This is a genomic window from Cryobacterium sp. MP_3.1, from assembly GCF_035984795.1.
Lineage (GTDB): Bacteria > Actinomycetota > Actinomycetes > Actinomycetales > Microbacteriaceae > Cryobacterium > Cryobacterium zongtaii.
Window position 1 is genome coordinate 1 of sequence record NZ_JAXCHV010000001.1, and the last position, 57330, is coordinate 57330.

Consider the following 57330-nt stretch of genomic DNA (forward strand, 5'->3'; position numbering starts at 1 on the left):
GGCATGCCCGAAGTCAAAGCCCCGCACTGGATCGACCCCACCGGCACCTGGCGAAAACCACCCCAACACCGCGCCCACGACCCCAAAACCCGACGGCCACTCCACACCGAATGACTGGGGGCACCCGGGCGGTGAGGACTACTCTGTCGCCGACCCTGACGCTGACGCTGCCGCGACTTTGCCAGAATGGTGTCGGGCACGGTCCATCTGGGTGCTGGAGCCTGGATCGAGGGAGTCAACATGTCGCAGGTAACAATGTCTGAGCCGGTCATTGCCGTTGTCGGCGCCGGGGCCGTGGGCGGCCTGCTCGCCGCGCTGCTGGACCGCGCCGGCGTCGAGGTCGTGGCCGTCGCCAGGCCGGAGACCGCTCGAGCGATCGCGGCGGAGGGACTCACCATCCACAGCCCGCACTTCGGCGACGGAGTCTCGAGGATCACCGCGGTCACCGAGATACCCGACGGGGCCAACGTCATCCTCGCCACCAAGGCTTTCGCTCTCCCCGCCGTGACCGGCTCGCTGGCTCAGGCGCGTCCCGCTGAGGTGGTCTCCTTGCTCAACGGCATCGAACACCTGGCGATCCTCCGCGATCACGCACCGGGAGCCCTCGTCGCCGGAGCCTCGGTGGCGGTCGAATCGACGAGGCTCAGCCCCACCGTGATCGAGCATCGCAGCCCGTTCCTTCGGCTCACCGTTCCGGCCAGCGCCGCCGACTCCGGCATCACCGCGGCGTGGCGGAAGGCCGGACTCGACGTCACGGTGGCCGGCACCGACCAAGAGGTGCTCTGGGCCAAATTTCGCTTTCTGGCCCCGATGGCCTTGCTCACCTCGTACTGGCGGTTGCCCATCGGCGCCGCTCTCGAACGCGACGCCGCACTCACGACCGCGGTGCTGACCGACGTGGCCCGGGTCGCCAGCCTGGACGGCGTGCCCACGGACGCCGGGCAGCTGGCCACGGCCCTCACCGCGCTGCCGGCGACTATGCGCTCATCGCTGCAGAACGACCTGGAGGCGGGGCAGCGGAGCGAGCTGGATGCCATCGGGGGAGCCCTCGCCCGCCGCGGCCGCAGTCTCGGTGCGGCCACCGCCGCCGTGGATGGACTGTTGGCGGACCTCACTGCGAGATGACGTTCGGAACGGCTACATCGCTGGGATGACCTCCCGGGGACGCCGGGATGATCTGGTGCGCGGAACCCGGACGCCGCGCTGGGGGAGCCCTACGCTGTAACCATGACGGTTCCAGGGTTTCTCACGCGTGCCGCCCCGCACCGCTGGGCACTTGAACCCGCGCTCGGTCTGGCTGTGGCCCTGGTGTGGGGGATCCCTGCCCTGTGGGAGGGCCAATCGGCAGCACTGCTGGCGGTCTGGATGTTCGCGATCGCGGTGGGCCTGTCCCGCTTCGTCCCTCTGCTGGGACTGACCATCGGCGCTGTCGCGACACTGGCCGTGGTCACCGCCGGAACCGGCTACCTGGCCGGGCCGGGCGCCGTACCGCTGCTGCTCACCTCCGGCTGCCTGGCGGTCTGGGGCGCCGGACTCCACGGGCGGCGCTGGGTCAGGTTCGTCGGCCTTGCCGCGGCGCTCCTCCTCGGCATGCTCGTCACAGTCTTCCTCGTGCTGCCTCTGTCGATGCAGGGGGCGCAGGACCTGGATGGGACGCTCCGGTTCTTCGGCGACCTCGGATTTCGGCTCACCGGCGGCTTCCTGGCCGCCCTCGCGCTCGTAGGCGGCTGGGCGCTGGCGCTGGTCGTTCGGAGCCGGGCCGATCGCCGCAGCGCCGCAGGGCCCGTCGAGGCAGACGCCCTCACGCTGGAGACCTGGCTGATGCTGCCGCAGGGCGCACCGACGGGCACGGTGACGATGGGCGTTCCGATCCGAGGTCCCCTCGGCGCTCTGCTCGGTGACCGCACCGGCGGCCGGCTCGTCTTCCGCCCGGTCTCACGGCGCACCGTCACCGTCGACGTCGGAATCGCGGTCACCTTCTCCCTTTTCTGCCTCATCATCGATGCCGGCAATGGCTTCGTGTCGTTCCTCGTACTGGTCGGCTTCACGGCAGCCCTGGCCGTGCGCCGGCTGTCACCGGGCCTGGCTCTGACGATCGCCTGGGTCAGCGCCCTCGCCCAGATGCTGGCCGGGCTGCCGGTGCTGACCGGCAACTTCGCGGTGTTGGCCGTTCTGTACGCCACGGCGGCCTACGGCGACAGGATGCTGCGCTGGGTCGGCCTGGTTTCCGTGGGGATCGGCGCCGTGCTCGCCGCCGGCTACATCGCGGTTATCCAACAGGGCGCGCTCTCCATCGGCGAGGCACTCGCGCAAGGCAACGCGGCCGGCCTGGTCTGGTCCTTCGTGGCCACCCTGATCGCGAGCGTCGCGGTGCTCGGTCTCTCCTGGACCCTCGGACTACTCATGCGAACCTGGCAGACCGCCAGGGCTGGCCGGCTCAGCCAGCATCGAGCGGTGGAGGAACAGCGCGTCGCGCAGCGCAGCGTGGTCGTCGAGCAGGAACGCAACCGCATCGCCCGCGACATGCACGACGTTGTCGCCCACTCCCTGGCCGTGGTCATCGCCCAGGCCGACGGGGCCCGGTACGCGCGCGCCGCGAACCCCGAGGCCGTCGACGAGGCGTTGACCACCATCTCGACCACGGCCAGGGACGCCCTGGGCGACGTGCGCATCCTGCTCACCCGCCTGCGCCAGGACGCGGCCGACGGACCGCAACCCGTGCTCGCCGACCTCGACCGCCTGGTGGCGCAGATGCAGAGCACCGGGCTCGACATCGAGTGGACCACCACGGGCACACCCACCACGCTCGGCTCCGGTGCCCAGCTGGCCGTCTACCGCATCGTGCAGGAGGCCCTCACCAACGCCCTCCGGCACGGTGACGCTGGTCGGCCGGTATATTTGAGCCTCGCCTGGACGGACGGATGGGTTGCGGTGACGATAGACAACGCGGTGCGACCGAGCCCGGCCGCCGACGCATCCGGTGTCCTCGGCCACGGACTACCCGGCATGCGCGAACGGGCGCTCCTCGCCGGCGGCTCGCTGACCGCGGAGCCCATCGGCGGCCGGTTCATCGTGGCCGCGCGCCTGCCGGCCATCACCACCAACGCCCTGGTACGCCCCACCGTGCTGACCCCGGCCCCACCCCGACCAACGGAGAACCCCCATGAGTGACGTCCACCCGGCGGATACTCCGCGCATCCGGGTCGCCCTCGTCGACGACCAGGCTCTCTTCAGGGCCGGGATCCGCATGCTGGTCTCCTCCCAGGACGATCTGGAGTTCGTCGGAGAGGCCGGCAACGGCGCCGCCGGCGTCACCATGGCCGCCGCTGCCTTCCCCGACGTGATCCTGATGGACATCCGCATGCCCGTGATGGACGGCATCGACGCCACGGCGGCCATCATCGCCGCCGCCACCCAGGCTGGAACGACCCCGCCGCGGATCATCGTGCTCACCACCTTCGAACTCGACGAGAGCGCCAGTCGGGCCATCCGCGGCGGGGCGAGCGGCTTCCTGCTCAAGGACGCCGATCCGGAGTTCCTGCTCGCCGCCATCCGCACCGTGCACGCCGGCAGCGCCGTCATCGCCGCGTCCGCCACCCGCGAGCTCTTTGCCCACTTCGACGCTCCTGCTCCGGAGCAGGAGGTGCCGGTGGCGTACACCACCCTGACCAGCCGGGAACGGGACATCTTCGCCCTCGCCGCCCTCGGCCTGAGCAACGCCGAGATCGCCGCGGGTGAGTTCCTGAGCGAGGCCACCGTCAAGACTCACATCAGCCGCATCCTGGCCAAGCTCTCGCTGCGCGACAGGGTGCAACTCGTGGTCTTCGCCTTTCAGCACCGCCTCACCCAGTAGCTCTGCTCCACCCGGTAACCGCCCAGCGGATGACCCGGCACCGCCGGCACTCATCCGTCCGGCCCCGCTGATTACACCCGGGGCCCGATGCGGCCGCTGGCACCGGATTCGTACCGTGGAAACATGGAAAATTCACCGTCAGAACTCGGCCTCGCGGCCAGAGTCACCTCCCTGCGCAAGACCTACGGCTCCGCCACCACGTCGGTGACGGCCCTCGACGACGTGTCCATCGGCATCCGTCGGGGCCAGTTCACCGCCATCATGGGCCCGAGCGGCTCGGGCAAGTCCACCCTGATGCACATCATGGCGGGGTTGGACACGGCGAGCGCCGGCCAGGCCTGGCTCGGTGACACCGAGATCAGCGCCCTGAATGACGCCGCACTGACGGTCCTCCGCCGGCGGCGGATCGGCTTCATCTTCCAGGCCTTCAACCTCGTACCCACGCTGGACGTGCGCGGCAACATCCTGCTGCCCTTCGCCCTGGACGGCCGGAAGCCGAGCACCACCGAGAACAACTGGATCGAGCAGCTCATCGACTCGCTCGGCCTGGCCGACAGGCTCACGCACCGGCCGCACGAGCTCTCCGGCGGACAGCAGCAGCGCGTCGCCATCGCCAGGGCCCTGGCCACCCGGCCTGAACTGGTGTTCGCCGACGAACCCACCGGCAACCTCGACTCCCGGAGCGGTCGGGAGGTGCTGGCCCTGCTCAAGGCGGCGAGCACCGGCTATGGCCAGAGCATCGCCATGGTCACCCACGACCCCATTGCGGCCAGCTTCGCCGACCGGATCCTCTTCCTCGCCGACGGCCGCCTGGTCGAAGACCGGGAACGGTCCTCGGCCGAAGGCATCTCCCGCATCATGCTCGGCATGGAGCAGCGCGCATGAGCGGCCGCGGTGCAAGCCTGCTCGTAGCCGGCCTCGCCTCGGCCTTCGGCGTCGTGCTGCTGCAGGTCACCAGCGTGCTCGCCACGGTGATCAGTGGTGACGACGTTTCCGACATCGGGGCGGTGCGCTCGGCCCTGTCAATCGTCGCGGTTCTCTTCATCACCATCGCGGTCTACGTCAGTTCGATCGTCACCACGAACACCGTCGCGACGATCATCGCCGGCCGCACCCGCACCATCGCCCTGATGCGCCTGATCGGCTCCAGCGCCCGTGATCAGCGCCGTGCGGTGGCCAAGGAAGGCCTTCTCGTCGGTGCCGTCGGCGCCGTCCTCGGCGCGGTCGTGGGAACGGTGCTTCTCAGCATCGGACTGTGGATAGCCGTGGCCGCCGGCACGCTGCCCGACCTGCGGTACAGCCTGATCGAACCGCTCCTGGCGCTTCCCGTCCTCGTTGTCGTGCTCTCCACCTGGTGCGCGGCCTGGGTGGGTTCGCGCCGGGTACTCTCGGTCAGTCCGATGCAGGCCGTCGGCGCCGCCCAGGAACGCTCGCTCGAGGAAACGGTCCGACGTCCGGCCCGCAACATCGTCGCCGTGCTGCTGATCGTGGCCGGGGTCTTGTTCCTCGCCGGCGGTGTCGTCGTGGGCCAGCTCAGTGAGTACGGTGTGCTGCTGGGACTGGTGGGAGGGCTGCTGTCCTTCAGCGGGCTCGTGCTGGGCTCGCACCTGATCATGCCGCCCGTCCTGGGCCTCGTGGGTCGCCTGCTGGGTTCGAACGCACCGTCCAGGCTCGCGGCCGCCAACGCGCAGCAGCATCCGGAGCGGAGCTCCAGGGCCACCATCGGCCTGGTCATCGGCGTGACGCTGATCACCATGTTCGCCGTCGCCGGGGCAACCTTCGAGAAGATGATGGGGCTGGCCATGGAGGACCCGTCGGTGCGCAGAGCGATCAGTGAGATGGTCGGCATCAGCCTGGCGGTGATCTCGGTGCTGGTGGGCTTCAGTGCCCTCATCGCGGCGGTGGGCATGGTGAACAACCTGGCCCTGAGCGTGCTCCAGCGGTCCAGGGAGATCGGGTTGCTGCGGGCGCTCGGCTTCACCGGCGGACAGGTGCGCAGGATGATCCTGGCCGAGAGCCTGCAGATGACCGTGGCTGCGGTCGCGCTCGGGCTGGCCCTCGGCGTCGTCTACGGCTGGGCTGCCGCGCAGTCGCTGTTCGGCACGGTGGCCAACATCGGGTTCGTCACACCGGCGGTGCCCTGGTTGCTCGTGGTGCTCAGCGTGACCGGGACCGCCGTCCTGGCCGTCGCTGCGACCATCGTGCCCGCCCGGCGCGCGGTGTCCGTCGCCCCGGTGACCGCCCTGGCCGCCGGCTGAGCGGATGCTGAGGAACTCTTCGGCAATCGGTGTTACCCTCTTTGTGTGCTGTTCGGTCTGCTCCTCCTTAGCTGCCGCGACGAGTCCTAATCTGAGGCCTCACTCGTCGCGGAGTTTGTCGTCGGCTGACCACCACTCGCGAGGAGAGATTAGACCATGAAGAACACTCAGGCCGCATCGACTATGCCGGTACACAAGTACCGCCCGTATCAGGACCAGTTCAGCGTCGACCTGCCGGACCGCACCTGGCCGGCCAACCGCATCACCGTCGCACCGCGCTGGTGCGCCGTCGACCTGCGAGACGGCAACCAGGCCCTCATCGACCCGATGAGCCCCGAACGCAAGCGCATCATGTTCGACCTGCTGGTGCGGATGGGCTACAAGGAGATCGAGGTCGGCTTCCCGTCGGCCAGCCAGACCGACTTCGACTTCGTCCGCAGTCTCATCGACGACGGCGCGATCCCCGACGACGTGACCATCCAGGTGCTCACCCAGGCTCGTGAGCACCTGATCCGTCGCACCTACGAGTCCATCGTCGGCGCCAAACAGGCCATCGTGCACCTGTACAACTCCACCAGTGTGCTGCAGCGCGATGTCGTGTTCCGGGAGGACAAGCAGGGCATCATCGACCTGGCCCTGTTCGGCGCCCGGACCTGCCGGGCCCTCGAGGCCACGGTTCCCGGCACCGCCGTGTACTACGAGTACTCGCCGGAGAGCTTCACAGGCACCGAGCTGGAGTTCGCCGTGGACATCTCCAACCAGGTGATCGAGATCTTCGAGCCCACCCCGGAGCGCAAGGTCATCATCAACCTGCCGGCCACCGTCGAGATGGCCACGCCCAACGTCTACGCCGACTCCATCGAGTGGATGAGCCGGCACCTGGCCCACCGCGAGAACGTCATCCTGTCGCTGCACCCGCACAACGACCGCGGCACCGCGATCGCGGCTGCGGAGCTGGGCTACCTGGCCGGCGCCGACCGTATCGAGGGCTGCCTGTTCGGCAACGGCGAACGCACCGGCAACGTCGACCTCGTCGCCCTGGGCATCAACCTGTTCACCCAGGGCATCGACCCGCAGATCGACTTCGGCAACATCGACGAGGTCAAGCGCACCGCGGAGTACTGCAACCAGCTGCCCGTTCCCGAACGCAGCCCCTGGGCGGGCGACCTGGTCTTCACCGCCTTCAGCGGCTCCCACCAAGACGCCATCAAGAAGGGCTTCGAGGCCATGGCCGCCGAAGCCGCCGAGACCGGGGCCAGCGTCGACGACCTGGTCTGGGCCGTACCGTACCTGCCGATCGACCCCAAGGACCTCGGCCGCAGCTACGAAGCGGTCATCAGGGTCAACTCGCAGTCCGGCAAGGGCGGCGTCGCCTACCTGCTCAAGACGGACCACCACCTGGACCTGCCGCGGAAGCTGCAGATCGAGTTTTCCGGCGTCGTGCAGGCCAAGACCGACACCGACGGCGGCGAGGTCACCAGTGATCAGATCTGGGACATCTTCAACGACGAGTACCTGCCCGCCAACCACACCAACCCGGATGCGAAGTGGGGCCGGTTCGAGTTGTTCTCCACCCGCACCTCCAGCGACCTGGCCGGCGCGGTAGACCTCACCGTCGACCTGCGCGATTCGGACGCCGTCGCCCCGGCCACGGCGACAGGTAACGGCCCGATCGCCGCGTTCCTGGGCATCATGGCGGACCGTGGCGTCACGATCACCCTGTACGACTACGTTGAGCACGCCATGGCCGCCGGCGGAGACGCCTCGGCCGCGGCGTACGTCGAGCTCGACGTGAACGGCAAGCGGTTCTGGGGCGTCGGCATCGACCCCGACATCTCGACGGCATCACTGAAGGCCGTCGTGTCGGCGGTTAACCGCGGCATCCGGGCCGAAGCGGGCGATCGGGAATTGGCGACCGTCTGACCTGCACGCGGATGGCCCCGGCTGCGACTCTCGTCGCGGCCGGGGCCATCCTGCGTATTGCGCCGTCCTGTGTACGGCTCAGACCCGCATGGCCCGTCGGGCCTGGCTGGGTGTGAGCGGCTGAGGAACCGGCACTGGTTCGCCGTCCGGCTTGCCCAGCACCGCCGTGCAGTCATCGATCGCCTGGGCCAACAGTGCGTAGAGACGCTCATCGGTGTCGGGAATGCACGCCTCGGCGATGCCCTGCACCGTGATGCGGATGATCGACTCCGCGGTGCGGTCGGTGAACCGGGTACGAGACCACGACCCGACCGAACCCATGAACTCGCGCGCCCAGCGTTCGGTTTGCGGCGCCTTGTCGAATGCCGCACGTACCTGCTCTGACACATCGATCGGGGTTCCCTCCGACGACCGCGCCAGGTGACGCTGACAGTTGAGGATGCCCACGGCCAGGGCCCGCTGGTGATCGGCGCTGACCACCGGCAGACCGGCCGTCGCGGCCCGCAGGGCCACGACAAGACGGACCCGCTGGTCGTCGCCGCGCAGTCCGATCACGGACGGGATCAGCATCATCAGGCGGGATCTGGCGTCATCGGAGGTGCAGTCGTTGACCATGCGTGCCAGCGAGGCCAAGACCGGATGTGTGCACGCTGGATGGTCGCTCCACGCCTCACCGGACAGGTGCGACGCGAATTCCATGAAGCACGCTCCGCTGCGTGGGGACTTGTGTTTGCCCCGGGAAAGGACAGGCAACAGCTCGGGCGCAGTGCCCTCGTATCGTTTCATGGAGTACCTCCCTGCGACGTGGTTGTGCCTCAATACTGACCCCAGATTGGGGGAAAGGCGAGGCCAAAACCGGTCCGGATGACAAATGCTCAGAAAACGCTCCGGAACGCGTCAGCGGTCAGCCGTGGCGGTGGGCTCGGGGTGCGCCTGGGTGCGGCGCCGTGGCCAGAACCGCAACGGCTGGATCGAACCCCGCCGGCGCCAGTGCGGCCAGCTGCCGATGGCCCGTTGCTGCGGCAGGGTCCAGCCGAATCGGGCTGCGAGGACCCGGATGACCGTGGTCGTGACCACGCAGATCAGTGCCGCCGCGGTGATCGGCACCTCGAGCACCACCAGAGTGACCAGGAGCCCGCAGCCCACCAGAGCGGCGACGGCGTACAGCGAGCCGACGTGCATCACGGCGATGGGCACGTTCAGCATCATGTCTCGCAGCACGGACCCGCCCACAGCGGAGACCACCCCGACGAACAGGGCGGGAATCTCCGGCAGGCCGGCGGCGAGTGCCTTGGTGGTGCCGATCACGCCGAACAGGCCGATGGTCACGGCGTCCAGGGTGATGATCAGCGGGCCGAGCCGGTTGAACAGGCTCTGCAACAGCATGCCCAGCAGCGCGAACACCGCCGCGACGGGCAGGTACCAGTTGCTCAGCAGCGCGGCCGGCACCCCGCCGAGCAGGATGTCGCGCAGCAGGCCGCCGCCCAGGCCCACCGTGATGCCGATGATCGAGATGCCCAGCAGATCCATCCGGCGGTCGGTGAACCGGCCCGCGAACATCGCCCCCTGGATCGCGCCGATGGCGACGGCGACGAGGTCGATCCAGAGCGGAATGGCGAAGAGGGGAGTGGGCACCGTCAATATCTACCACGGCCCGCATGACCTCCGGCGCGGGCGTCGGCATCCGTCCGCCGGAGTGGGAGAATTGACCGTGCCCGTTTACCGTGATGAAGCCGTCGTGCTGCGTACCCACAAGCTGGGCGAAGCCGACCGCATCATCACCCTGCTCACCCGCCAGCACGGCAAGGTGCGTGCTGTCGCCAAGGGCGTGCGCCGTACGGCGTCGAAATTCGGTGCCAGGCTCGAGCCGTTCATGGTCGTCGACGTGCAGCTCTATATCGGTCGCAGCCTCGACATTGTCAACCAGGCCGAATCGATCGGCTCGTATGGGGCCGTCATCACCGCCGATTACGGCAGCTACACCGCCGCGAGCGCCATGGTCGAAACCGCGGATAAGCTCACCGAATCCGAGGGGTCGCTGCAGCAATACCTGCTTCTGGTGGGGGCGCTGCGGTCTTTGTCCAGGCACGAGCACGGCTCCGGCGCCACCCTCAACTCCTACCTGCTCCGGTCACTGTCCATGGCCGGCTGGGCGCCCAGCTTCCACGACTGCGCCCGCTGCGGCGCGCCGGGCCCGCATTCGGCTTTCGTGGCGCAGGTCGGCGGCATCGTCTGCGACAACTGCGCCGCCCCGGGTTCGCCCCGCCTCGACCCCGACACCATCGCCCTGCTCAGCGCCCTGCTCACCGGAGACTGGGCCTTCACAGCCGATGCCTCTGACACCACCCACGCCCAGGCCACCGGGGTCGTCGCCGCATACACGCAGTGGCACCTCGGCCGCGGCCTCCGATCACTGGAGCACGTGCGCCCATGACGCCGAATCCCTTCCGTTCCTCCTCGAGCACCCCCTTCACCCACAAGGACGCGGTGCCGTTCAAGCCCGTCGACTGGACCGGGCTCTACCCGCCGGCGCTGCCCGCCAAGGCCGTGCCGGAACACGTGGCCGTGGTGATGGACGGCAACGGCCGCTGGGCCAACGCCAGGGGCCTGTCCAGGGTCGAGGGCCACAAGGCCGGTGAAGCATCACTGCTCGACGTGGTCGCCGGAGCCATCCAGATCGGCGTCAAGCACCTCAGCGTGTACGCGTTCTCCACCGAGAACTGGAAGCGCTCACCCGACGAGGTGCGCTTTCTGATGGGCTTCAACCGGGATGTCCTGCACCGCCGTCGCGACCAGCTCAACGACTGGGGCGTGCGGGTGCGCTGGGCCGGCCGGAAGCCCAAGCTGTGGGCCTCGGTGATCAACGAGCTGCAGTTCGCCGAGAAGCTCACCGCCGGCAACGACGTGTTGACCCTGACCATGTGCGTCAACTACGGCGGCCGCACCGAGATCGCGGATGCCGTGCGGGCCCTGGCCGAGGACGTCGCCGCGGGCCGGCTGAAGCCGTCCGGCATCACCGAGAAGTCCATCCAACGGCACCTGTACACCGCCGACCTGCCCGACGTCGACCTGTTCGTCCGCAGCTCCGGTGAGCAGCGCACCAGCAACTTCCTGCTCTGGCAGAGCGCATACGCCGAGATGGTGTTCCTGGACACCCTCTGGCCCGACTTCACCCGCGTCGACCTCTGGCACGCCATCGAGCTGTACGCCGCCCGCAACCGCCGCTACGGCGGCGCCGTGGACACGCCCACCGCCTGACCGTTCCGGGTACGCGGGAATAACTGGAGGGTCCGCTCGAGTTAGCCTCCACGTGAGCGAAACCATCAAAGTAGACATCTGGTCCGACGTGCAGTGCCCCTGGTGCTACATCGGCAAACGCAAGTTCGAGGCCGGCGTGGCCGCATTCGGCGACGACGTCGAGGTGGAGTACCACTCCTTCGAACTCGCCCCGGACACCCCCGTCGATTTCGCGGGCAGCCCGATCGATTACCTCAGCGAGCGCAAGGGCATCCCGGTGCCGCAGGTGCTCGAGATGCTGGAGCGGGTCACCGGCATCGCCGAGAGCGTCGGCCTGCACTACGACTACGACTCGGTGCACCAGACCAATACCATCAAGGCGCACGAGCTGCTGCACTACGCCAAGGCGCACGGTCTGCAGCTGGAGATGAAGGAGAGCCTGCTCAAGGCGTACTTCGTCGACGGCGGCCACGTCGGCCGCATCGAGGATCTCGCCGACCTCGCCGCCACGGTCGGCCTGGACCGCGCCGACGTGGTGCGCTCCCTCACCGAGAACGAGTACCTGGCCGCGGTCAAGGCCGATGTCGCCCAGGCCACCGAGTACGGCATCCAGGGGGTGCCCTTCTTCGTGATCGACGGCAAATACGGCATCTCCGGCGCACAGGACCCTGATACCTTTGCGCAAGCCCTCCGCCAGGTCCGCAGCGAGCGGACCGACACCGACACCCGCGCAACCGAGGAGACCCACGCATGAGCGAGACCACCACCGCGACCGACACGGCGACCACCCCGGTGCTGCGTCCGATCATCCAGCTGCTCGACCAGCCCGACGCCGGCGGATGCTGCGGCGGCGGGTCCTGCGGCATCTAGCCGTCCGACGTTTCAGCCCGGCCGGCCGACGGGTTTTCCACCGTCGGACGGCCGTGGCGTCCATGCCCGGCCAGGTCTGGGAGAATTGGATGAGATGAACACTCCCACTTCCACGATCAGCCCGGTGTCCCCGCTTCGAATCGGCGACATCGAACTCGATGTGCCCGTGGTGCTGGCACCCATGGCCGGCATCACCAACACGGCGTTCCGCCGGCTCTGCCGCGAATACGGCGCCGGACTCTACGTGAGCGAAATGATCACCTCCCGGGCGCTCGTCGAACGCACCCCGGAATCCATGCGGTTGATCACGCACCACGAGAGCGAGAAAACCCGCTCCATCCAGCTCTACGGTGTCGACCCGAAGACGGTCTCAGAGGCCGTCACCATGCTCGTCGCCGAGGACCGCGCCGACCACATCGACTTGAATTTCGGCTGCCCGGTGCCCAAGGTCACCCGCAAGGGCGGGGGAGCGGCGCTGCCCTGGAAGATCACCCTGTTCCGGGAGATCGTCGAGGCCGCCGTGACGGCCGCGGGGACGATCCCGCTGACCGTCAAGATGCGCAAGGGCATCGACTCCGACCACCTCACCTACCTCGAAGCCGGTCGCGTCGCCGAGGGCGCCGGCGTTGCCGCGATCGCGCTGCACGCCCGCACCGCCGCGGATTACTACTCCGGCCACGCCGACTGGGCCGCCATCAAGACCCTCAAGGACACCATCACCAGCGTGCCCGTTCTCGGCAACGGCGACATCTGGTCCGCCGCCGACGCTCTGCGCATGATCGAGGAGACCGGGTGCGACGGCGTCGTCGTCGGCCGTGGCTGCCTGGGACGTCCGTGGCTGTTCGGCGACCTCGCGGCGGCATTCCGCGGCGAAGTGCTCAAGGCCGAACCCTCCCTCGGCCAGGTCGCGGATGCGTTCCGCCGGCACGCCGAACTGCTCACCGAGTTCTTCGACAGCGAGGAACGGGCCTGCCGCGATGTGCGCAAGCACGTTGCTTGGTACTTCAAGGGCTACCCCGTCGGCGGGGACCTGCGAGCCAGCCTGGCCTCCGTTGTGTCGCTCGAGCAGCTGGATGAGCTCCTGGCGACCATGGACCCCGACCAGCCCTATCCCGGCATCGGGGCCGAGGGCCAGCGCGGCCGGGCCGGCAGCCCCAAGAAGACCTCCCTGCCCGAACGCTGGCTCGAGTCTCGCGACATCGTCGGCGCAGAGCGCAGCAATCTCACGGAGGGCGAGGGGGACACCAGCGGTGGTTAATCAGACCGGGTACAGCGTTCACGACGAGGCCAGGTTCCGACCTGAGGAGCACGATTCCAGCCGCAGCGACTTCGCCCGCGACAGAGCCAGGCTGCTGCATTCCAGCGCCCTGCGCCGCCTGGCCGCGAAGACCCAGGTGCTCAGCCCCGCCGCCGGTCTGGACTTCGCCCGCAACCGCCTCACCCACTCGCTCGAGGTCGCGCAGATCGGCCGGGAGCTCGCCCTGCGCCTGGCCCTGGACCCCGACATCGTCGATACGGCGTGTCTGGCGCACGACATCGGGCATCCGCCGTTCGGTCACAACGGGGAGAAGGCCCTCAACACCTGGGCCGCCGACATCGGCGGCTTCGAGGGCAACGCGCAAACCCTGCGTCTGCTCAGCCGGCTCGAACCCAAGGTTTTCGGGGACAACGGCGCGAGCTTCGGACTGAACCTCACCCGCGCCAGCCTCGACGCCAGTTGCAAGTACCCGTGGGCAGCCGACTCCTCGGTCGCCGATCCGAGCGGACGCGCCAAATTCGGTTTCTACGAGGACGACCGCGCGGCCTTCGAATGGCTGCGCGATGGCGCACCGGAACGCCAGCTCTGTGTCGAGGCGGAGGTCATGGACCTCTCCGACGACATTGCTTACTCGGTGCACGACTTCGAGGACGCCGTGGTCAGCGGCTACCTCGACGTGGAACTGCTCAGCAGCCGCAGCGATCACGCCGCCCTGGTCACCTCGATGTACGAGTGGACCGGCGGGCAGTTCAGCCACGACGAACTCATCGCCGCCTTCGACAGACTCGACGCCCTCGACGTGTGGCTGCACGGGTGGAACGCAGGCCGTCGGGACCAGGGCCGTCTGAAGAACCTGACCAGCCAGCTCATCGGCCGGTTCAGCGGCGCGGCCGTGTCGGCCACCAGAGCGGCCTACCCCGACCGACACCTCATCAGGTTTGCCGCCCACGTCGTGGTGCCGCGGGAGGTCCAGGCCGAGATCGGCGTGCTCAAGGGCATCGTCGCCGCATTCGTGATGTCCACCCACGTGCGCCAGCCGATCTACATCGAGCAACGCGAAACGCTCACCTACCTGGCGGACACGCTGTTGGCGACGGGTGACGAACACCTGGACCCCGGCTTCCGGGAGGACTGGGCGGCTGCCGCGGACGACGCGGCCCGCAAACGCGTGATAGTCGACCAGGTGGCCAGCCTGACCGATCAGAGCGCGATCGCCCTGCAGCGCCGGTTGCACCTGACCCGTGAACCCGCCGGGATCACGCTTCGGACCGGTGCCGCATGGCAGGACTGATCCGGCAGGGCGACGTCGAAGAGGTCAAGGCCCGCACCAACATCGCCGACATCATCAGCGACTATGTCAGCCTCAAATCTGCCGGGGTCGGATCGATGAAGGGCCTGTGCCCGTTCCACGACGAGCGCAGCCCCAGTTTTCACGTGCGTCCGCAGGTCGGTTTCTACCACTGCTTCGGCTGTGGCGAGAGTGGCGACGTCTACTCCTTCCTGCAGAAGATGGACCATGTCAGCTTCAGCGAGGCCGTGGAACGGTTGGCCGGCCGGGCCGGCATCGAACTGCACTACGAGGGTGGCGGCGCCGAGGCCCCTGACCACACCAACCGGGCGCGGCTGTACGCGGCCAACCAGGCCGCCGCCGAGTTCTTCATCGACAAGCTCAGCAGCCCGGGGGCGCAGGTGGGCCGCACCTTCCTCGGTGACCGTGGCTTTGATGCCCAGGCCGCCGAACGGTTCGGCGTCGGCTTCGCGCCGAAAAGTTGGGACGAGCTGACCAAACACCTGCGCGGCCGTGGTTTCAGCACCGAGGAACTCACCCTCTCCGGCCTGGTGTCAGCCGGGGACCGGGGGATCTACGACAGGTTCCGCGGTCGCCTGGTCTGGCCGATCCGTGACATCACCGGGCAGACCATCGGCTTCGGCGCCCGCAAGCTGCTCGAAGACGACAAGGGCCCCAAATACCTCAACACACCCGAAACCCCGATCTACCACAAGGCCCAGGTGCTGTACGGCCTGGACCTGGCCAAGCGTGACATCTCCCGCAACCACCAGGTGGTGGTCGTCGAGGGCTACACCGACGTCATGGCCTGCCACCTGGCCGGCGTGACCACGGCCGTTGCCACCTGCGGAACCTCCTTCGGGGTGGACCACATCAAGGTGCTGCGCCGGGTACTCGGCGACGACAGCGGTGTCGGGGAGGTCGTTTTCACGTTCGACCCCGACGCCGCGGGGCAGAAAGCCGCCGTGCGTGCCTTCGCCGAGGAACAACGGTTCAGCGCCCAGACCTTCGTGGCCGTCGCCCCGGAAGGGCTCGACCCGTGCGACCTGCGGCTGCACCGCGGAGACGACGCCGTGCGTCGACTGGTCGACTCCAAAAAGCCGATGTTCGAGTTCATGATCCGCCAGCTTCTGGCCCAGTACAACCTCGACACCGTCGAAGGCCGGGTCTCCGCCCTGCGCGCGGCCGCCCCGGTGGTCAGCGACATCCGGGACCCGTCACTGCGACCTGGCTACACCCACGAACTCTCCCGCATGCTGGGAATGGACCTCGGTGAGGTGTCCCGCGCCGTCAGCTCAGCCCAGGCGCGGTCCCGCACCGCGCCCCTCGACGCACCTCGTCGGGCGGGAGAACCGGCACCGGCCCCGCGCGAGCGGCTCTTCGCCCTCGCCGAGCTGCCCCAGGACCCGGTCACCCGGATCGAGCGGGACGCGCTGATGGCGATGCTGCAGCATCCGATTCTCGTCGGGCTCGATCTCGTGCAGCGGGCGGTTTCGACCGGCATGACCAACAGCACCCTCGCGGTCGTCCGAGACGCCGTGGCCGCCGCCCTGCCGCACGCCGCCGCTCCGGATTGGCTGGAACGGGTCGTCGCAGAGACCCCGGCTCCGCTGGCGAACCTGGTCACCGAACTGGCGATGGCCCCGCTGCCTGAGCGCACCGAGCGCGAGGTCACCCGCTATGTGCGAGACATCACCATCGTGCTGATCGAGAAGGACCTGCTGCGGCAGAAGGCCGAACTGCTCGGCCGCCTGCAACGGGCCGATGCGACCAACCGTGAGGTCTACGTCGCGATTCAGCGCGAGCTCGTGCGGGTCGAAGCCGAACGGCGCAACCTCCGGGTCGAGTAGCCGGCTTATATTGCGGGTCTATTAAGATGCATTGCAGAATGGCCGTCTGACGCGCAGAGTGTGCTAATTCTTGGTTTACAGCAACGCATATCTGCGTCTGAGCGCAGATATTCGGTTTCACCAAGACACCCACACCTTGAGGAAGAGGCATTCGACTATGGCTTTTGAACCCACCAGGCGCGGCCGCGCCGTCGGCGTCACCGCCGGTCTCGCCGCCGCAGCACTCGTGCTCGCCGGCTGTGCAGGCTCCACCGCTGAGGAGGCGGGCGCCGCTCCGCTGACCATCGGCACCACCGACAAGGTCACCACCCTTGACCCGGCCGGCTCGTACGACAACGGCTCGTTCGCCGTGCAGAACCAGGTCTTCCCGTTCCTCATGAACACGCCATACGGCAGCCCCGACGTCGAACCCGACATCGCGATCTCCGCCGAGTTCACCGCGCCGACGCAGTACACGGTCACCCTCAAGCCCGACCTGGTCTGGGCCAACGGCAACAAGTTGACCTCGTCTGACGTCAAGTTCACTTTCGACCGTCAGTTGGCGATCGCCGCCGACAACGGCCCCTCCTCGTTGCTGTACAACTTGGACAGCGTCGACACCCCGGACGACACCACCGTGGTGTTCAACCTGCTCGCCCCCGACGACCAGATCTTCCCGCAGATCCTGTCCAGCCCGGCCGGCCCGATCGTGGACGAAGAGTCGTTCTCGGCCACCGAGCTCACCAGCGACGACGACATCGTGAAGGCCAATGCGTTCGCCGGACAGTACGTCATCACCAGCTACGACTTCAACAACCTCATCGGCTACAAGGCCAACCCCGACTATGAGGGTCTCCTGGGTGCGGCGAAGACCGACGTCGTGAACGTCAAATACTTCGCCGACTCGTCCAACCTCAAGCTCGAGGTGCAGGAGGGCGGCATCGATGTGGCGTTCCGTAGCCTGTCCGCGACAGACATCGAAGACCTTCGCGGCAACGACAACGTCGAGGTGGTCGACGGACCCGGCGGCGAGATCCGCTACATCACCTTCAACTTCGACACCCAGCCGTTCGGTGCCACCACAGCCGACGCCGACGCGGCCAAGTCCCTCGCCGTTCGCCAGGCTGTTGCCGACCTCGTCGACCGTGAAGAGATCGCCGACCAGGTCTACAAGGGCACCTACACCCCGTTGTACTCCTACGTCCCGGCCGGCCTGACCGGTGCGACCGAGTCCCTCAAGGGCCTCTACGGCGACGGAAACGGCGCTCCGGATGCCGACAAGGCCAAGGCGACGCTCACGGCCGCCGGCATCACCGAGCCCGTCGAGCTCAACCTGCAGTACAGCAACGACCACTACGGCCCCTCGTCCGGCGACGAATACGCGCTGATCAAGGACCAGCTGGAGTCCAGCGGCCTGTTCACGGTGAACCTGCAGACCACCGAGTGGGTGCAGTACTCCAAGGACCGTTCCAGCGACGTGTACCCCGCGTACCAGCTCGGCTGGTTCCCGGACTACTCCGACGCTGACAACTACCTGACGCCGTTCTTCCTCACGGAGAACTTCCTGAAGAACCACTACGTCGACCAGGAGGTCAACGACCTGATCCTGCAGCAGGCCGTGACGGTCGACCCCGCCGCGCGCACCGCGCTCCTCGAACAGATCCAGGACAAGGTCGCGGCCCAGCTGTCGACCGTGCCGCTGCTCCAGGGTGCGCAGGTCGCCGTGACCGGGACGACGGTCACGGGAGCCAGCGACACGCTCGACGCGTCGTTCAAGTTCCGTTACGCAGCCCTGGCCAAGGGCTAGGCTCGCAGGTTTCACCTAGCTAGACGACGGGGGCGTTCAGGCGACTACGCGCCGAACGCCCCCGTCTTCCGTTTGCATAAGTGAGGTAGGAATGACGACTGTAGCGACAACGCCAGCGGCCCCGGCGGCCGGGCGACAGCCCACCACGACGGCACCGAAGAAAAAGGGTTCCGGCGGCGGAATCATCCGCTACATCGTGATCCGCTTCCTGCTGATCTTCCCGACCATCTTCATCCTGGTCTCCATGGTGTTCTGGCTGATGCGCACCACGGGCGACCCGATCACCGCGGCACTCGGTGGCCGGTTGAGCGCGGACCAGCTCGCCGAGCGGGTCGCCGCGGCCGGCTACGACAGGCCCATCCTGGTGCAGTACGTCGAGTATCTCGGCCAGATCTTCACGGGCAACTTCGGCACCACGATCAGCACCAACCGGCCGGTCTCGGAGGTGCTCCTCACCTACGGCGCCGCCACCGCCGAGCTGGCGTTCTACGCCCTGCTGGTGGCCTTCATCGTCGGGATCCCGCTGGGCATGGTCGCCGCCTACTGGCGGGACAAGTCGCCGGATGCGTCGCTGCGAATCTTCGCAATCCTCTGCTACGCCACCCCGGTGTTCTTCTCCGGCCTGCTCTTCAAGCTCATTTTCGCCGTTTGGCTGAAGGTCCTGCCTGTCGCCGGCCGGGCCTCGACGAGCTCGGAGCTGCAGATGCAGATGCTGCCGGGCAAGACCGGTCTGTACACCATCGACGCCATCCAGACCGGCAACCCGGCGGTCCTGGTCGACGTCCTGACGCACGCGGTGCTGCCCGCGCTGGCCCTGGGTCTGCTGACCGCCGGGGTCTTCCTGCGCCTGGTCCGCACCAACGTGATCGGCACCCTGGGCACCGACTACGTTGACGCCGCCCGGTCCCGCGGGGTCAGCGAATTCAGGCTCGTGAGGAAGCACGCGTACCGGCCGGCGCTGATTCCGATCATCACGGTGATCGGCCTCCAGATCGCCCTGCTCCTCGGCGGCGCCGTGCTGACCGAGACCACCTTCGAGTGGAAGGGCCTGGGTTTCATGCTTTCCGAATTCCTCCAGGCCAGAGACTTCGTCGCCGTCCAAGGCATCGTCGCCCTGCTCGCCGTCATCGTCGCCCTGTCCAACTTCATCGTGGACATCATCGCCGCGCTGATCGACCCGAGAGTGCGGTACTGATCATGACCCGGATCGATTCCCCGCCGCGCCGGCCCAGCCGCCTGGCCCGCCTGCCCATCATCCACCAGCTCCACCAGAGCGTCGGCCTACAACGCGGGATGCTCGTGGCCGGCCTGGTCATCACCACACTGTTCGTGCTCACCGCCATCCTGGCGCCGCTGGTCGCGCCGTACGGCTACAGCCAGCTGCGCGGTCCGGACGGGGTCTTCGGCGCCCAGCAGCCGCCAGGCGGCGCACACCTGTTCGGCACCACCGTCGGCGGTTACGACGTGCTGTCCAGGGTGCTCTGGGGCGCCCAGACGGCTCTGTTCGTGATTGTGGTCGCCGTCCTGCTGTCGATCTTCGCCGGCGTGTTCCTGGGCCTGGTGTCCGGATACTTCGGCGGCTGGCTCGACCGCGTGCTCGTCGTCGTCTGTGACGCCGTGTACGCCTTCCCCTCGCTGCTGCTGGCCATCGTGATGTCCATCGTCATCTCCGGCGGCAAATCCGACCTCGTGGGCGGGGTCATGGCGGCAGCCATCTCGATCACCGTGGTGTTCATCCCGCAGTACTTCAGGGTGATCCGGGCCGAGACCGTGCGGATCAAATCCGAGGCCTACGTCGAATCCGCCCGCGTGCTGGGTTCCGGCAACATCCGGATCATGGTGCGGCACGTGTTGCGCAACGCCACCCGAACGCTGCCACTGATCTTCACTCTGAATTCCTCCGAGGCGATCCTCACCCTCGCCGGACTCGGCTTCCTCGGTTTCGGCATCGAACCGACCGCCGCATCCGAATGGGGCTACGACCTGAACAAGGCGATCTCCGACGTGTCCAGCGGCATCTTGTGGACCTCGTTGTTCCCCGGCCTGGCGATCGTGTTGGTGGTGATGGGGATCACCCTGGTCGGCGAGAGTCTCAACGACCTGGCCGACCCACGGTTGCGCGGCCGCCGCGCCGTCGGCTCCAACGCCGGCCTGGTCGCCGAGACCTCCGTGGTCCCCGGCGGTACCCTGACCGCCGGGCCCGGCGGTCTCGGCGGGCTCGAAAGCGGCCCCCTCCACACCAACGACGGCGAGGCCACCTCATGAGCGATATCCGCACCGACCAGCAGACCGTCCTCAGGATCGACGACCTCGGCGTGTCCTTCTCCACCGATGCCGGCGCCGTTCGCGCCGTCGACGGGGTCACTCTCAGCGTGCGCCGCGGCGAGGTCCTCGCCATCGTCGGCGAGAGCGGCAGTGGCAAGACCGTCACCGCCAAGACCATCCTCGGGCTGCTGCCGGAGACCGCGGTCTCCGAGGGGGCCGTGATCCTCACCAGCAGGGACGGGGCGAGTGAGAACAACGTCATCGCGCTCAGCCGCCAGCGCCTGCGCCAGGTGCGCGGCACCGACGTCTCCATGGTGTTCCAGGAGCCGTCCACGGCCCTGAACCCGGTGTACACCGTCGGCTGGCAGATCATGGAGGGCATCAGGGCGCACGGCACCGTCAGCCGCGCCGACGCCAGGAAGAAGGCCATCGAGATCCTCGGCAGGGTCGGCATCCCCGACCCCGAGGTGCGGGTCAACTACTACCCGCACCAGTTCTCCGGCGGGCAGAAGCAGCGGGTGGTGATCGCCATGGCCCTGGTCCTCGAACCGGGCCTGATCGTCGCCGACGAACCCACGACCGCGCTCGACGTGACCGTGCAGGCCGAGATCCTCGACCTGCTCCGACGCTGCCGCGACGAGTTCGGGACAGCGATCGTGCTGATCACCCACAACATGGGTGTCGTGGCCGACCTCGCCGACAGGGTCGCGGTGATGTACCAGGGCAAGGTCGTCGAGGAAGCCGACGCTCAGACCCTCTTCAGCTCACCCCAGGACCCGTACACGCAGAAGCTCCTCGCCGCGGTGCCGTATGTGGGCCAGGGGGTCGTGCGGGCGGCGGAGCGGGCCGAGGCCCGTTCCCCGGGGTGGGCCGAACAGACCCCCGTCGTCGTCGCGGACAACCTGCGCATCCAGTACCCCGGCAGGCTCGGCCGGCCGGGCTTTGTGGCCGTGGACGGCGTGAGCTTCTCGATCCGCCCGGGCGAGGTGCTCGGCCTGGTGGGGGAGAGCGGGTCGGGTAAGACCACGATCGGCCGGGCCATCGCCGGCCTCACCAGGGTCACCGACGGGTCTCTCACCGTTCTCGGACACGAGATGAACGGATTCAAGGAGCGCCGGTTCAAGCACCTGCGCAGCGATATCGGCTTCGTGTTCCAGGACCCGGCCTCCAGCTTCAACCCGCTGCTCACCATTGCGGACTGCGTCGCCGAACCCCTCGTGGTGCACGGCAGGGCCGCCAACCCCCGGGCCGCGCGAGCACGGGTCGACGAACTGCTCGAGGCCGTCCAGCTGCCGCGGGCCTTCGGTGACCGCTTCCCGCACGAACTCAGCGGGGGTCAGCGCCAGCGGGCCAGCCTGGCCAGGGCCCTGGCACTGGAACCCGCCCTGCTGATCGCGGACGAACCGACCTCAGCGCTGGACGTGTCCGTGCAGGCCAGGGTGCTGGAACTCTTCGCGGAGCTGCAGCGCGAATTCGGATTCGCGGCCCTCTTCATCAGTCACGATCTCGCCGTTGTGGACATCCTCGCCGACCGGATCGCCGTGCTTTACCACGGTCGCCTGGTCGAGGAGGGCACCGGTGCCCAGGTGCTCGGATCGCCCCGGGACCCGTACACCCAACGGCTCCTCGCGTCGCTGCCGGTGCCCGATCCGGCCGCCCAGGCGAAGCGGCGGGACGAACTGCGGAGGCTGCGTGCGGCAGGATAGAAGTCATGAGACGCGTCGAAGCAGATCCGTATCCGATCGTTGCCAGTGACCTGACCGTCGAATACCCGGGTCACGGCGCGAGCCCCGCGTTCGTGGCGCTGCGCGGACTGACCCTGACCCTCGGCCGGGGAGAAGTGCTCGGACTGCTGGGCGAGAGCGGGTCGGGCAAGAGCACGATCGCCCGGGTGCTCTCCGGGGCGGACTCCGGGACCGGCCACGGTGACGTGCGCGCGCAGATCACCGGCGGGCAGGCGACGGTGCTCGGCTACCCGCTGCGGCGTATCGGCCGACGCAAACTCGCCAGGCTCACCTTCGGCGTGGGGATGCTCGCCCAGAATGCCGCGAGCACCCTCCCCGCCAGCCTCACCGTGGCGGACATCGTCGCCGAACCCGTCCTCGAACGCGATCGGCGCTACGACAGAGCGGCGTTGGAGACCCTCGTCGCGACGATGATCGACGCCGTGCGCCTGCCGCTCTCGGTGCTGGGAAAGTACCCCTATGAGCTCAGCAGCGGCCAACGCCAGCGTGTCGCACTGGCCAAGGCCCTGGTCTTCGGGCCGGCCCTGCTCATCGCCGACGAGCCCACCGCGGGCGTGGATGCCCTGGTGCGCGACGATGTCATCGACCTGATCGGCGAGCTGCAACGAGAACGTGCCTTTTCGGCCGTGCTGATCAGCAACGACCTGAGCGTGCTGCGTCGGGTCGCCGACCGGATCGGGGTCATGCACCAGGGCGTCCTGGTCGGGCTGGGCACCATCGACGAGGTCTTCGACAACCCGTGGCATCCCTACGTCGTCGAACTCGCGGCGGCGCTGACGCTGGACGGCGCAGCTCTGGATCCCACGGGGCTGGATTCCCCGGCGCACGATGTCGGCGCCGACACCGACCGGAGCCCGGAGGCATGACCGGGCAGCACCGCGCGGTCCTCTCCGACGAACCCGAGCGCGACCCGGGCCTCTGGCGGCCGACGGCCGGTCCGATAGCCATCCTGCCCGAGGACAATGCCCTCTTCGCCGGCGCCGTCGCGTCGGCCGGGGGAGTCGTCGCCCCGCTGTCACCGGACACCCGGGGACTCATCTGGCTGTCATACGCCCGCGCCGCGGAACTCGGGGAGGTGCTGGCGGACAACCCCCAGATCGGCTGGGTGCAGCTGCCCTGGGCCGGAGTCGACGCTTTCGCCGACATCCTCTCCCGGCATCAGCGGCACGACCTGCTCGTGACCAGCGCCAAGGGCGCCTACGCCCAACCGGTGGCCGAACACGCGTTGGCCTTGATCCTGGCGTCGCTGAGGGTGCTCCCCGTGCGGGCCAGAGCGCGGTCCTGGAATTCGGTGCCCGCCGGAGCATCCCTGTATGGCCGGTCGGTGCTGATCATCGGGGCCGGCGGCATTGCCCGTGAACTGATCCGGCTGCTCGAACCGTTCGGCACCCGCATCGTGGTGGCGCGCCGCAGCTCGGAGCCCGTGCCGGGAGCCGCCCGCACCGTGCCGGTGGGGCAGCTGGACACGGAGCTGCCCCTGGCCGACATCGTGGTGGTCGCTGCCGCGCTGACCGGCGACACCCGGCACCTGCTCGGCGAGGCCGAACTCGCCCTGATGGCGTCGACGGCCCACCTGGTGAACATCGCCAGGGGGCCCCTGGTCGACACCGACGCGCTGGTGGCCGCTCTGGCCGCCGGCGCGATCGCGGGCGCGGCCATCGACGTCACCGACCCGGAACCGCTGCCGGACGGGCATCCGCTCTGGAGCGAGCCCCGGTGCCTCATCACCCCGCACATGGCCGACACGCCCGAGATGACCGCGCCGCTTCTGGCCGAGAGAATTCGGCTCAATGTGGCCGCTTTGCTGGGAAACGGGCCGTTTGTCGGGGTTGTCGACCCCGCAGAGGGGTACTGAACGTCCACTCGGATTTGGTGCACGGCGAACTTTTGGTAAAGTAACTACGCCGTTCAAGCGAGGGAAACTTTCGCTGAGCATGCATTCCTCGATAGCTCAATTGGCAGAGCAGCGCACTGTTAATGCGCAGGTTCTTGGTTCGAGTCCAAGTCGGGGAGCGAAAAGGCCACTAGGGGCTCCACCCCCGGTGGCCTTTTTTGTGCGTGCCGCTAGTCTGATCCCGAAAAGATGCGAAAGGTGGCGGTCGTGTTCCCCTGGCAGACCCTCAGCGCTGTACTGGCCGTGCTCACCGTGGCCCTGGTCATTCTCTGGTTGCTGGCCGTGGCGAAGCAACGCCGCAGCCGCTTCGCCAGATCGGCGGCCGAACGCGTGCGCATCGACCTCGAGCTGTCCCTCGCCGAGCAGCACGGGCGTCTCGCGATCATCCGCGAGCTGCAGGACATCGCCGTGCTGTCTCTCGCACGCCTCATCACCCGGGCCGAGGGGGCCCGGTACACGGCCGAGAGTGACCCATCCACGGCCGTGCGCGCCGCGACGGCCCTGGTCGAGGACGGCAGGGTCGCTCTGGCCGACCTGCGCCGGGTTCTGACCATCGCCAGAGAGGGCGAGGCCATCGCGACCAGCGCACCGGGCCTGCAATCGGCCCGCAGCCTCTTCGGCGTGATGCGCGACGCCGGCCTGGCCGTCGCCTTCACCGAGTCCGGTGACAGGTTCCCGCTCAAACCCGGGGCGGAACTCGCCATCTACCGCATCCTGCAGAGCGCCCTCGCGAACGCGCTCAAGCACGGCGGGCCCGGCACCGAGGCCAGAGTGTCGTTCACCTGGACCCAGGACGGCCTGCAGCTCCTCATCGACGACGACGGCATCCGCGCGGCGGCCAAGCGGGAAAGCGCCTCGCCCTCGGATTTCGCCGCCAAGACCGCCTACACGATCGACGACGACCTCAAGGCCCTGAGCGAGAGCATCTCGGGCGCCGGGATCACCCAGATGCGCGAACGAGCCCAGCTCTTCGGCGGGATCTTCAACGCCGGAACCGTGCCGGGGGTCGGCTTCTCGGTCTCAGCCGTCTTCCCGTCGCTGCGGTTCCACAACGGTGTGCACGGCGTCAACCTGACCCGCTGACCCGCTCAGCAGCTCAGCTTTCGAGGTCGTCCACACCGGGCAGCCAGGTCACGCCGGGCACACCCCAGCCGCGCTTCCGGCTGACCTTGGCGGCGATCTTGGCGTAAAAGTGTTCGAGCCGGTCCACGTAAAGGGTGCCGTCGAGGTGGTCGAACTCGTGCTGGAAAATCCGTGCCAGCCAGCCGTCGGCCCGGATCTCGAAGGGCTGCTGGTCGAGGTCCACGGCGCGCAACACGGCCGAGCCGGCCCGCTGCAGCGGGAACCGCTCGCCGGGAAACGACAGGCACCCCTCGACGTCTTCGTCCTCATCGGCCTCACCGGCGGGGACCGGCGTGATCCAGAGCTCCGGATTGATCGCGACACCCCTGGTCTCGACCTCGTCGTCGTCGAGGTAGCTGAACGTGAACAGCCGCAGCCCGACCCCCACCTGGGGTCCGGCGAGACCGACACCGGGAGCGGCATCCATCGTCTCGAACATGTCCTGCACCAGCGTGCGCAACTCGTCGTCGAACTCGACGACGGGAGCGGCGGGGGAGTGCAGGACGGGGTCACCTGAAATTACTATCGGTCGAACGGCCATTCACCAAGGATATCGGCATGGATCTCGATAGTCTCGTTGAGTGACTCCCGACCTGACAGACCTGGCTGGAGAGATCGCGATTGATCCACGCCAGGCAATCGGCATCCCGCTCGCGTTGATCGGCGCTGTCTTCCTCTCCCTTGGCGCACAATTCCAGCACCGCGGTGTGACCAAGGTGGAAGCCCACACGAGGGAAATCACCGGCGGACTGAACACCCGGCAGCTGGTGCTCTTGCTCTCCCGGCCCTCCTGGGTTTTCGGTACCGTGATGCTCGGCCTGGCCATCGCCTTCCAGCTCACCAGCCTCGCCTTTGCGCCCCTCATTGTCGTGCAGCCCCTCGGGGCCGTGGCTCTGGTGATCACGGCGATCCTGAACGCCAGGGTCAGCCATGTCAAGCTGAACCGGGCCTCGGTCATCGCGATCGCGATGTGTGTCGGCGGGGTCGGGCTCTTCGTCACCGTCGCCGCGTTCACGGCGGTCGACAAGCCCGTGACGGATGCGAACCTGATCACCATCCTGGTGGTCCTCGCTGTGGTCCTGGCCGCCTTCGCCGTCGCGTTCGTGCTGCTGCGCAGCCGGTTCAAGGCGATTTTTTACATCATCGGCGCCGGCGTGTTGTACGGATTCGTGGCCACCCTCGCCAAGGTGATCATCAACCGCATCCAGAACGGAAACGTCGAGTGGCTCACCGTCGTCTGCGTCGTCGGCCTGCTCCTCGCTGCCGCGTCGGGCGCCTACTTCGTGCAGAACGCATACTCATCGGGTCCGCCCGACCTCGTCATCGCGGGTCTGACCGTGATCGACCCGATGATCGCCGTCGGCATCGGCGTCATCGTGCTCGGCGAAGCCTCTCAGGCGCCGACCTGGGCCGCCGTTCTTTTCGCGGTCGCCGGCGCTGTGGCGATGTGGGGCGTATTCAGGCTCGCGAAGTACCACCCGCAAACCCAGAGCTGACCGGTGCTTTTTCGTGAACGCGCCGCGTCTGGGGGGCTGCCATGGGTCAAGCGGTTTAGAATAGGGTGCTAACACACCTCGACGGCGAGAATCGTTGAGACCCAGACTTCGCGCCGGACGCTGATCCCCGGCCCACCTACGTAGGGACTATCCCACTTGAGCGCTTCATCTGATTTACCGGGCAGCTCGTCCGACCCGGCCATGCCGGGCACCACCCGACCCATCCGGGTTCTCATCGCCGCCGACACCTTCGCGCCCGATGTGAACGGTGCGGCCCGGTTCGCGGAACGGCTCGCCGCCGGCCTGGTCGGACGTGGCCACGTGGTGCAGATCATGGCTCCGGCTCCGACGCGCAAGCACGGCACCTGGACCGAGGTACACGAGGGCGAATCGATGACCGTGCACCGCCTGCACAGCTGGCGGTGGCGCCCGCACGACTGGCTCCGCTTCGCGCTGCCGTGGATCGTGCGCAAACAGAGCCGTGCCATCCTCGACTCCTTCCAGCCCGACGTCGTGCACTTCCAGTCCCACATCGTGGTGGGTCGTGGTGTGTCGATCGAGGCACAGAAGCGCGGGATCCGCATCATCGGCACCAACCACTTCATGCCCGAGAACATGCTGCAGTTCTCCCTCGTTCCCAAGGGTTTCCAGGACCAGCTCGTCAAGGCACTCTGGAAGGACGCTGAACATACCTTCAAGCGCGCAGAGGCCGTCACCACGCCGACCCGCCGGGCGGCGGAGTTCCTGGAGAAGTACACGGGCCTCGCGGGGGTGCAGGCCATCTCCTGCGGAATCGACGCCGACAACTATTCCCCCAGCTTCGCTCCGCGCACCGAGAACCGGATTCTCTTCGTCGGCCGGGTCACCGGTGAGAAGCAGATCGACGTCCTGGTGCAGGCCGTCGCCCTGCTGGATCCGAACCTGTCTGCCCAGGTGGAAATCGTCGGCGGTGGCGACCAGCGCCGCAACCTGGAACACCTCGTGGAATCGCTCGGACTGAGCGCACAGTTCACGTTCACGGGTTATGTCACCGACGAGGAACTGCGCGAGGCCTACACGCGTGCCACGGTGTTCGCGATGCCGTCCATTGCGGAACTGCAGAGCATTGCGACCATGGAAGCGATGGCGTCGGGTCTCCCGATCGTGGCGGCGAACGCAATGGCGCTGCCGCACCTGGTCCACGACGGGCAGAACGGCTACCTGTTCGAGCCGGGCAGCGCCAAGGACCTTGCGGACAAGCTGACCCGCGTGTTCACGACGACGCCTGACGAACTGAACGCCCTCAAGAACGAGTCGCTGAAGCTGATCGAGGCACACGACATCAAGCGCACCCTGACCACATTCGAACGCCTCTACCGCGGCGTCTCCACGGCGGACACGAACACCAGCGTCCAGCCGGATCCGGCCGCGGCGCACCCTCCGGTCCTGGACGTCACGCCTCGGCGCGACTGAAGGGCGGCGCCCGGCCGATACTATGGTCAGGCACGGGGTGGTAGCTCAGCTGGTTAGAGCACGCGGCTCATAACCGCACGGTCACGGGTTCAAGTCCCGTCCACCCTACGAGAAAGCACGGACTGTGTACATCCTGGTGACCGGATCGAGCTCGGAACGGCTCCGCGTCAGGGAGCTCGACGCCGAAGGCGTTCCCTCGGGTGCCGACACGACGCTCACGACCGGCGAGTTCCGGGCGATGGTGCGGGAACGCGATCAAGACGCGGTGCGCTGGGTCTGGGAAGACACCGCGCGGAGCTATCCCGTCCTGCTGCGGGGGAGTGTCACTGTCCAGCGCTGCCACGATCTACGGCTGTGTCACGCCATCCTGCGCAACTCGGCGCTGACCGGCGGAAGCGCGCTGGCGAACGCCCCGGCAAGCCGGTGGGATGCGCCTGCTGCGGCCGTTCCCGTCGAATCCCCGGGGACGACCCTGTTCGAGATGGATCTGGGTCTGGCCGACGACGCCGGACCGGGGCCGGCCGACGACGACGTCCTGGCGGAGTTCCAGGCCCAGCTTCAGGCGGTCCACGCCTCGGCCGACCCCGGCCGGTTGCGTCTGCTCCTGGCCGCGGAATCCGTCGGCGCCTTGATCGCGGCCGAAATGCAGTTCGCCGGACTGCCGTGGCGGAGCGCGATCCACGACAGCCTGCTCACCGCAGAACTGGGCCCGCGGGCAGCCTCAGGCATCCGGCCGGCGCGGTTGGAAGAACTCGCGGGGCGAATCCGCACCGAACTCGGCGACCTGGAGGTGAACCCGGATTCCCCGCCAGACCTGCTCCGGGCGCTCAACCGGGCTGGACTGGCCGTGGCGACCACCCGGGCATGGGAGTTGGAGAAGCTAGAACACCCCGTCATCGAGCCCCTCCTGCGCTACAAGAAGCTGTCCAGGCTGCTCGCCGCCAACGGATGGTTCTGGATGGAGAGTTGGATCATCAACGACCGCTTCCACCCTGAGTACCTGCCGGGCGGGGTGGTGACCGGTCGATGGGCGACCCGCGGCGGCGGTGCCCTGCAGCTGCCCAAGCAGATTCGCGGCGCTGTCGTGGCCGACCCCGGCTGGAGCTTCGTGGTGGCGGACGCAGCCCAATTGGAGCCTCGCATCCTGGCCGCACTGTCCACCGACACCGCCATGGCCGCCGCCGGACGGGGCACTGACCTCTATGCCGGAATCGTGGCCAGCGGAGTGGTGGACACCCGCGCCCACGCCAAGGTCGCCATGCTCGGCGCCATGTACGGCGCCACATCCGGGGAAAGCGGGCGCCTGCTGCCCCGACTGGCGCGCGCGTATCCGCGGGCGATCGCCCTGACCGAGGCGGCGGCGAGGGCGGGGGAGCGCGGCGACGTGGTCAGCACCCGACTGGGCCGGTCCTCGCCACGGCCAGGGGGCGGCTGGCAGGACGACCAGGCCCGCGGGTCAGAGGCCGGGGCGACGCCGGCCGACGAACGCCGGGCCAGGAGCCAGGCCAGGGACTGGGGCCGGTTCACCCGCAATTTCATCGTGCAGGGAAGCGCCGCGGAGTGGGCGCTGTGCTGGATGGCCGAGATCAGGAAGAGGCTTCGGGCGTTGCCGGTCCCGCCACAGCCGCCCACCGCGTTCTCGGGGGGCCAGGAGCCGGCCCGGACGCCCCCCAGCCCGTTCGCGGGCATCCCTCATCTGGTCTTCTTCCTGCACGATGAGGTCATCGTGCACACCCCTGCGGCCCTGGCCGGCGAGGTGTCGCGAATCGTCACCGAGGCGGCCTCGACGGCTGGCCGACTGCTGTTCGGCGATTTCCCGGTGGACTTCCCGTTGGCCTGTGTCGTCGTGGACAGTTACGCGGACGCAAAATAGGTCACGACGATGTGCCGGGCCGCCGGCCCCGTTTGGGTCGCTGCAGGCTCAGCTCGCGGTGCAGCCCGGGTTCCTCCTCGACTGGAGGGCGATCAGCGACCGCGGCCACGGTATCGAGCCAGGCAAGCGCGGCCCGGGCCTGGACGAGCTGGGCCGCGGCGGCCAACAGTTCCTGACCGGACTCCCCGGCACGCCCGCTCGCGTCTCCGCCGCTGTTCAGCCTCAGCTGCCAGGCGGATCGGTAGCCGGCCAGCAGCGGCGCAAGATCGACGTGCGGCAGGGACGAGGCGATCAGCACCCTGTCCAGCATGTCGGTCCAGTCGGCTCCGGAGTCGCTGCCCGTCTCCCGCAGCCAGGTCAGAGCCTCGGCGTGGCCGCCGTCGGTCAGCCTGTACAGGGGGAGACCGTCGTCGGTGCTGCCCGCCGCCTCGACGGAGCCCTGGCGCACCAGACGCTCCAGGGTGCTGTAGATCTGTCCGACATTCACCGTGCGGCGGCCGGCGGTACGGGTCGCCAACTCGCCGTGCAGCTGGAAGCCGTATGCCGGGCCCATGGTGAGGATGGCGAGAAGCGAATTGCGTACCGACACGATGTCTCCAGCCTGCGGCTGCGACGGTCGCGGTCGACCTCTAAAGCCATACCGAATATACATTAGAGAATGACCGGGTGTTGGGATTTCCCGGCCGGGTGGGGCATAATTCAGCTAGCCGCCGAAATGTGTTCCGCGGGTCCTGGTTGAAAGTCGTTTGAGATCGTTGGGGAAGACGCACCTCGAACACCATCCAGGGAACGGAGAACACTATGACGGCACCCCGCACTCGTCAGTCACCGGCTGCACGGGGAGTTTTGTATGTGCACTCGTCGCCGCGCGCCCTGTGCCCCCACGTGGAGTGGGCCGCCGGCAGCGCGCTCGAAGAGGCGGTCAGTTTCGACTGGAGTGAGCAGCCTGCCCTCGTGGGCGCCCAGCGTGCGGAGTTCTTCTGGGAGGGCCCTGCGGGCGGCGGAGCGGCCATAGCGTCGGCCCTGCTCGGCTGGGATCAGCTGCGCTTCGAGGTGACCGAGGACCCGGGGCCCGGCCGGGATGGTGGCCGTTGGCTGCACACGCCGGCTCTGGGGATCCACTTCGCCCAGACTGACACGGCCGGGAACGTGGTTCTGCCGGAGGACCGGCTGCGTGCGGCCATCCACGCGGCGGGCACCGACTCCGTGCACCTGCACCGTGAGCTGCGGCGCGCCTTGGGCCAGGCCTGGGATGACGAACTGGAGCCGTACCGGCACGCCAGCGACTTCTCCAGCGTGGTCTGGCTGCACAATGTCGGCTGACTGCGGGCGAGGCCGGGGCCCCGCCCGCGACGGCTAGACCGAGCGGAACGCGACGACGGCGTTGTGACCGCCGAAACCGAACGAATTGCTGATGGCCAGGAGATCGCCGGCGCCCAGGGCGCGCGGCGCGGTGACCACGTCGAGCGGGATGGCGGGGTCCTGCTCGGTCAAGTTGATGGTCGGCGGCAGGATCCGCTCGGCCAGGGCCTTCACCGTGAACAGCGCCTCGATCGCGCCGGCACCGCCGAGCAGGTGCCCGGTGGACGCCTTGGTCGCCGAGACCGGGATACCGTCGAGGAGGTCACCGAACACGCGGCGGAGCGCGTTGTACTCAGCGATGTCGCCCACCGGGGTGCTCGTGGCGTGGGCATTGATGTGCATCACGTCGGACAGGTCGGCCCCGGCGTTCTGGATCGTCGCGATCATGGCGCGCGCGGCGGCCGATCCCTCGGGATCCGGCGCCGTGATGTGGTACGCGTCGCTCGTGATGGAGCCGCCGAGCAGTTCGGCGTAGATGTGCGCACCACGGGCGAGGGCGTGCTCTTCGGTTTCGATCACCAGGGCCGCAGCGCCTTCGCCGAGCACGAAGCCGTCGCGGCTGACGTCATAGGGGCGGGACGCGGTGGCGGGGGAGTCGTTCCGCTTCGAGAGCGCCTGCATCGCCGCGAAGGATGCGATCGGCAGCGGGTGGATGGCCGCCTCCGAGCCACCGGCTATGACGACGTCGGCCAGTCCGGCCTGCAGACGGTTGTAGGCGTTGACGAGAGATTCGGTGCTGGACGCACAGGCCGACACGACCGTCGTGATGCCGGCGCGGGCGTGCAGATCCATGCCGATAGCTGCTCCGGGACCGTTGGGCATCAGCATGGGCACGGTCATCGGCAGGACGCGACGGGGTCCACGCTCGCGCAGGGTGTCCCAGGCGTCGAGCAGGGTCCACACACCGCCGATGCCGGTGGCCCAGTCGACGGCGAGACGTTCGGGGTCGACCTCAGGCATCCCGGCATCGGCCCAGGCCTCGCGGCCGGCGATCAGGGCGAACTGGCTGGACGGGTCGAGGCGTTTGGTTTCCTGGCGGGCCAGAACGTCGACGGGGCGCACCCTGGCCTGGGCGGCGAAGGTGATGGGGAGCGCGGTGCGCTCAACCCACTCGTAGTCCAGAGTGGATGCGCCGGACTCGCCGGCGAGGAGGGCGTTCCAGGTGTCGGTGGCGTTCCCGCCGAGGGGCGAGGTGGCACCGAGGCCGGTGACAACGATTTTTTTGGTCATAACAACGACTCTCCGTCAGAACGTGCTCGAGTGAGAACGTGTGCGAAACGAGGTGGAAACCCCGGCTGGAGCGTCCCTGGAAAACGGACCGGCTGGCAGAGCCAACCGGCCCGTTCGGGCGTGGACCTAGTCCTGGGCCTTGACGATGAACTCGACGGCGTCGCCGACGGTCTTGAGGTTCTTGACCTCTTCGTCGGGGATCTTGACGTCGAACTTTTCCTCAGCGTTGACGACGATGGTCATCATCGAGATGGAATCGATGTCCAGGTCGTCGGTGAACGACTTGTCCAGCTCAACCGTGTCGGTTGCGATGCCCGTCTCGTCGTTGATGAGCTCGGCCAGGCCGGCAAGAACTTCTTCGGTGGACAATGCCATGTTGTTTCTCCTTGGGGGTGTCTCGTTTGACCGAGATTCAGTTTAGTTGGACAGAGGGGAGCTACGGCAGCACAACCACCTGCGCGCCGTAAACCAGGCCGGCTCCGAAGCCGATCTGGAGGGCAAGACCTCCGCTGAGTTCGGGGTGTTCCTCGAGCAAGCGGTGGGTGGCTAGGGGGATCGACGCGGCCGAGGTGTTCCCGGTCGTGGCGATGTCGCGGGCGATGACGACGGACTCCGGCAGCTTCAGCTGCTTGGCGAACTCGTCGACGATGCGCATGTTCGCCTGGTGCGGGATGAAGGCGGCGAGCTGGTCGGGGGTGATGCCGGCGGCGGCCAGGGTCTGCTTGGCGATCTTCGCCATGTCCCAGACGGCCCAGCGGAAGACGGTCTGGCCCTCCTGGCGCAGGGTCGGCCATTCCTTCTCGCCCCGTCGGTATTCCTGCAGGGTGCCGTTCATGCCCACGGCGTCAGCGCGCCCGTCCGAGCCCCACACCGAGGCGGAGATGCCGGGGTAGTCGCTCGGGCCGATGACAACGGCGCCGGCGCCGTCACCGAGCAGGAACGAGATGCTCCGGTCGGTGGGGTCGACCATGTCGGAGAGTTTCTCCGCACCGATGACCAGGGCATAGTGGGCGGCGCCGGACCGGATGAGGGCATCCGCCTGGGCGACACCGTAGGCGTAGCCGGCGCAGGCGGCGTTGAGGTCGAAAGCGGCGGCGGGAACCGCACCGATGCGCTCGGCGACGACGGCGGCCATCGACGGCGTCTGACGGCCGTTGCTGATGGTGGCGATGATGATGGCGTCGATGAGCTCAGGGGCGATGCCGGAGCGTTCGATGGCCTCGAGTGCGGCGGTCGTTGCGAGGTCGACGGCCAACACATCCTGGCTGGCCCTGGTGCGGGTGATGATTCCGGTGCGCTGCTGAATCCACTCGTCGGACGAGTCGATCGGGCCGACGATGTCGTCGTTGGGAACGATGAGGTCTCCGCGGGCGGCGCCGACGGCGAGGATGCGGGTGTACTGGGCGCCCTGCGACTGCAGGAGTTGTGGCTGGGTCATTCGTCTCTTCCGGTGGCGACTCTGGCTGATTCAGGCCTGGCGGTCGATCAGGTCGTACGCAGCGGGCAGGTCGTCGGGGGTCTTGATGGCCACGCTCGGGATGCCCCGCAGGGCGCGCTTGGCCAGTCCGACGAGTGCGCCTGCCGGTGCGACCTCGATGATTCCGGTCACTCCAGCGTCGGCAAACGACTGCATACACAGGTCCCACCGTACCGGCGACGAGACCTGACCGACGAGCAGGTCGACGAAATGCGAACCGTCGGCCACGGTGCTGCCGTCGTGATTGGTCCACAGCGGCAGGGTCGGGGTCTGCGGGTTCAGGCCTGTCGCAACGTCGGCGAGGTGCGCCACGGCGGGGAGCATGTGGCGGGTGTGGAAGGCGCCGGCGACCTGGAGCGGGATGACGCGGCTCTTGGCGGGCGGATCAGCGGCGAGGGCGGCGAGGGCGTCGAGGTCACCGGCGGCCACGATCTGGCCGCCGCCGTTGAAATTGGCCGGTTCCAGGCCGAGGTCTGCGAGTCGGGCCAGGAGTTCGGCCTCGTCCCCGCCGAGCACGGCGCTCATGCCGGTGGGCGTGACGGCGGCTGCGGCCTTCATGGCGCGCCCGCGCTCCCCGACGAAGGTGAGAGCGTCCGAGGAGCTGAGGACCCCGGCGCCGGCCGCCGCGGTGATCTCACCGACGGAGTGCCCGGCGATGCCGCCGACGGCGTCGCGTCGGCCGTCGGCGAACAGGGCGGTGAGGGCGAGGAGTCCGGCGGCCACGATGAGCGGCTGGGCGATCGCGGTGTCGCGGATCGTGTCGGCATCAGCGACAGTTCCCGCCGTCACGAGGTCGGTCGAGGACTGCTCCGACATGGTGCGGAGCTGTTCGGCATAGGCCGGATCCTGCAGCCAGGGTTCGAGGAATCCGGGCGTTTGCGAGCCCTGACCGGGACAGACGACAACAATCATTTCCTTAGTCTCCCAACTCGGAACGGACGGAGGGTGTGGGTAATGTACCGACTATCCGCGGAACGTTTGTCAGATACCGCAAACGGGGGTTCAGCGGCGCCGAGTCGAGCCGTCGTGGTCACTGATCGAACCGATGATCAGCGCCGACTGCAGGATGAGCGCCTCCCTGGCCCCCGTCGCGTCATAGCCGATCACGTCGGAGACCCGCTTGAGGCGGTAACGAACGGTGTTGGGGTGCACGAACAGTTCGCGCGCCGTCGCCTCGAGCGAGCGGCCGTTGTCCAGGTAACACCACAACGTCGTGAGGAGTTCGGTGGAGTGCGCCTGCAACGGGCGATAGATCCGGTGGATGAGCGTGGCGCGCGCGAGCGGATCACCGGCCAGGGCCCGCTCGGGAAGCAGGTCGTCGGCCTGCACCGGCCTGGGAGCGTTCCGCCAGGAGCGGGCGACGGCGAAGCCGGCCAGGGCCGCCTTGGCGCTTTTGGAGGCGTCGACGAGGTTGGGCACCTCGTGACCGAGCACGAGGTGCCCCGGGCCGAAACTGGGCTCGAGCTGCATGGCGATTTCCATGAAACTGAGCGAGGACGGGCCCCCGGCTGCCTCGTCGGCCTCGGGATTGGCCGGGTGGGCCCGGCCGATCACCAGCACCAGCCGGTTGCCCTGCACGCCGATCAGCACGTCGGCGGTCATGTGCCGCGCCGCCCGGCGTAGCTGGTCCACGTCGAGCATCTTCGGCGTGGTGCCGACGAGCACACAGACCTCGCCGTGGCCGTGCCAGCCGAGGGCGGCGATCCTGCTGGGCAGTTCGTCGTCGTACTCGCCGCTGAGGATGGAGTCGACGACCAGGGCTTCGAGCCTGGCGTCCCAGAGCCCCCGGGCCTCCGCGGCGCGGGCGTAGACATCCGCGGCCCCGAAGGCGATTTCGCGGGAGTACAGCAGGATCGCCTCACGGAGGGTCTCCGAGCCGTCCTTGACCCGCTCTTCGACGACCTCGACGGTCACCCTGATCAGCTGCAGGGTCTGCTGCAGGCTCACCGAGCGGAGCAGTTCCCGGGGAGCTGCGCCGAAGACATCCGCCGCGATCCACGGTGTGGACCGCGGGTCGTCGTACCAGGAGATGAAGGAGGTGATGCCGGCCTGGGCCACCAGGCCGACGGCGGACCGCCGCCCTGGTGGCATATCGCCATACCAGGGCAGCGTGTCCTCGAGTCGTTTCAGAGTCGCCGTAGACAACTCACCCGAAATCGTGCGCAACCAGGTGAGGGTCTGTTCCTTTGTCTTCGGCGCCGGTGACACGGTCCGGGTTAGCTCTCGCCACCGGCCGAGCCGGTGGTGCCGGCCAGGACGTCGTGCAGGCGGTACTTGTCGATCGCCTGCTGGATGAGGCTGCGGTCGATTTCGCCGCTGTTGGCGAGCTGCTGCAGGGTGCGGACCACCATGGACGGGCCGTCGATCTTGAAGAACCGGCGAGCCGCGGGGCGGGTGTCGGAGAACCCGAAGTCGTCGGCACCCAGGGTGGCGAAGTCGCCGGGGATGAACTGGCGGATCTGATCCGGCACGGCGTGCATGAAGTCGGACACCGCGACGAACGGACCGGCCGTATTGGCGAGCTTGTCCGTCACGTACGCGGTACGCGGCTCCTCGTTCGGGAAGAGGAAGTTGTGCTCCTCCGCCGCGAGGCCGTCCCGGCGCAGTTCCGACCAGGACGTGACCGACCAGACATCGGCGGACACCCCCCAGTCCTCAGCGAGCAGGGTCTGCGCTTCGAGCGCCCACGGCACCGCAACGCCGGAGGCCAGCAGCTGGGCCTTCGGGCCGGCCACAGTGGACTCGGACACGCGGTGGATGCCGCGGATGATGCCGTCGACGTCGACATCGGCCGGCTCGACGGGCTGCACCTGCGGCTCGTTGTACACGGTGATGTAGTACATGACGTTCGGGTCGGTGTGGGTGCCGCCGTACATCCGCTCGAGGCCGGACCGGACGATGTGCCCGATCTCGTACCCGAAGGCGGGGTCGTACGACACGACGGCCGGGTTGGTCGACGCGAGCAACGGCGAGTGGCCGTCGGCGTGCTGCAGGCCTTCACCGGTGAGGGTGGTCCGGCCGGCGGTGGCGCCGATCATGAAGCCGCGGGCCATCTGGTCGCCGGCGGCCCACATGGCGTCGCCGGTGCGCTGGAAGCCGAACATCGAGTAGAACACGTACACCGGGATGAGCGGCTCACCCTGGGTGGCGTACGACGTTCCGACGTTCGTGAAGGCGGCGAGGGCGCCGGCCTCGTTGATGCCGACGTGGATGATCTGGCCCTGCGGGCTTTCCTTGTAGGCCAGCAGCTGCGCGTGGTCCACCGACGTGTAGTGCTGACCGTTGGGGTTGTAGATCTTCGCGTTCGGGAAGAACGCGTCGATGCCGAAGGTGCGAGCCTCGTCGGGGATGATCGGCACGATGCGGTGGCCGAAGTCCTTCGAGCGCAGCAGCTCCTTGAGCAGCCGGACGAACGCCATGGTGGTGGCGATCTCCTGGGTGCCGGAGCCCTTCTTGGTCACGGCGTAGGTCGAGTCGTCCGGCAGGTTCACCTGGGTGTACTTGCTGCGACGCTCGGGCAGGTAGCCGCCGAGCGCGCGGCGGCGCTCGTGCATGTACTGGATCGCCTCGTCGTTCTCACCGGGGGTGTAGTACGGCGGCTGGTACGGGTTGGCCTCGAGCTGCGCATCCGTGATCGGCACGTGCATGCTGTCGCGGAAGGTCTTGAGGTTGTCCAGCGTCATCTTCTTCATCTGGTGGGTCGCGTTGCGCCCCTCGAAGCTCGGGCCCAGGCCGTAGCCCTTGACCGTCTTCGCCAGGATGACCGTCGGCTGGCCCTTGTGCTCCGATGCGGCCTTGAACGCGGCGTAGACCTTGCGGTAGTCGTGGCCACCGCGCTTGAGGTTCCAGACCTCGTCGTCGGTGTAACCCTCGACGAGCTTGAGCGCGCGCGGGTCGCGGCCGAAGAAGTTCTCGCGCACGTAGGCGCCACTCTCGGCCTTGTAGGTCTGGTAGTCACCGTCGGTGGTGACGTTCATCAGGTTCAGCAAGGCACCGTCGGTGTCGCGGGAGAGCAGGTCGTCCCACTCGCGGCCCCACACCACCTTGATGACGTTCCAGCCGGCGCCGCGGAAGAAGCTCTCCAGCTCCTGGATGATCTTGCCGTTACCGCGCACCGGACCGTCGAGACGCTGCAGGTTGCAGTTGACGATGAAGTTGAGGTTGTCGAGACCCTCGTTGGCGGCGACCTGGAGCTGTCCGCGGCTTTCGACCTCGTCCATCTCGCCGTCGCCGAGGAAGGCCCAGACCTGCTGGTCGCTGGCGTCCTTGATGCCCCGGTTGGTCAGGTACCGGTTCAACTGCGCCTGGTAGATCGCGTTGATCGGGCCCAGGCCCATCGAGACCGTCGGGAACTGCCAGAACTCCGGCATCAACCGGGGGTGCGGGTACGACGAGATGCCGTCGGGCGCGTGCGACTTCTCCTGTCGGAAACCGTCGAGCTGGTTGGCGCTCAGACGGCCCTCCAGGAAGGCGCGGGCGTAGGTGCCGGGGGAGGCGTGGCCCTGGATGAAGATCTGGTCTCCGCCGCCTGGGTGGTCCTGGCCGCGGAAGAAGTGGTTGAAGCCGGTCTCGTAGAGAGCAGCTGAGGAGGCATACGTCGAGATGTGGCCGCCGACCGCGATGCCGGGGCGCTGGGCGCGGTGCACGAGCACGGCGGCGTTCCAGCGGATCCAGGCGCGGTAGCGGCGCTCGATGTCTTCATCGCCGGGGAAGTCAGGCTCATTCGACGAGGCGATGGTGTTGATGTAGTCCGTTGTCGGCACCATCGGAACGTTCAGGTGCAATTCCTTGGACCGCTTGAGCAGGCTGAGCATGATCTCGCGGGCCCGGCCGGGGCCGTTGGTCGCGACCAGCGCGTCGAGGGATTGCGACCATTCGGACGTCTCATCCGGATCGGCGTCCGAGTTGTCCATTGAATACGGGTCTTGGTCGTTGACAGTCACACTCGACCTCTTTCTGTAGGGCAGATCGTGTGGGGGAAGATCGTGCCTGGTTAGGCGTGCCGGACAGAACTAGGTCGGGTCACGACCGAAAGGCACCCCGTCAGCCTAGTGATTCTTACTGGGAAGCGCGTACGGCGGCGCGGCAGTGTGCCGGGACAGTGTTGGTGAAGCCTCCTGGGGCGGCTAGGCTTGCCCCCCGTATTCAGCCATCGTCCCCCGATGGCCGGAAAGGACACGCACCATGGCGCTGGAGAATGACACCCAGGCACCCGACTTCGAGCTTGTCAGCCAGTACGGCGAGCGAATCCAGCTCAGCCGGTACCGGGGTGAGAAGTCCGTGGCGCTGGTGTTCTTCCCCCTCGCCTTCTCAGGTATCTGCAGCGGCGAACTCTGCGAGCTGCGCGACAACCTCGCGCTCTTCGCCGACAACAGCGTCGAGCTGATCGGCATCTCCGTGGACTCCCGGCATACCCTGCGGGCCTGGGGCGACCAGGAGGGGTATGGGTTCACCCTGCTCGCCGACTTCTGGCCGCACGGCGCCGTCGCCAAGGAGTATGGGGTCTTCCTCGAAGACAAGGGCTTCGCCAACCGGGCGACGTTCCTGATCGATCCAGACGGCATCATCCGGGCGAGTTTCATCACCGCTCCGGGGGAGGCCCGCTCGCTCGCGGCGTATCGGGCAGCCCTCGACGAGCTGCAGCCGGCCTAGTTTTCCTCCCGGCCGGATTGTCGCTAAGCTCGTGCCATCCTGTTTTCCGAAATTCTTCGGTCGGGGCCTTTAGCTCAGTTGGTAGAGCGCCACGTTTACACCGTGGATGTCATCGGTTCGAGCCCGGTAGGGCCCACACACTTCTGATCATCGGTAGCCTCGCGTCATTTATGATGGGGTGATGGCGACACAGACACGCGAGGGCCAGCTCGTCGAGGCCTTCGTGACTCTCGCCGACACTCTGGTGGTCGGCTACGATCTCGTCGATCTCTTGCACACCCTCGTCTCCCAGTGCGTGCCGCTCTTCGACGCGTCGGCCGCGGGCATCATCCTCACCGACGATGAGGAGTTCGAGGTCGTCGCGTCCACCAATGAGCGCAGCCGCCTCATCGAGATCCTCCAGCTGCGCAGCGGTTCCGGTCCGTGCGTGGAAAGTGTCATCACCGGGCACGCCGTCTCCGTTCCCGATATCGAGGCGTCCGGTCCGAAGTGGCCCCGATTCCGTGCCGGGGCCGTCGAGCAAGGCTTCGGGTCGATGTTCTCGGTGCCGATGCGCCTGCGCACGACGACGATCGGGTCGCTGAACCTGTTCTGGGACCGCACCGGTGGGCTGCCGGGTTCCGACGCGCCGACGGTGCAGGCCCTCGCCGACGTGGCCACGATCGGGATCCTCCAGGAACGAGCGCTGCGGGAAAGTGACGTCGCCCGGCAGCAGCTGCAGTACGCGTTGAGCAGCCGGGTCGTGATCGAACAGGCCAAGGGCGTCGTGGCTTACACCCGGAGCGCCACCATGGACGAGGCCTTCGCCCTGATGCGCCAGCATGCGCGGTCGAACGGGCTGCCGCTGGCCGAGGTTGCCGCGCAGATTGTCAGCGGAGACCTCGCGCTCTAGTCCGCACGGACGTAGTATTTGCCTATAGCCCCAGACCCTGGCTGCACGTGTCCTTTTCCGTGACAAGCAGGGAAGCATCATGAAACGCATTTTTCATCCGGGTGGCTCGATAGTCACCGGTACCGCACTGGCTGACGCTGTGATGCTCTATGCCGAAGCGATGAGCAACCGCCGGGAAACCGACGTCGTCGACATTCCGGTGATCACCGCTGACGGCAGCCACGGTCGGGCGCAGTTCCTGATCGGCTCGTCCAGCCAACTGGTCTGCGTGACCAGCACCGAAAGCGACTGGGAACTGACCGAGATCGCCACGACCCAGGCGCTGCAGGACAAGGTGCGGATGGGCACGATGCCCGCGGCGTTGGCGTGGGCGGGTGCGCCGCAGGGTTCGCCACAGTTCGACGAATTCGACTACTGACCGTACCCGGCCGTGCGACCGCTCGGGAAAGCAGCTGGTTCGGATGCCCTCAGGCGCTGGCCGACGATGCGAGCGACGTCGTGTCGCTCCTGGCGGGGAGCCCGCGAGCGATGAGCACGGGGACATTGATGTTCATCAGGACGTCGTGGGTGACCGAACCGATCAGCGTGTTCTCGCCGTGCCGGGTCGATACTCCCAGAATCAACAGGGCGGCGTCGAAACTGGCGTCGAGCAGGGCCTCGGCCGGGTCCCGGTGCGCGACACGGCGCCGCACCGTGATCCGGGACGCCATGGTGGCGGCCTCGGTGGCGGCGTCCTGCAGCATACGTGCGGCCTGCGGGCTACGGTCCTCAACAGGGTCCGAGCGCGACGACTCGGAGCGAGGCAAGCCCGGCGGAGCGTAAACCAGGAGCAGATCCTGGTCGAGCCTGGCCGCCTCCTGCGCGCCCAGCCGCACCGCGGACAGGGCGCCGTCGGTGCCGTCAACACCGACGACAACGTCATGGCGGGAATCGAGAGTCGTGTCTGGCACGATGGCCACCGAGCAGCGCGCCGCAGAAGCGATCTGCACGCTCCGCGAGCCGAGCACCCGGCCGCGCAGGAAGCCGGTCTTGTGGGTGCCGACGATCAGAAGGTCCTCGGGGCTGGGCAGTGTGGCAAGCGCCCACGCCGTGCCGCCGTGCACGATCCGCGTTGTCAGGGGCACCCCGGAGTGCAGTGCCGTGACCCGGGCGGACTCCTCGATCAGAAGTTCCTTGGCCTGACGCTCCGCATCGGCGGCAGCGTCCCGGCCGACCAGACCCCACTCGTCGTCGACCGTGTTGACGAGCACCACGTCGGCGTTCCGCTCTGCGGCGCGGCGGACCCCCCAGCGCAACGCGGCGCGGCTCGGGCCGGAACCGTCGACACCGATGTAGTAGGTGGCGCTCATTCTGACGCCCCCGATCGCTGCGACTCGGCGGTGGGCCGGCTGCGCGGCACGACGACGACCGGGCAGGGCATATTCAGGAGCACGTCGTGACTGACCGAGCCGAGAATGAGTCCAGCAACGGCACCGCGGCCGTGTGTTCCCACGACGAGAAGCGCCGCGCGCCCGGCGGCTTCGACCAGGGCAGGCGCCGCGGCACCCTGCACCAGGGTCGCGGATGCGTCGACCGCCGGGTGTTGGGCCCTGACCCGTTCCAGGGCGCGGGCCAGGATGTCCTCGTGCGCTTCGATCAGGGCGTCGAACGGCACAGCGGCGCCGTAGTCCACACCGAGAGTCGCCGGGATGGACCAGGCATGCACGAGTTCGAGCGGTACGGCGCGGCGGGTGGCCTCGGCCGCCGCGACGTCGAGGGGGGCATCCATGGTGCCGTCATCCTCGATGCCGACCACGACCCTGTCGCCGCCGGCGACCCAACCGGCCGGAACGACCACGACGGCCGAGTGCGCGTGAGCGGCGAGCCGAAGCGGCAACGTGCCGTGCACGGCGCCGGCCAGCGCGCTGGTCTTGTTGGTCCCGATCACGAGCAGGTCGGCCGCGGACGAAGCCCGCACCAACTCGTCGACGGGAACACCCCGGCGCACGACACCTGTCGCTTTGACCGCCGGGACGTTCTGCGCCACAAAACGGGTGGCCTCGGCCAGGGCACGTTCGTAGACGGGCTGGAAATCATCTTCGGGGCCGCCGACCGGGGACCAGCCGAGTTCAACGACGGTGGTCAGCTCCAGACTCAGTGGCACGTCCTCGGCCCTGGCCAACGCCCAGTCCAGGGCGGCCCGGCTCGCCGGCCCCCCGTCAACGGCTACGATCACTCTCTCAACCATGAGCTGATCTCCAGTTCTTCCCGGGGTGCTTCGGGAGATGACACATCTCCAGAATGGGCCGGAGTGCCAATCCGGGGAAGGGCCGAAGGTCCCAGTCAGGTACACTTTGGGCTAGCTCCGACCGAAAGGGGACGCATTCCGTGACCGTTCCTGAGACCAGGCTTTCGTTTCCCGACGGGCCGCGGTCCGCTCTTGACCAGGCGCTTTCCGAACTCGTCCTGAACGCCCAGAAGGTGCTCGCCACCCAGGGGCGGCTGCGCAGCCTGCTTCAGGCGAGCCAGGCCGTCGTCGAAGAACTCGACCTCGCGGCCGTGCTCCGCCGTATCGTGGACGTCGCCGTCGACCTCGTCGGAGCCCGATACGGCGCGCTGGGTGTCATCGCACCGAACGGCAATCTGGAGCAATTCATCCACGTCGGCATCCCGGACGAGCTGGCCACGTCGATCGGTCGGCTACCGGCCGGGCACGGTCTATTGGGCGCTCTCATCGACGACCCGCACGCCATCCGCCTGACGCACCTGGGCGAGGATCCCCGATCCTCGGGTTTCCCGGCGCACCACCCGCCGATGGACAGCTTCCTCGGCGTGCCCGTACGGGTGCGCGGCGAGGTGTACGGCAACCTCTACCTGTCCAATCAGGTGTCCGGCGCGTTCAGTGAAGAAGACGAAGAACTGCTGACCGCCCTGGCCGCCACGGCGGGCATCGCGATCGACAACGCCCGTCTCTTCGACGAAACCCGCCGCCGGCAGCGCTGGTCGGCGGCATCGGCCGAGATCAGCGCCGCGCTGCTCTCCGACCGGGCGGATGCCTCCCTCGAACTCCTCGCCGATCGTTTCGCGTCACTGGCCGACGCCGATCTGGTCTGCGTGGTCCTCGCCGCAGGCGAAAGCACTCTCATCGTCGACACCGCCAGGGGAAAACTCGCCAAGCAGGTGAAGGGACTGGTCATCCCGTCCGCCGGAACCACCGTCGGGCGGGCCTTCGAAAGCGGCCAGCCGATCCTCACGGCCGACGGCGGTGCCAGCCTCGACCAGCCGGACGCCCAGCTGGTGCTCGGCCCGACGATGGTGATCCCGCTGCTGGCCTCCGGCCGCACCCACGGTGTCATGACGGTGTCCCGCTCCTCCGGCCGACCCCGTTTCACCACCTCCGACCTCGAGATGGCAGCGGACTTCGCCGGCCAGGCCAGTGTTGCGCTCGAACTCGCCCGCGGCCGGTCCGCCGGCCAGAAACTGGCGCTGCTGGAAGACCGAAGCCGGATCGCCCGCGACCTGCACGACAACGTCATCCAACGGGTGTTCGCGGCCGGCATCGGGCTGCAGGCCATCAGCGGGTCGGTTGACGACCCCAACGTCCGGGAGCGCATCATCGAGGAGGTCGTGGCGCTCGACGTAGCGATCGTCGAGATCCGCACGGCCATCTTCGCCCTGACCGCCGAGACCAGCCGCGACCGCGGCTCGATCCGTCACCGTGTGATCGACCTGCTCAGTGAGCTCGCGTCGCTCTTCGACCAGACCCCCCGCCTGGTCTTCACCGGCCCGATCGACCTGCTGACCCCGCCGGAGATGTCCGATGACATCGCCGCGGTCATCCGGGAGGGGCTGATGAACGTCATCCGTCACGCCGACGCCACCGAGACCGTCGTCAACCTCAGTGTCGCGGACGACCTCGTGGTGATCGAGGTGGTCGACAACGGCATCGGCGTCGTGGAATCCGACCGGCGCAGCGGACTGGCCAACCTCTCCGCCAGGGCGCAGCAGTGGGGCGGCGACCTCGTCCTCGAGAATCGTGCCAGGGGCGGCAGCCGACTGCGCTGGACCGCCCTCATCGAACCTGAACCTGTACGAAAGGAATCGTGATGATCCGAGTCTTCCTCGTGGATGACCACGAAGTCGTGCGCCGCGGAATCGCGGACATGATCAACGCAGAGCCCGACCTCGAGGTCGTCGGTGAAGCGTCGACGGCTCGGCAGGCGGTCGCCAGGGTCGCGGCAACGGTACCCGACGTGGCGGTGCTCGACGTGCGGCTGCCCGACGGCAGCGGCATCGACGTGTGCCGCACCATCCGCTCGGCCAACCCCGGGGTGCAGTGCCTCATGCTCACCGCATACGACGACGACGAGGCCAGCTATTCGGCTGTCCTCGCCGGCGCATCCGGCTACGTCCTCAAGGACATCCGCGGACAGCACCTGGTCGAGTCCATCCGTCGGGTCGCCCGCGGCGAGTCCCTCGTGCAGAAGGCCGTCACCCGCAAGGTGGTCACCGAGCTCACCGGCACCGCCGCCGATTCGCCGGCCTCCAACCTCACGACGAGGGAGCGCCAGGTGCTCGAGCTGATCGCGGAGGGACTGACCAACCGGCAGATCGGTGACCAGCTCGACCTGGCCGAGAAGACCGTGAAGAACTATGTGTCGGGTCTGCTCGCCAAGCTCGGCATGGCCAGGCGCACTCAGGCAGCCGTGTACGGCGCCGGGTTGCGCCCGCGGTAGTCAGCCGATGAGCGCCATGAACCGACACCCGGCGAAACCGGGTCCCGGCCAGGAGTCGGTCTGGGACTACCCGCGCCCGCCGCGGGTGGAACCGAGTCTGGAGCATGTTGTGCTCCGGTTCAACGGCATAGTGATCGCCGATACCAGGGACAGCGTGCGCGTGCTGGAGACCAGCCATCCGCCCACCTATTACCTGCCGCGGGACGCGTTCTCGGCCGGTGTTCTCACCCCGGTCAACGGGCACAGCTTCTGCGAGTACAAAGGGCTGGCGTCCTACCTCAGCATCGTCGTGGGCGACCGACGGGCCGATGCGGTGGCCTGGCACTATCCCCATCCGGAGGCCGGCTTCGAATCGCTGGCCGGCCGGGTGGCCGTCTACCCCGGCCGGCTCGACGAGTGCACGGTGGACGGCGAACTCGTGCGCGCTCAGCCGGGCGACTTCTACGGCGGGTGGATCACCGACCGGATCGTCGGCCCGTTCAAGGGCGCGCCGGGCACACTGGGCTGGTGAGCGTCGGCACGTCGCCGGTCGTGGCGGCCGCCGGCTAGTAGGCTGACAGGGTGTCATTCTCGCTCGCTGAAGTCGCCCGGGTCTCCCATGAACTGTGGCCCCTGTCCGGCGCCGAGGAATGGGATGCGCCGGGTCTGATCAGCGGCGACCCCGCGAGCCGGGTCGATTCCATTCTGCTGGCCGTCGATGTCGTCTCCGAGACCGTCGCTGAGGCGGTCACCTCCGGGGCCGACCTACTGCTGGCCCATCACCCGCTGCTGTTGCGCGGGGTCACCAGCGTCGCCGAAGACCGCTACAAGGGTGCCCTGCTCGCTCGACTGATCCGTGCCGATTGCGGCCTCCTGGCGGCCCATACCAATGCCGACGTCGTCGAGGACGGGGTGTCCGATGTCATCGCCAACAGTCTGGGCCTGGTCGACACGCGCCCGATCACGGCTGGATTGGTCCCTGGCACGGGAATCGGCCGGGTCGGCCGGCTCCCGGAGCCCACCACGCTCGGTCTTCTCGCCCGCCGCCTGGCGGCGCTGATCCCCGCGACGACGACGGGCGTGCGTGTGGCCGGCGGCTATGCCGACACGATCCAGACCGTCGCCCTCTGCGGGGGCGCCGGTGACTCGCTGTTGCGCGAACCTGCCGTGCGTTCCGCCGACGTGTTCATCACCTCCGACCTCCGGCATCACCCGGCATCTGAGTCCAGGGAACAGTCGATCCTGGCGGGGGTTGGCCCCGCCCTCATCGACGTGTCACACTGGGCCAGCGAATGGCTCTGGCTGGACGTCGCCGCCTCGGCGCTGCGGCAGCGGCTGCCCGGCATCCGCATCGAGGTCAGCGACGTGCGGACCGACCCCTGGGACTTCGCCGTCACCCAGTGAGCCTCGCTCACCCCCGTTCATTTCAACTCCATAATCATGAAGGTCAGGACATTGTGAAGGCATCTCCCACCGAGCAGAAGGAGCTTCTGCGGCTCCAGGCCCTCGACATCAAATTGCAGCAGGTCGAACACCAGGCCAAGGCGTTGCCGCAACACGCCGAGCTCGCAGAGCTGGGCCGCGGCCTCGATGCGTCCAAGACGGTCCTGACCGGTCGCGTCGGCGAGGTCGAGGACGCCCAGATCGAATTGCGCCGCATCGAGTCCGATGTCGAGGTGGTCGAGAAGCGCATCGCCCGCGATACCGAGCGCGCCCAGCACACCTCCTCGATGAAGGATGTTCACGCGCTGGAGAGCGAACTCACCGCCCTGGGCGCGCGCCTGGCCGCGCTCGAGGAGATCGAACTCGCGGTGATGGAACGTCTCGAGGAAAAGGAAGCGGCCGTCGCCGAGACCGAATCCGAACGCGCCGCCGTCGCGGGCCGGGTCGCCGGAATCGAAGCCGACCGCGACGCGCTTCTGGTCGATCTGAACCGCCAGCTGGGCGAGTTGGCCCGGGACCGGGTCGCGATCGTCTCCGCCATCGGCGAGGACCTGTCGGCGCTCTACGAGAAGCGGCGCGTGGCCGGGCGGGGCAACGCGGCGTCCCTGCTCCGCGCCCGCACCTGCAGCGGCTGCACCATGACTCTGACGGGCAACGACCTCGAAGAGGTGCGGGCAGCGCCCGCGGACGACATCGTCTTCTGCCCGGACTGCGGCGCCGTCCTCGTCCGCACCGAGGAATCCGGCATTTAGAGCAGGCCGCCAGGGTCCGGTTCGGCGACAGGACCGGGGCGCTGTAGGCTCGACGACGGAATGGGTCGACAAGACGGTCGCGTCATCCGGGCTTTTCACAGCTCGTGATGCCGAGGAACGTCCGGGCTCCACAGAGCAGGACGGTGGGTAACACCCACCCGGGGCAACCCGCGAGACAGTGCCACAGAAAGTAGACCGCCACCGGCGCAAGCCGGCGGTAAGGGTGAAACGGTGGTGTAAGAGACCACCAGCGGCCAGGGTGACCTGGCCGGCTAGGTAAACCTCGTCCGGAGCAAGGTCGAACAGGAAACGCCAAGGCGGCTCGCCGAGTTTCCGGGTAGACCGCTAGAGGGCTGCGGCAACGTAGTCCCGAGATAGATGGCCGTCCATGGTGAAAACCGGGACAAAACCCGGCGTAATAGTCGGCCCATTCCCTTCTCGAACCTGTGAGTTGCGCGGGACCGTGCCGCGGGGGTGGTGCATTCCCAGCCGGTGCTCCTACGATGGGGCCATGAGCACCCCCGTGTCCACGTCCGATGCCATCATCACGCACCGCACGGCCACGCCCGCGTCAGGGACCTGGCTGCGGTTCAGGGCGATGCTCGGCCGGTCCCGCACCTGGATCCATGCTCACCCGCGCCTGCGGGCGCCGTACCGGCTGCTCGTCGCCCTCGCCGGGCTGACGGTCATGGCCGTCGGTCTCGTCCTGGTGCCCCTGCCGGGACCGGGCTGGCTGATCGTCTTCGTGGGTGTCGCCGTCCTCGGCACCGAGTTCCCCGCCGCCCACCGCGTCACCACGGTCGTCCGACGGCTCGCGCACCGGCTGCGACTCTGGTGGCAGGCGCGTCAGCAACGCCAGAACACCCGGGCGTACAGCTAAGCGGAGCCAGCTAGGCGGACTGTCCTCGGCGGACTCTACTACGCGGAAACTGGCGCGTGCTTGACGGCCAGGGCGGCTGCGCCCAGGATGCCGGCATTGTTGCGGTGCACGGCCGGGATGATCCGGGTGTTCAGGTGCAACAGGGGAAGGAAGTTCTCGTGGTGCTTCGACACGCCACCGCCGACGATGAACAGGTCGGGAGTGAACAGGGACTCCAGCTTGGAGTAATACTTCTGCAGGCGTGACGCCCACTTCTCCCAGCTGAGGTTTTCCCGTTCCTTGGCCGAGAAGGCCGCGCGGGTCTCGTAGTCCACGCCGTCGATCTCCAGATGACCGAACTCGGTGTTGGGCACCAGGGCCCCGTCGTTGATCAGGGCGGTGCCGATGCCGGTGCCCAGGGTGGTGAGGAGAACGACACCGTCGACACCCTTGGCCGCGCCGAACGTCGACTCCGCGTATCCGGCCGCGTCAGCGTCGTTGACGAAGTGAATGGGCACGCCCAGGCCCTTCTCGAAGAGCGTCTCCGCGGCGAGGCCGATCCACTTGTCGGACACATTGGCGGCCGACATCGTGTGACCGTGCTTGACGACAGCGGGGAAACACACGCCGATGGGCATCTCGCCCGCTCCGGCGGACACCGTCGCCAGGAGCTGGCGGGTGGTCTCGATGATGTCCTGGGGTCGGCCGCCCTTAGGGGTGGGCAGCTTGACGCGGTCGGAGAGCAGGGCCCCGGTGGACAGGTCCACCACAGCCCCCTTGATGCCGGTTCCGCCGATATCGATGCCGATGGCAGTGGTTGAACTCATGCTGTCAATCTACCGGCTGCGGCAGCGTCAGGATTTCGGCGCCACGTTCGGTGACCACCAGGGTGTGCTCGAACTGCGCGGTGATGCTGCGATCGCGGGTCAGAACCGTCCAGTCATCCGCCCACATGTCCCAGTCACTGGTGCCCAGGGTCAGCATCGGTTCAATGGTGAACACCATGCCCACCTCCATGACGGTGTCGTACTGCGGTGCGGAGTCATAGTGCGGAATGATCAGGCCAGAGTGGAACGCGTCGCCCACCCCGTGACCGGTGAAGTCGCGAACGACCCCGTAGCCGAACCGCTTGGCGTACGACTCGATGGTGCGGCCGATCACGTTCACCTGCCGACCGGGTGCCACGGCCTTGATTCCGCGCGCCAGGGCCTCCCGGGTGCGGTCGACGAGCAGGGTGACCTCCTCGGTGGCCTCGCCGACGATGAAGGTGACGTTCGAATCACCGTGCACCCCGTTCTTATACGCGGTGATGTCGATATTGACGATGTCACCGTTTTCGAGCACGGTGTCATCGGGAATTCCGTGGCAGATGACCTCGTTGACCGAGGAACACAGCGACTTCGGGTAGCCGCGGTAGCCGAGCGTGGACGGGTAGGCGTCGTTCCGGATCAGGAACTCGTGGCCGACCCTGTCCAGTTCCTCGGTCGTGACCCCGGGGCGTACCGCACGCCCGACCGCCTGGATCGCGTTCGCCGCGATGCGGCCGGACTCCCGGATCAGAGCGATGCGTTCGGGGGAGTAGACGTCGGATCCGGTGAACCGGGCCGGTGCGGTGTGCCCGACATACTCGGGCCGATCGATGTGGGAGGGAACGGAGCGGTGGCTGGACACGGCTCCCGGAACGAGGTGACCGATTGAATCCTTAGGCATAGGATCAACCTTATGGCCGAAGATGCTGATCACCAGTTCTGGTACAACATGCGCACTGGCGCCGTCGAGAAGGGCATGCTGTCACCGTCCGTCGACAGGGTAGGCCCGTTCTCGTCCTTTGACGAGGCGACTCACGCCCTCGACAAGCTCCGCGCCAACAGCGCCAAATGGGCCGAAGACGACGAGGCCGAGGACCGCTGAGGCGCACCCGCTCCGGCGGCGTTTACTCGTAGCTGTGCTCGGGGCCCGGATAGGCGCCGGAATCGACGTCGTTCTTGAACGAGCGCACCGCGTCGGTCAGGACCGAACGCATGTTCGCGTACTGCCGCACGAAGCGGGGCACCCTTCCCTCGGTCATGCCGGCGAAATCCGTCCAGACCATGAGCTGACCGTCGACGCCGGGCCCGGCTCCGACGCCGATGGTGGGGATCTCCAGACGTGCGGTGACCTCTGCGGCGACGGCTGAGGGCACCATTTCCAGAACGACCGCGAAAGCGCCGGCGTCCTGCACGGCGAGTGCATCCGTGATCAGCTGTTCGGCGCCCGCGCCGCGTCCCTGAATCATGTGCCCGCCCAAACCGTGTTCGCTTTGCGGGGTGAAGCCGATGTGCCCCATGACCGGGATGCCGGCAGAGACGATCCGCGAGATCTGCTTGCGACTGCGCACCCCGCCCTCCAGCTTCACGGCGTGAGCCTGGGCCTCTTTCATGAAACGCACCGCGGTGTGCAGGGCCTCAGACGGGCCGGTCTCGTAGCTGCCGAACGGCATGTCGGCAACGACCAGCGCCCGGGTCACCGCCCTGGCCACGGCGCGGGTCAGTGGGATCAACTCGTCGACGGTGACGGGGAGGGTGGTCTCGTAACCGAAGACGTTGTTCCCGGCGGAATCTCCCACCAGCAGGAAGTCGATGCCGGCCTGGTCGAAAATCTGGGCGGTGAGCATGTCGTAGCTGGTCAGGCCCGTGATCGGGATACCTTGCTGCTTCGCGTTCTGAAAATGCCTGGTGCGCACGCGCTTGGGCCCTGCGGTGGCACTGACGTATGGATTCTGCACCTCGACGGCGTTGGCGGCGTCTGGCGTGGGGATCTCTGGCATGTGCCCAAGTGTACTCAGCGGTCGATTCTCGGAGTCATTCGCAGCCGCGAGCAGCCGGCTTTCGCCCGCGCGCCGTCGGCAGCCGGTAGCCTAGGGGCAACAAGAAAGGGCGTGGATGGACAAGCAGCGCGACTTCGTTCTTCGGACCATCGAGGAACGGGGCATCAAGTTCATTCGACTATGGTTCACCGATGTGGTCGGCACCCTCAAGTCGGTGGCCATCGCGCCGGCCGAGGTGGAGGGTGCGTTCGCCGAGGGACTGGGCTTCGACGGGTCAGCGATCGAGGGCCTGACGCGCTCGTTCGAGGCCGATGTGCTGGCCCACCCGGACCCCACCACCTTCCAGATCCTGCCCTGGCGGGGCGAGGTCGACCCCACCGCCCGCATGTTCTGCGACATCACCACCCCTGACGGGCAGCCCGCCGTCGCCGACCCCCGGAACGTGCTCAAGCGCACCCTGGCGAAGGCCGCCGAACGAGGCTTCACGTTCTACACGCACCCGGAGATCGAGTTCTATCTCCTGAAGTCGTCCAAGTTCGGCAAGAACGGACCGGTCCCGGTCGATTCTGCCGGATACTTCGACAACGTCCCCGGCGGCACGGCCCATGACTTCCGGCGCCGTTCGGTGCGGATGCTCGAGGATCTCGGCATCTCGGTGGAGTTCAGCCACCACGAGGCCGGCCCCGGCCAGAACGAGATCGACCTGCGTTACGCGGACGCTCTCACCACCGCCGACAACATCATGACCTTCCGCACCGTCATCAAGGAGGTGGCGATCGAGCAGGGCGTCTACGCGACGTTCATGCCCAAGCCGCTCTCCGACCAGCCGGGCTCCGGAATGCACACCCACCTCTCCCTCTTCGAGGGCGACACCAACGCGTTCTACGAAGCCGGCGCACAGTTCCAGCTGTCGACGACCGGGCGTCAGTTCATTGCCGGTCTGCTGCGGCACGCGCCGGAGATCACGGCGGTGACTAACCAGTTCGTGAACTCGTACAAGCGACTGTGGGGTGGCGATGAGGCCCCCAGCTTCGTGTGCTGGGGCCACAACAACCGGTCCGCGCTGATTCGCGTTCCGCTCTACAAGCCCAACAAGGGCCAGAGCTCTCGCATCGAGTACCGCGCTATCGACTCGGCGGCCAACCCGTACCTCGCGTACTCGCTGATGCTCGCCGCCGGGCTCAAGGGTATCGAGGAGGGTTACGAGCTTCCGCCGGAGGCCGAGGACAACGTGTGGGGACTCAGCGACACCGAGCGTCGCGCGCTGGGCTACCACCAGCTGCCCGCTAGCCTCGACCACGCCATCCAGTACATGGAGGAGTCCGAGCTGGTCGCCGAGACACTGGGGGAGCACGTTTTCAACTATGTGCTGCTGAACAAGCGTCAGGAATGGCGCGAGTACCGCTCGCAGGTCACCCCATTCGAACTCAATAAGAACCTCGAGATGCTCTAGGGGCTCACCTCAGACAGGTACAGGACATGGCGAGAGAACAGTTGACTCTGACGGACCTCGCTCGGGTGGGCTTCGCCGATCTCGGCGAGGCCCGCGCGCGTCTCGACGAGGTCGGCGAACTCGGCGGGCCTGACCCGTCGGATCTGTTCCCGCTGCTGACCCGGGCGGCGAATCCCGATGCGGCCCTCTTCGCCGTGCTGTCGTTGGTGCGTCAGGCCCCGGCCGAGTTCGTGGCACTCCGGCGGCATCCCGGCGCCCTGCAGCGGCTGGTGCTCGTGTCCGGGGCTTCGACCGGGTTGACCGATTTTTTCCTCCGGCATCCGGCAGAACTCGCGGTGCTGCACGAGAAGACCACCGCCGTTCCCGGGCTCCGTGAGCTGACCGACGACCTGCTCGACGCCGTCCGGTCGACGGATGGCTTCGCCGAACTCATCGACGACGACGGGTGGGTGGCCCTGCGGGTGCGGTACCGCCGCCGGCTCGCCGAACTGGCAGCCTTCGACCTCGAACAGGCCGACCCCGTCGCCGGACTCGACCGGATCGCCAGGACCCTGGCGCACCTGGCCGCGGCGGCGCTGGAAGCCTCCCTCGCGGTCGCCAGGGGCATGTGCAGCGGCACCGTGGCCGCGCACGGCGTCTATCCCGTCGACGAGGTGCGGCTGACCAAGCTCGCCGTGATCGGAATGGGTAAGGCGGGGGCGGGGGAGCTGAACTACGTCAGCGACGTTGACGTCATCTTCGTCGCCGAGGGCGACGACGACGCCGGGCTCAGCGCCGCCAGGGCCGTGGACATCGCCACCAGGCTCGCGGTCCTGATGATGCGCGGGCTCAACCAGCCCAGCATGGAGCCCGAACTGTGGGAGGTCGATCCCAACCTGCGCCCCGAGGGCAAGTCCGGCGCCCTGGTGCGTTCCCTCGACTCCCACATCGCCTACTACGACCGCTGGGCCAAGAGCTGGGAGTTCCAGGCGCTGCTGAAGGCACACCCCCTGGCCGGCGACCTGGAGCTCGGCGCCCGGTACGTCGCCGCGGTCGCCCCCAAGGTCTGGACAAGCGCCAGCCGGGAGAACTTCGTCGACTCCGTGCAGCGGATGCGCGAACGGGTGACGAGCAACATCCCCGCCGACGAGGTCGCCGTGCAACTCAAGCTGGGCCCCGGCGGTCTGCGGGACATTGAATTCACCGTGCAACTGCTTCAGCTCGTGCACGGCCAGACCGATCCCGACATCCGCCAGCCCGGCACCCTGCCGGCCCTGGCCGCCCTGGCCGATGCCGGCTACGTCGGTCGCGCCGAGGCCGCCGAGTTCGCCCAGGACTACCGGATGCTGCGCCTGATGGAACACCGGCTGCAACTGGACCGGCTGCGCCGCACCCACCTGCTGCCCCGGGACGAGTCCGGGCTGCGGGTCCTGGCACGGGCGACGGGCCTGGCCACGAGCGCGGCGGCGCTGACAACCCGGTGGGAGGCCACCAAACACCGGGTGCGCGGCCTGCACGAGCGGCTGTTCTACCGGCCGTTGCTCTCCGCGGTCGCCGCCCTGCCCGCTGAGGGCCTGAACCTCACCAGCGCGCAGGCCGAGGCCCGGCTGGCGGCGATCGGCTTCCGCAACACCACGGGCGCCCTGGCCCACATCGCCGCGCTGACCAGCGGTGTGTCCCGGCGGGCGACCATTCAGCAACACCTGTTGCCGGTGCTGCTGCAGTGGCTCTCCGACGGCGCCGACCCCGACTACGGGCTGCTGGCCTTCCGGCGGCTGAGCGACAGCCTCGGTTCCACCTACTGGTTCCTGCGGATGCTCCGGGACTCGTCGGGGGCCGCCGAACGTCTCACCCGGGTGCTCTCGGCGTCGCGGTACGTCGGCGAACTCCTGGAGACCATTCCCGAGGCCGTCGCCTGGCTGGAACACGACAACGACCTGCGCCCCCGCCCGCTCACCGTGTTGCAGGATGAGGCGCGCGCCGTCCTGGCCAGGCACGGCAGTCCCGACGCCGCCGCGTCCGTGCTCCGCACCAGCCGGCGACGCGAGATGCTTCGCCTGGCACTGTCGGCCATCCTCGGTCGCATCAGCATCGACGAGCTCGCCGCGGGCCTCACGGATATCTCCACCGTCATCATTCAGGGAATCCTCGGCGCCATCCGTGGTGCCGGTCTCACCGGTGACGACGGTCCGTTCGCTCCGGACGGCATCGAGTTCGCTGTGATCGCCATGGGCCGGTTCGGGGGAGCCGAACTCGGTTTCGGTTCCGACGCTGACGTCATGTACGTCTTCAGGCCCGCCGCGCTCGAGGGCGGTGCGGCGCACGACCGGGCCACCTTCATCGTCCGGGAGCTGAACCGACTCACCGAGGACAACCGGCTGCCGTTCGACCTGGATATCGGTCTGCGTCCAGAGGGCAAGAACGGCGCGGTGGTGCGGTCGATCGATTCCTACCAGGCCTACTACCGTCGATGGTCGTTGACCTGGGAGGCGCAGGCGCTGTTGCGCGCCCGTGGTGTCGCGGGCGAGCCCGCGCTCCTGGAGTCCTTCCACGCCGTGATGGACACCGTGCGGTACCCGGAACAAATCAGCGACCAGGACGTCCGTGAGATCAAGCGCATCAAGGCCCGTGTCGAGAACGAACGACTCCCGCAGGGAGCCGACCCGAATCGGCACCTCAAGCTGGGCCGAGGCTCGCTGAGCGATGTGGAGTGGTTCGTTCAGTTGCTGCAGCTTCAGCACGCGGCGAGCGTGCCAGCCCTGCGCACGACGTCGACCCTCGAAGCGCTCGAGGAGGCCACCCGCGCCGGTTTGGTCACCGAACCGGATGCCGCCGTCCTCCGCGCAGCGTGGCTGTTCGCGTCACGGTGCCGCTCGGCGATCACCCTGTGGACGAACAAGACCGCGGATGTGTTGCCCACCGACAGGATGCAGCTCGACGGCGTCGCCCGCATGATGGAGTACCCGCCGGGTTCGGCGAATCAGCTCGAGGAAGATTACCTGGCGGTGACCCGGCGTGCGCGTGCGGTCTTCGAACGCCGGTTCTACGGACCGGTCGAACGGCCGGGACCGTTCTCCGGCTGATCACGACGCCGTCCACGACGAAGGGGCCGCAACCTGACGGTTGCGGCCCCTTCGTCGTGCGCTGGGGAGATTAGACCCCGTAGTACAGTTCGAACTCGAACGGGTGCGGGCGCTGCGCGAGGGGCTTGATCTCCTTCTCGCGCTTGTAGTCGATCCAGGTCTCGATCAGCTCGGGGGTGAAGACGTTGCCGGCGAGCAGGAAGTCGTGGTCGGCTTCCAGCGCCTGCAGGGCCTCTTCCAGCGATGCCGGAACCTGCGGGATGTTCTTCGCTTCTTCCGGCGGCAGCTCGTAGAGGTCCTTGTCGACGGGCTCGTGCGGCTCGATGCGGTTCTTGATCCCGTCGAGGCCGGCCATCAGCTGGGCGGCGAAGGCGAGGTACGGGTTGCCGGAGGCATCGGGGGCGCGGAACTCGAGGCGCTTGGCCTTGGGGTTGGTGCCCGTGATCGGGATGCGGATCGACGCCGAGCGGTTACCGGCCGAGTAGACCAGGTTGACCGGAGCTTCGAAGCCCGGGACCAGGCGGTGGTACGAGTTGACCGTCGGGTTGGTGAAGGCGAGCACGGCCGGGGCGTGCTTGAGCAGGCCACCGATGTACCAGCGTGCCACGTCGGACAGGCCGCCGTAGCCGGCCTCGTCGTAGAACAGCGGCTTGCCGTCTGCCCAGAGGGACTGGTGGGTGTGCATGCCGGAGCCGTTGTCGCCGAACAGCGGCTTGGGCATGAAGGTGGCGGTCTTGCCCCACTCGTGCGCGGTGTTCTTGACGATGTACTTGAACTTCAGCAGGTCGTCGGCCGCGTGCACCATGGTGTCGAACTTGTAGTTGATCTCGCCCTGGCCGCCGGTGCCGACCTCGTGGTGGCTGCGCTCGAGGATGAGGCCGGCGTCCATCAGCTTGAGGCAGATGTCGTCGCGCATGTCAGCGTGCTGGTCGACCGGGCTGACCGGGAAGTAGCCGCCCTTGAACGGGGTCTTGTTGGCGAGGTTGCCGCCCTCTTCCTTGCGGCCGGAGTTCCAGGCGCCCTCGCTGGAGTCGACGGAGTAGAAGCTGGTGTGCTGGTTGACCTCGTAGCGCACGTCGTCGAAGATGTAGAACTCGGCCTCTGAGCCGAAGTAGGCGGTGTCGCCGATGCCGGTGGAGGCGAGGTACTTCTCGGCCTTCTTGGCCACCTGACGGGGGTCCTTGGAGTAGATCTCGCCATTGCGGGGGTTGTAGATGTCGAACAGCATGATCAGGGTGCGCTCGGCGCGGAACGCGTCGATGTAGGCACTGGTGACGTCGGGGATGAGCTGCATGTCGGATTCGTGGATCGACGCGAAACCGCGGATCGACGAGCCGTCGAACATCTGGCCGACGGTGAAGAAGTCCTCGTCAACGGTCGACGCGGGGATGTTGAAGTGCTGCTGCACACCCGGCAGGTCGGTAAAACGAAGGTCAAGGAACTTGACATCGGTGTCCTTGATGAACGAGAGGACTTCG

At 67.9% G+C, this 57330-nt stretch carries 51 protein-coding genes, 3 tRNA genes and 1 other RNA gene (1 of these 55 only partly in view); 39 read left to right on the plus strand and 16 right to left on the minus strand.

What is annotated here, in order from left to right:
* Positions 1 to 240: 240 nt before the first annotated feature.
* The 6 genes from RCH12_RS00005 (at position 241) to leuA (ending at position 8034) form a co-directional block, all read left to right on the plus strand.
* Positions 241 to 1125 carry a ketopantoate reductase family protein gene (locus RCH12_RS00005; protein ID WP_243399209.1) on the plus strand — a complete coding sequence of 295 codons (885 nt, stop codon included), beginning with the start codon at positions 241 to 243 and terminating at the stop codon, positions 1123 to 1125.
* Positions 1126 to 1227: 102 nt separating this feature from the next.
* Complete coding sequence (locus RCH12_RS00010; RefSeq protein ID WP_327015694.1) at positions 1228 to 3171, plus strand: sensor histidine kinase; 1944 nt, start codon at positions 1228 to 1230, stop codon at positions 3169 to 3171.
* Positions 3164 to 3853, plus strand: coding sequence for a response regulator transcription factor (locus RCH12_RS00015; protein ID WP_327015695.1), 690 nt, complete (start codon positions 3164 to 3166; stop codon positions 3851 to 3853). Before RCH12_RS00010 ends, RCH12_RS00015 begins: the two co-directional genes overlap by 8 nt.
* A 123-nt stretch (positions 3854 to 3976) precedes the next feature.
* Entirely contained in the window at positions 3977 to 4738 is a 762-nt protein-coding gene (locus tag RCH12_RS00020) for an ABC transporter ATP-binding protein (protein WP_327015696.1), read from the plus strand.
* Entirely contained in the window at positions 4735 to 6111 is a 1377-nt protein-coding gene (locus RCH12_RS00025) for an ABC transporter permease (protein ID WP_327015697.1), read from the plus strand. Before RCH12_RS00020 ends, RCH12_RS00025 begins: the two co-directional genes overlap by 4 nt.
* 156 nt (positions 6112 to 6267) lie before the next feature.
* Positions 6268 to 8034, plus strand: coding sequence for a 2-isopropylmalate synthase (gene leuA, locus RCH12_RS00030; protein WP_327015698.1), 1767 nt, complete (start codon positions 6268 to 6270; stop codon positions 8032 to 8034).
* 78 nt (positions 8035 to 8112) lie between these two features.
* Here the strand turns inward: leuA and RCH12_RS00035 are convergent, their stop codons facing one another.
* Together RCH12_RS00035 and RCH12_RS00040 are read right to left on the minus strand one after the other, a co-directional pair.
* Positions 8113 to 8733: a hypothetical protein gene (locus RCH12_RS00035; protein ID WP_174776225.1), complete on the minus strand. Its 621-nt coding sequence runs from the start codon at positions 8731 to 8733 to the stop codon at positions 8113 to 8115.
* A gap of 198 nt (positions 8734 to 8931) precedes the next feature.
* Positions 8932 to 9669 carry a trimeric intracellular cation channel family protein gene (locus RCH12_RS00040; RefSeq protein WP_327015699.1) on the minus strand — a complete coding sequence of 246 codons (738 nt, stop codon included), beginning with the start codon at positions 9667 to 9669 and terminating at the stop codon, positions 8932 to 8934.
* Between the two features lie 76 nt (positions 9670 to 9745).
* Between RCH12_RS00040 and recO the strand changes: the two genes are divergently transcribed.
* The 14 genes from recO (at position 9746) to RCH12_RS00110 (ending at position 25310) form a co-directional block, all read left to right on the plus strand.
* Positions 9746 to 10468: a DNA repair protein RecO gene (gene recO, locus RCH12_RS00045; RefSeq protein WP_088457987.1), complete on the plus strand. Its 723-nt coding sequence runs from the start codon at positions 9746 to 9748 to the stop codon at positions 10466 to 10468.
* Complete coding sequence (locus RCH12_RS00050) at positions 10465 to 11292, plus strand: isoprenyl transferase (RefSeq protein WP_088456118.1); 828 nt, start codon at positions 10465 to 10467, stop codon at positions 11290 to 11292. The genes recO and RCH12_RS00050 overlap by 4 nt, the downstream gene beginning before the upstream one ends.
* 52 nt (positions 11293 to 11344) lie before the next feature.
* Positions 11345 to 12025 carry a DsbA family oxidoreductase gene (locus tag RCH12_RS00055; RefSeq protein ID WP_103459745.1) on the plus strand — a complete coding sequence of 227 codons (681 nt, stop codon included), beginning with the start codon at positions 11345 to 11347 and terminating at the stop codon, positions 12023 to 12025.
* 210 nt (positions 12026 to 12235) lie between these two features.
* The gene (gene dusB, locus RCH12_RS00060) at positions 12236 to 13399 is read left to right on the plus strand and encodes a tRNA dihydrouridine synthase DusB (RefSeq protein WP_088456120.1); all 1164 of its coding nucleotides are present in this window, start codon (positions 12236 to 12238) and stop codon (positions 13397 to 13399) included.
* Positions 13392 to 14690, plus strand: a complete 1299-nt coding sequence (locus RCH12_RS00065; RefSeq protein ID WP_243399211.1) for a deoxyguanosinetriphosphate triphosphohydrolase — start codon at positions 13392 to 13394, stop codon at positions 14688 to 14690. Before dusB ends, RCH12_RS00065 begins: the two co-directional genes overlap by 8 nt.
* Positions 14678 to 16537, plus strand: a complete 1860-nt coding sequence (gene dnaG / locus RCH12_RS00070) for a DNA primase (RefSeq protein WP_327015700.1) — start codon at positions 14678 to 14680, stop codon at positions 16535 to 16537. The genes RCH12_RS00065 and dnaG overlap by 13 nt, the downstream gene beginning before the upstream one ends.
* Positions 16538 to 16694: 157 nt before the next feature.
* Positions 16695 to 18323 carry an ABC transporter substrate-binding protein gene (locus tag RCH12_RS00075; RefSeq protein WP_327015701.1) on the plus strand — a complete coding sequence of 543 codons (1629 nt, stop codon included), beginning with the start codon at positions 16695 to 16697 and terminating at the stop codon, positions 18321 to 18323.
* 91 nt (positions 18324 to 18414) lie between these two features.
* Positions 18415 to 19518 carry an ABC transporter permease gene (locus RCH12_RS00080; RefSeq protein WP_103431763.1) on the plus strand — a complete coding sequence of 368 codons (1104 nt, stop codon included), beginning with the start codon at positions 18415 to 18417 and terminating at the stop codon, positions 19516 to 19518.
* 2 nt (positions 19519 to 19520) lie between these two features.
* Positions 19521 to 20588 (plus strand): ABC transporter permease, encoded by a 1068-nt coding sequence (locus RCH12_RS00085; RefSeq protein ID WP_327015702.1) that lies wholly within the window; start codon positions 19521 to 19523, stop codon positions 20586 to 20588.
* Entirely contained in the window at positions 20585 to 22294 is a 1710-nt protein-coding gene (locus RCH12_RS00090; protein WP_327015703.1) for an ABC transporter ATP-binding protein, read from the plus strand. Before RCH12_RS00085 ends, RCH12_RS00090 begins: the two co-directional genes overlap by 4 nt.
* Before the next feature lie 5 nt (positions 22295 to 22299).
* A complete protein-coding gene (locus RCH12_RS00095) occupies positions 22300 to 23199 on the plus strand; it encodes a dipeptide/oligopeptide/nickel ABC transporter ATP-binding protein (RefSeq protein ID WP_327015704.1) in 900 nt (299 codons plus the stop codon).
* Complete coding sequence (locus RCH12_RS00100; RefSeq protein ID WP_327015705.1) at positions 23196 to 24188, plus strand: D-isomer specific 2-hydroxyacid dehydrogenase family protein; 993 nt, start codon at positions 23196 to 23198, stop codon at positions 24186 to 24188. Before RCH12_RS00095 ends, RCH12_RS00100 begins: the two co-directional genes overlap by 4 nt.
* 85 nt (positions 24189 to 24273) lie before the next feature.
* Positions 24274 to 24346 (plus strand) — tRNA-Asn (locus RCH12_RS00105).
* 88 nt (positions 24347 to 24434) lie between these two features.
* Positions 24435 to 25310, plus strand: a complete 876-nt coding sequence (locus RCH12_RS00110) for a sensor histidine kinase (RefSeq protein ID WP_243399212.1) — start codon at positions 24435 to 24437, stop codon at positions 25308 to 25310.
* Between the two features lie 13 nt (positions 25311 to 25323).
* On the opposite strand, the gene def is transcribed toward RCH12_RS00110, so the two are convergent.
* Positions 25324 to 25890, minus strand: coding sequence for a peptide deformylase (gene def / locus RCH12_RS00115; RefSeq protein ID WP_103431769.1), 567 nt, complete (start codon positions 25888 to 25890; stop codon positions 25324 to 25326).
* A gap of 40 nt (positions 25891 to 25930) precedes the next feature.
* Between def and RCH12_RS00120 the strand changes: the two genes are divergently transcribed.
* From RCH12_RS00120 to RCH12_RS00135, 4 genes are all read left to right on the plus strand, one after another.
* A complete protein-coding gene (locus RCH12_RS00120) occupies positions 25931 to 26845 on the plus strand; it encodes a DMT family transporter (RefSeq protein ID WP_088456131.1) in 915 nt (304 codons plus the stop codon).
* Positions 26846 to 27046: 201 nt separating this feature from the next.
* Positions 27047 to 28297, plus strand: coding sequence for a glycosyltransferase (locus RCH12_RS00125; protein ID WP_327015840.1), 1251 nt, complete (start codon positions 27047 to 27049; stop codon positions 28295 to 28297).
* A gap of 34 nt (positions 28298 to 28331) precedes the next feature.
* Positions 28332 to 28405: transfer RNA gene (locus tag RCH12_RS00130), tRNA-Ile, on the plus strand.
* A 16-nt stretch (positions 28406 to 28421) separates the two neighbouring features.
* Positions 28422 to 30170, plus strand: coding sequence for a bifunctional 3'-5' exonuclease/DNA polymerase (locus tag RCH12_RS00135; protein ID WP_442784540.1), 1749 nt, complete (start codon positions 28422 to 28424; stop codon positions 30168 to 30170).
* A 1-nt stretch (position 30171) separates the two neighbouring features.
* Here RCH12_RS00135 and RCH12_RS00140 read toward each other — a convergent pair whose 3' ends face one another.
* Positions 30172 to 30759: a PadR family transcriptional regulator gene (locus tag RCH12_RS00140; RefSeq protein WP_327015707.1), complete on the minus strand. Its 588-nt coding sequence runs from the start codon at positions 30757 to 30759 to the stop codon at positions 30172 to 30174.
* A 212-nt stretch (positions 30760 to 30971) separates the two neighbouring features.
* Between RCH12_RS00140 and RCH12_RS00145 the strand changes: the two genes are divergently transcribed.
* The gene (locus RCH12_RS00145) at positions 30972 to 31493 is read left to right on the plus strand and encodes a DUF3145 family protein (RefSeq protein WP_103431774.1); all 522 of its coding nucleotides are present in this window, start codon (positions 30972 to 30974) and stop codon (positions 31491 to 31493) included.
* 33 nt (positions 31494 to 31526) lie between these two features.
* Here RCH12_RS00145 and RCH12_RS00150 read toward each other — a convergent pair whose 3' ends face one another.
* The 6 genes from RCH12_RS00150 to aceE all read right to left on the minus strand — a co-directional run bounded on the left by RCH12_RS00150 (position 31527) and on the right by aceE (position 39182).
* On the minus strand, positions 31527 to 32762 hold the full coding sequence (locus RCH12_RS00150) for a beta-ketoacyl-[acyl-carrier-protein] synthase family protein (protein WP_103431775.1): 1236 nt from the start codon (positions 32760 to 32762) through the stop codon (positions 31527 to 31529).
* Between the two features lie 126 nt (positions 32763 to 32888).
* Complete coding sequence (locus RCH12_RS00155; protein ID WP_022883990.1) at positions 32889 to 33137, minus strand: acyl carrier protein; 249 nt, start codon at positions 33135 to 33137, stop codon at positions 32889 to 32891.
* A gap of 61 nt (positions 33138 to 33198) precedes the next feature.
* Positions 33199 to 34200: a beta-ketoacyl-ACP synthase III gene (locus tag RCH12_RS00160; protein WP_327015708.1), complete on the minus strand. Its 1002-nt coding sequence runs from the start codon at positions 34198 to 34200 to the stop codon at positions 33199 to 33201.
* A 30-nt stretch (positions 34201 to 34230) separates the two neighbouring features.
* Positions 34231 to 35151, minus strand: a complete 921-nt coding sequence (locus RCH12_RS00165; protein ID WP_327015709.1) for an ACP S-malonyltransferase — start codon at positions 35149 to 35151, stop codon at positions 34231 to 34233.
* Positions 35152 to 35241: 90 nt separating this feature from the next.
* Entirely contained in the window at positions 35242 to 36330 is a 1089-nt protein-coding gene (locus RCH12_RS00170; RefSeq protein ID WP_241988647.1) for a PucR family transcriptional regulator, read from the minus strand.
* 125 nt (positions 36331 to 36455) lie between these two features.
* On the minus strand, positions 36456 to 39182 hold the full coding sequence (gene aceE / locus RCH12_RS00175; RefSeq protein ID WP_327015710.1) for a pyruvate dehydrogenase (acetyl-transferring), homodimeric type: 2727 nt from the start codon (positions 39180 to 39182) through the stop codon (positions 36456 to 36458).
* Positions 39183 to 39423: 241 nt separating this feature from the next.
* Here aceE and RCH12_RS00180 point away from each other — a divergent pair, with 241 nt between their 5' ends.
* The 4 genes from RCH12_RS00180 (at position 39424) to RCH12_RS00195 (ending at position 41201) form a co-directional block, all read left to right on the plus strand.
* Complete coding sequence (locus tag RCH12_RS00180; protein ID WP_088456141.1) at positions 39424 to 39891, plus strand: peroxiredoxin; 468 nt, start codon at positions 39424 to 39426, stop codon at positions 39889 to 39891.
* Between the two features lie 63 nt (positions 39892 to 39954).
* Positions 39955 to 40027: transfer RNA gene (locus RCH12_RS00185), tRNA-Val, on the plus strand.
* Between the two features lie 45 nt (positions 40028 to 40072).
* Positions 40073 to 40783: a GAF and ANTAR domain-containing protein gene (locus RCH12_RS00190; protein ID WP_327015711.1), complete on the plus strand. Its 711-nt coding sequence runs from the start codon at positions 40073 to 40075 to the stop codon at positions 40781 to 40783.
* Positions 40784 to 40862: 79 nt separating this feature from the next.
* Complete coding sequence (locus RCH12_RS00195; protein WP_327015712.1) at positions 40863 to 41201, plus strand: hypothetical protein; 339 nt, start codon at positions 40863 to 40865, stop codon at positions 41199 to 41201.
* Positions 41202 to 41250: 49 nt separating this feature from the next.
* Here the strand turns inward: RCH12_RS00195 and RCH12_RS00200 are convergent, their stop codons facing one another.
* Entirely contained in the window at positions 41251 to 42132 is an 882-nt protein-coding gene (locus tag RCH12_RS00200; protein WP_327015713.1) for a universal stress protein, read from the minus strand.
* The gene (locus RCH12_RS00205; RefSeq protein ID WP_327015714.1) at positions 42129 to 43010 is read right to left on the minus strand and encodes a universal stress protein; all 882 of its coding nucleotides are present in this window, start codon (positions 43008 to 43010) and stop codon (positions 42129 to 42131) included. Before RCH12_RS00205 ends, RCH12_RS00200 begins: the two co-directional genes overlap by 4 nt.
* 140 nt (positions 43011 to 43150) lie before the next feature.
* On the opposite strand from RCH12_RS00205, the gene RCH12_RS00210 reads away from it, so the two are divergent.
* The 7 genes from RCH12_RS00210 (at position 43151) to RCH12_RS00240 (ending at position 48552) form a co-directional block, all read left to right on the plus strand.
* A complete protein-coding gene (locus RCH12_RS00210; protein WP_243399213.1) occupies positions 43151 to 44869 on the plus strand; it encodes a sensor histidine kinase in 1719 nt (572 codons plus the stop codon).
* Positions 44869 to 45498 (plus strand): response regulator, encoded by a 630-nt coding sequence (locus tag RCH12_RS00215; RefSeq protein WP_088456147.1) that lies wholly within the window; start codon positions 44869 to 44871, stop codon positions 45496 to 45498. Before RCH12_RS00210 ends, RCH12_RS00215 begins: the two co-directional genes overlap by 1 nt.
* A 16-nt stretch (positions 45499 to 45514) precedes the next feature.
* Positions 45515 to 46009 carry a DUF427 domain-containing protein gene (locus RCH12_RS00220; RefSeq protein WP_327015715.1) on the plus strand — a complete coding sequence of 165 codons (495 nt, stop codon included), beginning with the start codon at positions 45515 to 45517 and terminating at the stop codon, positions 46007 to 46009.
* A 50-nt stretch (positions 46010 to 46059) separates the two neighbouring features.
* Positions 46060 to 46881 carry a Nif3-like dinuclear metal center hexameric protein gene (locus RCH12_RS00225; RefSeq protein ID WP_327015716.1) on the plus strand — a complete coding sequence of 274 codons (822 nt, stop codon included), beginning with the start codon at positions 46060 to 46062 and terminating at the stop codon, positions 46879 to 46881.
* Positions 46882 to 46934: 53 nt separating this feature from the next.
* On the plus strand, positions 46935 to 47672 hold the full coding sequence (locus RCH12_RS00230) for a zinc ribbon domain-containing protein (protein WP_327015717.1): 738 nt from the start codon (positions 46935 to 46937) through the stop codon (positions 47670 to 47672).
* Positions 47673 to 47733: 61 nt separating this feature from the next.
* An RNA gene (rnpB, locus tag RCH12_RS00235) (RNase P RNA component class A) lies at positions 47734 to 48106 on the plus strand.
* Between the two features lie 77 nt (positions 48107 to 48183).
* A complete protein-coding gene (locus RCH12_RS00240; RefSeq protein ID WP_327015718.1) occupies positions 48184 to 48552 on the plus strand; it encodes a TIGR02611 family protein in 369 nt (122 codons plus the stop codon).
* Between the two features lie 38 nt (positions 48553 to 48590).
* Here the strand turns inward: RCH12_RS00240 and ppgK are convergent, their stop codons facing one another.
* Together ppgK and map are read right to left on the minus strand one after the other, a co-directional pair.
* A complete protein-coding gene (gene ppgK / locus RCH12_RS00245; RefSeq protein WP_103431787.1) occupies positions 48591 to 49358 on the minus strand; it encodes a polyphosphate--glucose phosphotransferase in 768 nt (255 codons plus the stop codon).
* 4 nt (positions 49359 to 49362) lie between these two features.
* On the minus strand, positions 49363 to 50241 hold the full coding sequence (map, locus tag RCH12_RS00250; RefSeq protein WP_103431788.1) for a type I methionyl aminopeptidase: 879 nt from the start codon (positions 50239 to 50241) through the stop codon (positions 49363 to 49365).
* Positions 50242 to 50253: 12 nt separating this feature from the next.
* Between map and RCH12_RS00255 the strand changes: the two genes are divergently transcribed.
* Complete coding sequence (locus RCH12_RS00255) at positions 50254 to 50442, plus strand: SPOR domain-containing protein (protein WP_103431789.1); 189 nt, start codon at positions 50254 to 50256, stop codon at positions 50440 to 50442.
* Positions 50443 to 50464: 22 nt separating this feature from the next.
* Here the strand turns inward: RCH12_RS00255 and panB are convergent, their stop codons facing one another.
* Positions 50465 to 51337: a 3-methyl-2-oxobutanoate hydroxymethyltransferase gene (gene panB, locus RCH12_RS00260; protein ID WP_103431790.1), complete on the minus strand. Its 873-nt coding sequence runs from the start codon at positions 51335 to 51337 to the stop codon at positions 50465 to 50467.
* A gap of 115 nt (positions 51338 to 51452) precedes the next feature.
* On the opposite strand from panB, the gene RCH12_RS00265 reads away from it, so the two are divergent.
* Both RCH12_RS00265 and RCH12_RS00270 read left to right on the plus strand, forming a co-directional pair.
* The gene (locus RCH12_RS00265; protein WP_327015719.1) at positions 51453 to 52790 is read left to right on the plus strand and encodes a glutamine synthetase family protein; all 1338 of its coding nucleotides are present in this window, start codon (positions 51453 to 51455) and stop codon (positions 52788 to 52790) included.
* A 26-nt stretch (positions 52791 to 52816) separates the two neighbouring features.
* Positions 52817 to 55852: a bifunctional [glutamine synthetase] adenylyltransferase/[glutamine synthetase]-adenylyl-L-tyrosine phosphorylase gene (locus tag RCH12_RS00270; RefSeq protein ID WP_103431791.1), complete on the plus strand. Its 3036-nt coding sequence runs from the start codon at positions 52817 to 52819 to the stop codon at positions 55850 to 55852.
* A gap of 70 nt (positions 55853 to 55922) precedes the next feature.
* Here RCH12_RS00270 and glnA read toward each other — a convergent pair whose 3' ends face one another.
* Positions 55923 to 57330: the 3' portion of a type I glutamate--ammonia ligase gene (glnA, locus tag RCH12_RS00275; protein ID WP_088456157.1), read on the minus strand. Its footprint extends 17 nt past the window's final position; only the last 1408 of its 1425 coding nucleotides appear in the window; its start codon lies beyond the right edge, outside the window — the gene reads right to left on this strand; the stop codon is at positions 55923 to 55925.

Coding starts and splice junctions, on each gene's coding strand:
- RCH12_RS00165 (WP_327015709.1), bottom strand. CDS start 35,151: ATGATTGTTGTCGTCTGTCCCGGTCAGGGCTCGCAAACGCCCGGATTC.
- RCH12_RS00170 (WP_241988647.1), bottom strand. CDS start 36,330: ATGCCACCAGGGCGGCGGTCCGCCGTCGGCCTGGTGGCCCAGGCCGGC.
- RCH12_RS00090 (WP_327015703.1), top strand. CDS start 20,585: ATGAGCGATATCCGCACCGACCAGCAGACCGTCCTCAGGATCGACGAC.
- RCH12_RS00075 (WP_327015701.1), top strand. CDS start 16,695: ATGGCTTTTGAACCCACCAGGCGCGGCCGCGCCGTCGGCGTCACCGCC.
- RCH12_RS00100 (WP_327015705.1), top strand. CDS start 23,196: ATGACCGGGCAGCACCGCGCGGTCCTCTCCGACGAACCCGAGCGCGAC.
- def (WP_103431769.1), bottom strand. CDS start 25,890: ATGGCCGTTCGACCGATAGTAATTTCAGGTGACCCCGTCCTGCACTCC.
- RCH12_RS00080 (WP_103431763.1), top strand. CDS start 18,415: ATGACGACTGTAGCGACAACGCCAGCGGCCCCGGCGGCCGGGCGACAG.
- RCH12_RS00035 (WP_174776225.1), bottom strand. CDS start 8,733: ATGGAATTCGCGTCGCACCTGTCCGGTGAGGCGTGGAGCGACCATCCA.
- RCH12_RS00020 (WP_327015696.1), top strand. CDS start 3,977: ATGGAAAATTCACCGTCAGAACTCGGCCTCGCGGCCAGAGTCACCTCC.
- RCH12_RS00025 (WP_327015697.1), top strand. CDS start 4,735: ATGAGCGGCCGCGGTGCAAGCCTGCTCGTAGCCGGCCTCGCCTCGGCC.
- map (WP_103431788.1), bottom strand. CDS start 50,241: ATGCCTAAGGATTCAATCGGTCACCTCGTTCCGGGAGCCGTGTCCAGC.
- RCH12_RS00015 (WP_327015695.1), top strand. CDS start 3,164: ATGAGTGACGTCCACCCGGCGGATACTCCGCGCATCCGGGTCGCCCTC.
- RCH12_RS00145 (WP_103431774.1), top strand. CDS start 30,972: ATGACGGCACCCCGCACTCGTCAGTCACCGGCTGCACGGGGAGTTTTG.
- RCH12_RS00190 (WP_327015711.1), top strand. CDS start 40,073: ATGGCGACACAGACACGCGAGGGCCAGCTCGTCGAGGCCTTCGTGACT.
- RCH12_RS00085 (WP_327015702.1), top strand. CDS start 19,521: ATGACCCGGATCGATTCCCCGCCGCGCCGGCCCAGCCGCCTGGCCCGC.
- RCH12_RS00050 (WP_088456118.1), top strand. CDS start 10,465: ATGACGCCGAATCCCTTCCGTTCCTCCTCGAGCACCCCCTTCACCCAC.
- RCH12_RS00150 (WP_103431775.1), bottom strand. CDS start 32,762: ATGACCAAAAAAATCGTTGTCACCGGCCTCGGTGCCACCTCGCCCCTC.
- RCH12_RS00265 (WP_327015719.1), top strand. CDS start 51,453: ATGGACAAGCAGCGCGACTTCGTTCTTCGGACCATCGAGGAACGGGGC.
- dnaG (WP_327015700.1), top strand. CDS start 14,678: ATGGCAGGACTGATCCGGCAGGGCGACGTCGAAGAGGTCAAGGCCCGC.
- RCH12_RS00195 (WP_327015712.1), top strand. CDS start 40,863: ATGAAACGCATTTTTCATCCGGGTGGCTCGATAGTCACCGGTACCGCA.
- RCH12_RS00095 (WP_327015704.1), top strand. CDS start 22,300: ATGAGACGCGTCGAAGCAGATCCGTATCCGATCGTTGCCAGTGACCTG.
- dusB (WP_088456120.1), top strand. CDS start 12,236: ATGAACACTCCCACTTCCACGATCAGCCCGGTGTCCCCGCTTCGAATC.
- RCH12_RS00010 (WP_327015694.1), top strand. CDS start 1,228: ATGACGGTTCCAGGGTTTCTCACGCGTGCCGCCCCGCACCGCTGGGCA.
- RCH12_RS00200 (WP_327015713.1), bottom strand. CDS start 42,132: ATGAGCGCCACCTACTACATCGGTGTCGACGGTTCCGGCCCGAGCCGC.
- RCH12_RS00155 (WP_022883990.1), bottom strand. CDS start 33,137: ATGGCATTGTCCACCGAAGAAGTTCTTGCCGGCCTGGCCGAGCTCATC.
- RCH12_RS00255 (WP_103431789.1), top strand. CDS start 50,254: ATGGCCGAAGATGCTGATCACCAGTTCTGGTACAACATGCGCACTGGC.
- RCH12_RS00180 (WP_088456141.1), top strand. CDS start 39,424: ATGGCGCTGGAGAATGACACCCAGGCACCCGACTTCGAGCTTGTCAGC.
- RCH12_RS00125 (WP_327015840.1), top strand. CDS start 27,047: ATGCCGGGCACCACCCGACCCATCCGGGTTCTCATCGCCGCCGACACC.
- RCH12_RS00240 (WP_327015718.1), top strand. CDS start 48,184: ATGAGCACCCCCGTGTCCACGTCCGATGCCATCATCACGCACCGCACG.
- leuA (WP_327015698.1), top strand. CDS start 6,268: ATGAAGAACACTCAGGCCGCATCGACTATGCCGGTACACAAGTACCGC.
- RCH12_RS00005 (WP_243399209.1), top strand. CDS start 241: ATGTCGCAGGTAACAATGTCTGAGCCGGTCATTGCCGTTGTCGGCGCC.
- RCH12_RS00215 (WP_088456147.1), top strand. CDS start 44,869: ATGATCCGAGTCTTCCTCGTGGATGACCACGAAGTCGTGCGCCGCGGA.
- RCH12_RS00220 (WP_327015715.1), top strand. CDS start 45,515: ATGAACCGACACCCGGCGAAACCGGGTCCCGGCCAGGAGTCGGTCTGG.
- ppgK (WP_103431787.1), bottom strand. CDS start 49,358: ATGAGTTCAACCACTGCCATCGGCATCGATATCGGCGGAACCGGCATC.
- RCH12_RS00205 (WP_327015714.1), bottom strand. CDS start 43,010: ATGGTTGAGAGAGTGATCGTAGCCGTTGACGGGGGGCCGGCGAGCCGG.
- RCH12_RS00160 (WP_327015708.1), bottom strand. CDS start 34,200: ATGACCCAGCCACAACTCCTGCAGTCGCAGGGCGCCCAGTACACCCGC.
- RCH12_RS00270 (WP_103431791.1), top strand. CDS start 52,817: ATGGCGAGAGAACAGTTGACTCTGACGGACCTCGCTCGGGTGGGCTTC.
- panB (WP_103431790.1), bottom strand. CDS start 51,337: ATGCCAGAGATCCCCACGCCAGACGCCGCCAACGCCGTCGAGGTGCAG.